Source organism: Vibrio sp. 10N.261.52.C2, assembly GCF_041471425.1.
In the GTDB taxonomy this organism is placed as follows: Bacteria; Pseudomonadota; Gammaproteobacteria; order Enterobacterales; family Vibrionaceae; genus Vibrio; species Vibrio crassostreae_C.
In genome coordinates this window covers 1-57,671 of sequence record NZ_JBFROH010000010.1, presented here as the reverse complement: position 1 = coordinate 57,671, position 57,671 = coordinate 1, and the positions used below count along the sequence as shown (strand labels likewise).

Below are 57,671 nucleotides of genomic sequence, written 5' to 3'. Positions count from 1 at the left end.
GTGTACTCAGAGAAAGTAGAGCAACCCATGTAATGGAAAATTGTTTCGCCATTGATAGAGAAGCGGCTTGTACCGTCTGGCATTAGGCCTTTACCTTGCGTTTCACGAACGGCTTGGCATAGGTTAGTTTTACCAGATTTACAGAACTTACATTCGCCACATTCTGCTGTGTAAAGTGGGATAACGTGGTCGCCAATCTCAACACTTGTAACGCCTTCGCCGATCATCTCAACGATACCGCCACCTTCGTGACCAAGAATTGAAGGGAAGATACCTTCTGGATCGTCACCTGATAATGTGAATGCGTCAGTGTGACAAACACCAGTAGCAACGATGCGAACTAGAACCTCACCAGCTTTAGGAAGTTGTACATCAACTTCTTCCATTTTTAGTGGCTCGCCAGCTGCCCATGCAACCATTGCTTTTGATTTGATATGCGTTTGACCAGGTTTAATTTCGATTGTCATTGGATGTTTCCTATATGTCAGTACAGCGGATAACTGTGCAATTAAATTCAACCCGTTAAGCGTAGTTGAGCTTAATTGTTTCCGCTCTCTCGTTTTGTTGGAGCTAGTATAGGTGTGAGTGCATGTTTTGATAATCCCCTTAAATAGAAAATGATTATTACGTATTTGTAATAATAGAGCATTTAGGTTCCTCGTGTTAACCGAAAGTCACACTTAAGAATTTTTAAGGTACGTCATAATAATTGCTTACTGAAAATCACATGAATTGGAAATAAAACTACAATATTCTGAGCGCCGTATTTAATGTTGTGGACTCATACATGCTTTTATCTCTTCCGCCTCCAGTGATGCTGTCACTTGCCATCGTGCTTGAAGTTGTCGCGACTTCTTTATTGCCTAAAACGCAGCAATTTACTTCCCTTCCTGCGACCGCCGCAGTACTCGTCGGTTATGGCTTTGCTTTTTATCTGTTGTCTCTCACGGTTCAAACCATGTCTTTGGGTGTGGCGTATGCGATTTGGTGTGGCGCAGGGATAGTGTTGGTCGCGGCGTTGTCTTGGTTGGTCTACGGGCAAAAGCTAGACATCTACGCGATCATTGGCATCGCTTTGATTCTGTCTGGTGTGGTGGTCATTAACCTGTTTTCAACGTCGGTGAGTCACTAAGAGTCTATTTCCTACTTCTGAAGGAACAAACTAATTGGAATCTAGAGCAGTTAGCCTTCAACTTAAGGTATTGAATATAATATAGTAATTCCAATAAATGCATTTTGTGCATGTATTTTATGAAAACAGCTCACTTTACTCATAGATTGGTCGGTTTAGTATAGCCAGCAGAAACCTATGATTATAAATAATCATAGATATTATCTGTTTATCAATAACTTAGGGGGTCATTATGACTATTCCGACAACCGATATGATGGAAGCTTGGACGGGATTTCAAGCTGGCGACTGGCAAACATCCGTTAATGCACGTGATTTTATTCAGCGAAACTACACCCCTTATGAAGGCGATGAATCTTTTCTTGCGGACGTGTCGGAGTCGACGACACAGCTATGGGAATCTGTGCTAGAAGGTATTAAAGAAGAAAGCCGCACTCATGCCCCTGTCGATTTTGATACTGATATCGTTTCCACTATTACCTCACACGATGCAGGTTACATTGCAAAAAACCTCGAAAAAATCGTGGGTCTACAAACCGATAAACCACTGAAACGCGGCATCATCGCTAATGGTGGTATTCGAATGGTGAAAACGTCGTGCGAAGTGTACGGTCGTGAATTAGAGCCACAGATCGAAAAGATCTTCACTGAGTACCGCAAAACGCATAACCAAGTAGCGTTCGATCTTTATACCGACGAAATTAAAGCATGTCGCCGCTCTGGTATTATTACTGGTCTGCCGGATGCTTATGGTCGTGGACGCATTATCGGCGACTACCGTCGTCTTGCTTTGTACGGTATCGACTTCCTAAAATCAGACAAAAATGAGCAATTCAAATCGACTCAGAAGATGCTTGAAACGGGTGGTGATTTAGATAAGACATTGCGTCTACGTGAAGAGCTTACTGATCAAATTCGTGCCCTTGATGAAATGCGAGAAATGGGTTTGAAGTACGGCATTGATATGTCTTCTCCTGCTCGTACTGCGCAAGAAGCAATCCAGTTTACCTATTTTGGCTACTTAGCTGCGGTTAAGTCTCAAAATGGTGCTGCGATGTCGCTAGGCCGCACATCAACCTTCCTAGATGTTTACATCGAACGTGACCTTAAACTTGGTCTGATTGATGAGAAACAAGCGCAAGAGTTGATTGACCATTTCATCATGAAGCTTCGTATGGTTCGTTTCTTACGCACTCCTGAATACGATTCATTGTTCTCTGGCGACCCAATTTGGGCAACAGAAGCAATGGCTGGTATGGGCGTTGATGGTCGTACTCTGGTTAGCAAAACGACTTTCCGCTACTTGCACACATTGCACACGATGGGCCCAGCACCAGAGCCGAACATGACGGTTCTATGGTCTGAACAACTGCCTATCGCGTTTAAACAATACGCGGCTAAAGTGTCTATCGAAACCTCATCACTTCAGTATGAGAACGATGATCTAATGCGTGCGGATTTTGATAATGACGATTACGCGATTGCGTGTTGTGTGAGCCCACAGGTGGTTGGCCAACATATGCAGTTCTTTGGTGCTCGTGCAAACCTTGCTAAAGCGTTGCTTTACACCATTAACGGTGGTGTTGATGAAAAATCTAACATGCAGGTTGGTCCTCAAGTTGCTCGTATCGAAGATGAAGTTCTCGATTTTGACCACTTAATGCCTCGCTTTGATGACATGATGGATTGGCTTGCAACGCAATACGTCACTGCGTTGAACGTGATCCATTACTCGCATGACCGTTACAGCTATGAAGCATCGTTAATGGCATTGATGGATCGCGATGTTCATCGCACAATGGCTTGTGGTATTGCAGGGCTGTCGGTTGTTGCTGACTCGTTAGCGGCTATCAAATACGCGAAGGTAACACCAGTACGTAACGAAGGTGGCATCGCTGTCGATTTTGAGATTGAAGGCGAATATCCGAAATTTGGCAACAACGATTCACGTGTCGATGATATTGCTTGTGATTTGGTTGAACGTTTTATGAAGAAAATTCAGAAAATGAACACCTACCGTGAAGCGGTTCCAACTCAATCTATCCTTACGATTACTTCAAACGTTGTATATGGTAAAAAAACTGGTAACACACCAGATGGTCGCCGCGCAGGTATGCCATTTGGCCCGGGCGCAAACCCAATGCACGGTCGTGACGAGAAAGGTGCGGTTGCTTCACTTTCTTCAGTTGCCAAACTGCCGTTTGAATTCGCTAAAGATGGTATTTCTTACACCTTCTCAATCGTACCAAATGCACTAGGTAAAGATGACTTAAGCCAAAAAGTGAACCTAGCAGCACTAATGGATGGTTACTTCCACCACGAGGAAAATGCAGGTTCGATTCGTGTTGAGGGTGGACAGCACCTTAACGTGAACGTGCTTAACCGTGACATGTTGTTGGATGCCGTCGAACATCCAGAAAAATACCCACAGTTAACCATCCGAGTCTCGGGTTACGCAGTACGATTCAACTCGCTAACACGTGAGCAGCAACAAGATGTAATTAGCCGTACGTTTACTGCTAAGATCTAACCGTAAACTTCAAGTTATACGGTCCTAAAAAGCGCGAGAATGACATCCGTTTCTCGCGCTTTTTTGTGCGTGGAGTATGGCGCTAATGATGTCGTTGGGCGTCGCGTTGTCTTGGCTAGTATATGGGCAAAACCGATATTTACGCGGTGATTGGAATTACTTTGATGCTTTTTTTGGGGGGATTCGCTTGTTTTTTATGTCAGAGATCACTAGGAGCTCTAACTTATCTTTGCCCCGTTATTTGGTAGACCTTTTACTCATTCACATCCTGTTCATGGGGTTTTGCCCTACTAGAAATTATCCATTCTTCTAATGCTGTTCGTCGTGAATTCCCGGTGTTGTATCACGGGGGTAAATTCGACCTATCTATCAGCATTCACACAACCCTGCTCTAGTTGCAAGCTTGCGCGCTAGAATCATGCCCTAGACCGGATAGAGCTACACTAGAGTTTATTAAGATTACGCCTACTTCGTTCCATAACCCATTGTTCATAAAGCAAAAGGTTTAGTAGAATTGCTTTATTAAGAGCTGGATGGAAACGTTCTGGATTTAAGCAGGCAAAGTATCTGTCTAATAGAGTTTACCCATAGGAGAAATGTCATGACTGTAGAGGCTGCGGAATCTTTTCGATATACCTCGGAAGTATTTAGCCTTTTTCAAACGTTACTTGGTGCTGGAATTGCCTTTGGTGCTGCATATGTCAGTGCCAAATACACTAAAGATAGAGAGTCTTTAGTAGCCCTTTCAGCTAGAGAAAGGGAAAGAATAGAGCGTATTTATTATTTGTTAGTATTGGTTAGGAAAGATTTACTTGAAGACTCTAAGCAGTGTTTGACTCATATCAACTGTCAAACGGGTCATCAAGTTAAGTCGGCTCCCGATTTTCCACCACTTCTTGAGATCGAAATGTTGGTTGGTTTGTACTTTCCTGCTCTAGATGAAAATTTGAATAAGCTTAATTCTAGTGTTATTGACTTCTCTACAAACAAAATTGATTTTTTCTTAAAGAATTACGAATCTGCACCAAAGTCCTTAAGGCAAGAGGATAGTAGTAAAATTGTGGGCTTGACTATGATGTTTAACGCTGCGTATAAGGAGTTTCAAACGAAACTAAAAGACTTATCAAAGGTATAACAAGCATTTGATATAAATGTAAATATCAATTTGACCTAGCTATCAGCTCTCGCTTTGGCAGTTTTAGTGGTAATCTTATGCTCTGATGCGTTACTTTAGTTAGACAGAATTTCCTACATTTTTCGTCAACTTGCCTCATTTCAATCATCAAGCATTGTTATAAAAAGTTAAATCTTAGTAACATCGCATTGACGAGAGCTAGATAGGAAGCTCTAGACTATCAATCGTATTATTCAGGGACATGATATGGAATTACCAAGAGTTAAAGCGAAAACAATCGAGTTATTAGAAGTTCAATTCGATCAAAAATTTTCAGAATCTAGCCTGTCCGCTCGACACTATAGCTTCACTAGTGCAGACTATGATTTTTCCTTTTCAACTTGGCTAGTAAACAATATAACCGAAAGCCAGTTAACTAATCGAATTACTCTTTGTCTCAGTAAGGCTAGTGAGGTTTTGAAGCCAAACACACACTTTCAGTTCGACGAGGATGGTCGACTCTATATCGTATAGATTGAATTATTGAAAGATATGCAATAGAATTACGATTGTATATACCTCGGTAAAGTATGAGGTATTTGTAGCGTTAAGGGTTAATATTATGACTATTACAAGCGTAAAATCATCGTTCTCTTTTGAAAATGACTCTAAGCTATTGTTAAATAGAGCTAAAAGCGATGATAAAGTTTCAATGAACTTAAAAGGTTCTAAGGCTGAACGCATGGCTCAGTTTATGAAACTGCACGCCCAAAAAGCTCAAGAGCTTCAATTAGCTAAAGCATAAGGAATATATGCCAGCAAAAGTATTTTATCACGTTGATTTTTATAACGGAGATTGGCGCTGCGATAAGTTTTCAGATTTTGGTAAGTTAACCACGGGTGAAGCCCTTAGATTGGCAGAGTTCGTTACAACAGTTGAAGACGGCGACGTTCTTCCTGGTAAAAATAAGGAATCTTGGCTGAGGGACGATGGTACTGAGATATCTGAACGTATCGGTTATCGCACGAATAAATTGTGGCACTATCACGCAGGTCCTTACTCTCAGGCCATAGATCCAATTAGATCAGACCTTATTCGAAATCGAAACGTTGATGGGCATCGTTCCGGTCCAGTTGTCCATTATAAGTGGCTGGACCCCAGTGTAAAATCCGAACTTTTGATTTTGGCATTTAGTCCTCAACATACCCCATTCCCTGTCCCACGTAACAACCCCAATCATCTAGATCAACGTGGCGGCATCCTTTTAAACAAAGCGAGTAAAATAGTAGAAGCTATTCCATCTACTGAAGATACGGATTAGTGCATACTCTGCTATACAAACGACAAGACAATTATTATAGATACTCAACACTTGGCATCCGTCTCAAGGTTGGGTTTCGTTGTTATTAGATGTTATAAATTGTCAAACTGAATTCTTGATACTTGCTATAGCTCTTGCAAGGCTCAACAAGTGAGTTGAAGTCTTTATTTCTAGTTCCGACTGAATCCCCAATAGTGCAATTCCTGCTAATATTTGTTGAGGCATAACTACTTGTCCGGTTGGCAGCTCCATCCTGTCATACAACATTTTGAATTGTCCCCACTCTTCACAAATACTGAGTTCCCGACCTTTTGCCATTCTCATGAGCCTTTTGCACTCAGGTGGGATTGGGTTTCCTTCATCCCAACCTGTGACTGTTCTCACAGTTTTAAAACACAGTTCAGCAACCTCTTCCTTCGTCATTTGGCACTCTAACTCTCGAAAAATGTAATTCTTACTCATTTCGCGACACTTCACAGATAAAACCCCTAAATACAAGAGGTTGCACCTTATTGATAAGATATGCACCATTGAGCATAAGCAGGCAAAGTGCGCACTGTACGAAGGCGTACAAATTTGCAAGTTTGCCTTATAAAAAGTTATTCATGAATTGCTAATGTTCGATTTTTCGAAAATGATTTTTGTCCAGAGCCTTCATAAGCTGAATTTTTACCCGTGGTACTTCCTAGTTCGAAAGTCCCTCTTTCCAACTTAGAACCGATCTCAATATGAGTTGTCGGGAGATTTTCATTTACCCTCCCGACATCAAACGGATACATAGCTGATCTTCCTAGCGACTTACAACGTAAGAGGTTAGCTAAAAGGGAGAAAACAATATGTCCACCGTCTATGTCAGCATCGGAAGCAACATTAACCGCGAACATCACATCACAGAATCTCTCAAAGCGTTGAATAGTCACTTTGCACCTCTGAACATTTCTAATTTCTACGATTGTGAGCCTGTTGGTTTTGAAGGGGACAACTTCCTAAACCTAGTCGCAGGGTTTGAATGTGACCTTTCTATCGCTGAACTGGCTAAGGTTCTGCATCAAATCGAATTAGAAAATGACCGCAAGCGAGAAACTAAAGAATATGCCTCGCGCACGATGGATATCGATATCCTTCTTTACGGTAACGAAGTAGGCATTATTGATGGAGTAGAGCTGCCTCGAGGTGAAATCACCGAGTACGCTTTTGTGCTTCGACCGTTAGTTGATGTTGCCGCGCAAGAACTTCATCCCACTCTAGATATCTCTTTTCAGCATCTCTGGAACAACTTCGATCAGCTGAGTCAGAAAACCGAACTTATACCGTTCGAGGTCAGCTTCACTTAGTCCCTGTAACTGCTTTAAACAGAACGCTTGAGCTTTATTGATCTTTTCTTCTAACAGGCACGTAACTCACTCTACCTTCTAAGGATCGGAAACTGTTATGAATCACAATGCGATTATCACCATCACAAATCTCAGATTAAGAACCTTCATCGGCTTCAACGAAGAAGAAAAAACCAAGCAGCAAGACATCGTCATAAATGCGGAGATCCATTATCCCGCGAACAACCTTTGCCTCTCTGATGATGTGGAGAACGCACTTAACTACAAAAATATCTGCAAAAACATTATTGAACATGTTGAATCTGGACGGTTTCTGCTTTTAGAAAAGTTAACCAGCGACGTACTCGGTATTTGTATCGACCATTCATGGGTTCGATACGCTCAGGTGAGAATTGACAAGCCTCATGCTCTACGTTTCGCCGATTCCGTCTCGCTCACCCTGAGCTATGAAGCAGAACTTGAAGATTAACTCATAAGGAGCGACTCAATGCTAACCACAGAAGCTGAAAAAGTAAGAGAAGCTTTGCTCGAAAAGGGGCTTGAAACCCCGATGACATCGAGCGAAATGAACCCCGACCAGAAGTACAACCGCATCAAAGGGCTTTTGACGGAAGTTGTCAGTACGCTCGGGCTGGATTTAACCGATGACAGTCTCGCTGAAACACCTCATCGCATTGCAAAGATGTACGTTCACGAGATATTTTCAGGGCTCGACTACAATAACTTCCCCAAAATTAGTGTTATCGACAACAAAATGTCAGTTGATGAAATGGTTAAGGTATCGGATATAGATTTAACTTCGACGTGCGAACATCACTTCATCACCATCGATGGTTTAGCACAAGTGGCTTATATCCCAGAATCCAAGATTCTTGGGCTATCTAAAATAAACCGTATTGTTCGATTCTTTGCTCAGCGTCCGCAGGTTCAAGAACGCCTTACACAGCAAATCCTGGTCGCGATACAGGCTCTGGTTGAAACAGAAAATGTGGCTGTGACGATTAAAGCAACTCACTACTGCGTTAAATCGAGAGGCGTTATGGACGCTAACTCTGAAACCACCACAACCGCGCTTGGTGGCAGTTTCAAAACTAACCCTCAAACTAGAGCTGAGTTTTTACGATGAGTGAAACGATTCTAATAACTGGAGTGGGGAAGCGTTTAGGATTCGCTCTGGCGCAGCAACTTATATCTGACGGATACAAAGTCGTTGGCACTTACCGAAGCGACTATCCCCAGCTGAAAATACTGCGCGACAGTGGAGCCGACTTACAACAGGTAGACTTTTATCAACAAAGCAGCCTAGAGGGCTTTCTTCATTACGTTGGTCAAGAATATAAGACACTTCGTGCCATCATACATAACGCTTCCGACTGGCAACCGGAGAACAAAAAAAATCCCAGTGAAAACGCATTACAAATCATGCACCAGATGATGACGATTCACGCCACCGTGCCTTATCTGGTTAATTTAATGCTCAAAGACCAACTAATGTCTAGCGATAAAACGTCGGACATCATCCACATCAGTGATTACGTTGCGGAAAAAGGCAGTAAAAAACACATCGCTTACGCGGCCAGTAAAGCCGCACTCAACAACTTGACGCTGTCGTTCTCAGCGATGCTGGCTCCCAAGGTGAAAGTCAATACTCTCTCTCCTGCCATGATAAAATTCAATGAACATGATGACGAGGCGTACAAAACCAAAGCTCTGAAAAAAGCACTGATTCCCTCAGAGGCAGGCTTTGAAGAAGTGATAGATGGCATTAAGTTTGTTTTGGCTAGTCACTATATGACAGGAAGGACTTTGCACCTTGATGGCGGCAGGCACTTGAAGTGAAGTTCATGCGTTGTGATCTTGAGGCAGGATAGTCAACTAATCTATTCGTCTTTCATATCGTCTAACTACATTTTTTTAAGTTGTCCCTCGACACTTTTTGGGTTTTAGACATTAGAACGTGTTTGCATGGGCGACTCACCAAACAACTGCTTGTAGCTTTGGCAAAAATATCCCAGATGAAAAAAACCAAAGTCAAAGGCGATTTCATTGATGCACCGTTGTTCGCTCGGATTTTGCAGAATGCGCCGTACCTGGTTGAGACGTACATTTTGTATAAATTGTTTTGGTGATATGTCACAACAGGACTCAAAGGTGTATTGCAGCGTACGGCGACTGACATAAACCGCATCGCACAGTTCAGACACGGTGACGGGTTTACGGTACTGCGAGTTATCTAGGTACTGCCTAATTCGACGCATTGTGTTCTCACGCTGTGAGGCATTGGTTTTTTGCATATTTTGATTAGACGATTGAGCGAACAATTCGACCAACATATCTTGAACAATGGATTGATGAGTTTGAAAAGACCAGCGAGATTGACTCGGGGAGAGTAGTAAGCTCAAGTAAGCTTTTATTTGTTGGGTGTAGTGTTGAGAGCAACCAAGAAAGTGGCTCTTGCTGTTTAATGATTCAATCTCTAGCTGTTGCTGAATCATTTCAACCAGTGAAGGGCTTATGACTAACCCATAAATAGAAAAGGTTTCTGGCGTAAGTAGCTCAAAATCCGCCCCAGCCTCACGGATCAAAATACTATCAGGATTACCTTGTGCGTAATTGATGTGTAAAGGTCTATCGTTAGCACTGATCCCTAACCAAATCCCTTCATTAATACGACATTGCTGCTTGAGTTTTCGGTTGCTGTCTTCTCGAAATAGGTGCACGTGAGAAAATTTTCGTTCACGGATCTGACCTAGAAAACTTCCTTGACTCAGTTGGTCATATTCTTGCTGCCAGTTAAAGAGGCTGGCTGCCTGCTGATTTGCATCAAATGTGTTGAATGTGCACAAATTAGGTGCATAACGCATCAATTCTTCATCCTTTCTCATCATTCCATGACCTACCCATGTGACCCATATTAGTACAGTGTGTCTTTAAGTTTATGTTTATTAATGCTTTTTTATGTTTGCCGATTCTTGATATTCATTCGGTTCAAAAATCGCTTAATTACTCATATATACAAAAGGTTATTGAGCAAGAACTGAACCAGTTTATGAAGAGGGAATTTATGACAGCAGCTTATCGCCGACAACAAGGGCACCTGGTTTTTAACTTTGAGTCGTTAGCAGATCTGATGGCAAAGGCTACGCCAGAGCGTTCAGGGGATGTTTTGGCTGGTGTATCTGCGACTTCTGCAGCAGAGCGTGTTGTAGCTCAGATGACACTGGCAGACTTGCCCCTAAAGACGTTTTTAAATGAAGCGGTGATCCCTTATGAAAGTGATGAAGTTACTCGTTTAATCATTGATAGCCATGATAGAGAGGCGTTTAAAGCGATTGATCACCTTACAGTGGGAGACTTTCGGAACTGGCTGCTAAGTGATGAAGCCGATAGTCTCACGCTTGCAAAGCTGCGTCCTGGTTTAACTCCAGAAATGGTGGCTGCAGTGAGTAAGATCATGCGTAATCAGGATTTGATCCAAGTCGCCAAAAAATGTCGGGTAGTGACTGCGTTTCGTAACACCATTGGCTTGCCTAGTCGTTTATCCACCCGTTTACAGCCCAATCATCCAACCGATTCTCTCAATGGCATTGCCGCCAGTATTTTTGATGGTTTGATGTATGGCAATGGTGATGCTGTGATCGGCATTAATCCCGCAACAGATAATGTACCACAGGCAATTAAGTTGATGAATCTGATGGAAGAGGTCATTCAACACTACCAGATCCCGACCCAATCTTGCGTATTAACCCATGTTACCAACACGATTGAAGCGATTGAGATGGGCGCTCCGGTGGATCTCGTCTTTCAATCTATTGGTGGCACTCAAGGTACGAACGACACCTTTGGTATTAACCTTTCGATCCTTAAAGAAGCAAACGAAGCGGCGCTTTCGCTGAACCGAGGCACCGTTGGAAGTAACGTCATGTACTTTGAGACAGGGCAAGGAACATCTCTCTCTGCCAATGCTTTTCATGGTGTGGACCAACAAACTTGTGAGACACGGGCTTATGCCGTAGCGCGTCATTTTAATCCATTGTTGGTTAATACCGTGGTCGGCTTTATCGGCCCTGAATATCTCTTTGATGGAAAACAGATTATTCGAGCAGGGCTTGAGGACCATTTTTGTGGCAAATTGCTTGGCCTGCCGATGGGGTGTGATATCTGCTATACCAACCATGCCTATGCCGATCAAAATGATATGGATAACTTACTGACATTGCTCGGTGTCGCTGAGTGCTCGTTCATTATGGGGATTCCGGGTTCCGATGACATCATGCTCAATTATCAAACAACCTCGTTTCATGATGCACTTTATGCACGCAAGGTGTTGGGTTTAAAACCTGCGCCGGAGTTTGAGGAGTGGCTAACTCAGATGCAGATTTTTGATGATGTAAAAGATGTGCGCCTAAATGAACGACTCTCCGGCTCATTTGCTGGCGCTCTAGCACAACTTAATGGAGGCCCCGCACATGGGTAAGGTGGTCTCTATGGCAAAACATTCTGCTTCTAAGTTGGTAACTCAAAACCCTTGGCACGAGCTTAAAGGTTTTACATCGGCACGTATTGCACTGGGTCGAAGTGGAAATAGCGTTCCAACTAAAGAGTTGCTTTCATTTCAACTCGACCATGCACAGGCGATGGATGCCGTTCATTGTGCTTTAGATGTGGATTCATTGGTTGAGCTCATCGCTCAATCAAACTCGGTCATTCAACACACTTCTCAGGCACCAATTAAGGCGCACAGCAAAGCGACAGACAGATTCATGTATTTGCAAAGGCCGGATCTTGGTCGTGAGCTTGATGACGTCTGTTGGAATCAGTTGCAAGCCGTTCTTCATTCAGAGTCTCCCCCGTTTGATCTCGCGATAGTAGTGGCTGATGGCTTGTCTTCAATTGCCATTCAAAATCATGCAAATCCAGTCATTGAGCATCTGCTTTCTTTATTAGGGGAAGACGAAGTGCCGTGGCATGTTGCTCCTATTACTGTTGTGAGGCAGGGCCGAGTGGCAATAGGAGATGATGTTTGTGAGTGCTTACAAGCCAAGATGGTGGTGGTTTTGATTGGTGAGCGCCCGGGACTGACCTCTCCAGATAGCATGGGTATGTACCTGACTTGGCAGGCGAGAAGAGGAACAAAAGACTCTGATAGGAACTGCATTTCTAATATTCGCCCACAGGGGTTGGCTTATGAAGATGCGTGTAAGCGAGCGGTATACCTATTGAAGGAAGCTCGTCGGCTAGAGCTTTCTGGGGTCAACCTTAAAGACCGTTCGAGTATCGAGGAAGAAGGTGGTGAGCAGTTAGAAGACAAGCACACAGGCAATTTTTTAATTGGATAAAAGACAAAAATAGAGGGATTTACAATGTCAGAACATCAGGAATATTTGGCGCAAAGACAACTTAAAAGGGGCACTGCTGGGTGGATTTTGCTAGCAGGGTTAGGCGTTTCATACGTGATCTCTGGTGACTTTGCAGGCTGGAACTTTGGTATCGGTCAAGCTGGTTGGGGAGGCTTTCTTATTGCTGCAATTGCTATGGCGGTGATGTACTTTACCCTTGTCCTTTCTTTGGCGGAGATGTCTGCGGCTATTCCCGCTGCAGGAGGTGGCTATAGTTTTGCTCGACAAGCCATGGGACCAACGGGGGGATTTTTTACCGGCTTATCCGTCTTAATTGAGTATGCCCTTGCACCTGCCGCGATTGTCATTTTTATTGGCTCAGCGGTGAATGAACTAATGGGTATCGATGGTCCTCTTGTTTACGCGATCTTTTATGCCATATTTATCGGTATTCATATGGCAGGTGTAGGAGAAGCTCTGAAAGTCATGATGGTCATCAGTGGGTTAGCCGTACTAGCAATTCTTATGACAGCAGGCGTATTGGTTAGTGAGTTTGATGCTAATAATCTGTTTGATATCGCTCCGGCAACCGCACAAGCCACAGAACTACTTCCTTTTGGTTGGTATGGTGTATGGGCGGCACTACCGTTTGCAATGTGGCTTTTTCTAGCGGTAGAAGGGGTTCCACTGGCTGCTGAAGAGGCGAAAAACCCGGCCAAGGATGTACCCAAAGGTATTATCGGCGCAATGTTATTCTTACTGGTCACCGCTACCTTAGTCGTTCTGCTGCTTGCGGGCGCTGTGGGTTCTGAAGCGATTGCGAATAGTGCCGTTCCTCTAGTCGATGCCTTGAAGTTGACCGGTAATCCAACCGTTGCAACGGCTGTTAATATACTAGGACTTGCAGGACTTATTGCTTCATTCTTCTCGATTATCTACGGTTATAGCCGCTTAGTGTTTGCATTGTCTCGTGCGGGTTACTTGCCTCAAAGCTTGTCGCTTACAAACAAAAACAAAGTGCCTGCTCGTGCTTTAGTGGTGCCGGGTGTGTTTGGTTTTGCTGTGTCATTGACCGGAGAAGGCGACCTGATCTTGGCGATGGCGGTAGTGGGGGCGACAGTGTCTTATGCATTAATGTCGCTTAGTCATATATTGTTGCGTATAAAGCAACCAGAGCTTCACCGTCCATACAAAACACCGGGTGGCATGCTGACTTCCGGCACTTCACTAGTGCTGTCGCTTATTGCAATGACGGGTGTTTATGCTTTTGACCCATCTGCATTCTTTATGACTATGGGACTCTTTGTGATTGGTGGTGCTTATTATGGCCTATATAGCCGTAATAAATTGGTCGCATCGACCGCTGAGGAAGAGTTTGAGATGCTGTCGGTTGCAGAGAAAGAGCTTGAGGCTACTAATTAGATTCAATTTCTAATGGTATTTAAGGCTCTAGCTTTGCTGGAGCCTTTATTACACTACTTGTAGTAACTTGCGTGTAAACCCCAATCGCCATCACCTCTAACGATAAATATTAGTTTAGAAATAGTGCTGTTTTAGGATCATTTTCTTGGAACGTTTTTGTCCAGACACTTGTCATGATTTTTTATAACGAGTTAGATTCATAGCGACGAGCCCCGAAGTTCATTGATAGTGAAGTTTTCATCGCGCTAATCATGTCGATTGCCTTTCTCTAAAGATAAGTTGAAATGATGCAAAGGAAGAATTCGGCATAGATTATGAATGGGATTAATTCAGTAGACGGAATATATGATTCACTAGTAATTAGGATGAATTACTGTTCGCATGTGTATATGTAGCCTACTCCAGACTAATTTCCCTCACACCCCAACACTGCGACAAACGCATCCAAATACTTTTCTATAGTTAAATCCGCAGAAACGGGCGGTAGTTCTACAGTAATGCACGGTAGGTTTCTTTCCTGACACCATGTGCCGAATGAGCCTGGGGTTTCGTAATCCACGTCTTCAACGAGCGGTAGGTTGAATTGTTTGCTTAGCCAAGTGGCAAGCTCCGATTGGGTTGGGTCATCGACCATGGCGAGAGGTTCGTGGAAAGAGATGACGAATTTTGGCTTACGCTGTTCAATGAGTGTGATGAGGGACTGCACTTCAGGTTCGAGCTGGTTGGCTTGGCCGGTTTTCACTTTTACATCTCTGACTGGTGTGTGAGAACTCCAGCGATACACAGTGCCGTTTTCTGTCCAGTTTTGAGTTGGGAAGGCGCGGTTTAGATCGACTTGGTTGGCGTTGGCGCGAGTGCCTAATTGATTGCCATCTGGGTTCATCGACAGGATCACATCGTGTCTCAAGTTGGCGGCTGGCAAGCTTCTCAGCGCACAAGATAATCCTGCAATAGAAGCGGTTTCATCACCGTGTGTGCCTGCTAAGATCAGCCCGCGAGACTCGCTTTCTATTTGCGCGGGGAAATAGAGCAAAGGCGCACCCAACACTGATTTTCCATATGACAGCGGCTTTATTGAAAATGCAGCTCTTTCCGTTCTTGGAATTAAACTCACCTTTATCTCCTGATTGATCAAGTACTATCAAGTATTAACGATTACACAAACTTACTTAAATAAACTAAAGCGTTAAAACTCGTCAACAGTCGCATTGTTAATTTTATTACTTGCTTCAAAGATAGGCTAGGAGAGCAAAAACATATGGATTTTAAGAAACATTCAACGGCTTTACTCATTTCATCTCTATTGACCCCTTTTATCTCAGTAACTGCCGTTGCTGACACATTGCCTGCGGGAACTTCTCTGGCGAAAGAACAACATTTAGTTCGTGCTAACGATGCAGAAGCGGCGACGCTTGACCCTGCGAAAGCAGAAGGCCTGCCAGAAATGCACATTCTACGTGACCTATTTGAAGGTTTAGTGATTCAAGATCGCGATGGCAATATCACCCCAGGTGTTGCACAGTCTTGGGAAACCGAAGACAACCAGACGTTTGTATTCCACCTACGTAAAGACGCGCAGTGGTCGAATGGCGATCCGGTGACGGCCGATGATTTCGTGTATGCGATAAGACGCGCGGTAGACCCTAAAACGGCATCGCCAAATGTGTGGTACCTAAAGCTTACTCAAATCAACAATATCGCTGACGTAGCCGAAGGCAAAAAGCCAGTTGAAGAGTTAGGTATCTCTGCAGTCGATAAACACACGGTGAAATTCGAACTCGATAGTAAAGTGCCTTACTTTGTGGCGATGACAGGCCACACATCCATGATGCCAGTGCACAAAGCAACCCTAGAAAGTAGTGACAAGCCGTGGAGCGATCCTAAGCAATTTGTTGGTAATGGTGCATTCGTACTAGATGAGTGGGTGGTGAACGAGCGCATTGAGCTTAAGAAGAACCCGACGTACTGGGACAGTTCAGATACCCACTTAACCGAAGTAACTTATATTCCGTTTGAGAATCAGAATGCCTCGATTAACCGTTATGCGGTGGGCGAGGTCGATATTACTTCGGACGTGCCTACACACATGGCGCAGCAGCTTAAAAGCAAATATCAAGATGCGTTTACCACAGTGCCTCTGTTGTGTACTTACTACTACGCATTCAATACTACGCGACCACCTTTTGATGATGCGCGAGTACGTAAAGCTGTCTCTTATTCTATGATGCGTGACGTTATCACCAATGGTGTGACTCAGGTGGGCAACTTACCGGCTTATACCTTTGCTCATGAGTACACGGCTGGTTTTGATGCGACACAACCTGAATACAGTACTTGGACTCAAAAGGAACGTGATCAAAAAGCAAAAGAGCTGCTGAAAGAAGCGGGCTACGATGCGTCTAACCCGTTGGATTTCAAACTGCTTTACAACACCAGCGAATCGAACAAGTCGATTGCAGTGGCGATTGCATCAATGCTGAAAGGCAACTTAGGCGCACAAGTTGAACTAGAAAACCAAGAGTGGAAGTCTTACTTGGTATCGCGTCGCCAAGGTGATTTTGATGTGATGCGCGCCTCTTGGTGTGGTGACTATAACGAAGCATCAACCTTCTTGAGCCTATTGCGTTCTGGCTCTTCAGGTAACTTTGCTCGCTACAACAATGAAAAGTACGACGCAGCAATGGATAGCGCACTAGCCGCAACCAGCGAACAAGATCGCCAAGGTTTCTATGATCAAGCAGAACAGTTGTTGGCAGAAGATATGCCGATCGCACCAATTTACTACTACATGCAGGCTCGTCTAGTACGACCAAGTGTCGGTGGTTTTGCGAAAAACAATGTGGAAGGGCGTATCTACTCTAAGGATCTCTACATCAAAGAGTAATTGCGTTTGATTCACACGGCGATATACCGCTAAAACATGAAATAGAAGAAAAGGGACGGTGATCATAAATATCTGATCAACGTCCCTTCGTCATTAATCTGTAACTGGAACCGCAAAAAACTGAAACCTGATTGAAGTATTTTTCACTTTTATTTCAATCAGGTGAAGCCATGTTACCCCCTCTACGTGCTCTTGTTGCGTTCGAAGCTATTGCTCGTCTTGGTTCCATTGGCGCGGCTGCCCGAGAGCTTTGTGTCACGCAAGCGGCGGTTAGCCAACAGCTCAAAAGTTTAGAAACCTTCCGCGCCTGCCACCCTTCTATAAAAAATACTCTTTTATCAGGCTTGATATTCAGCTGGTGGACTGGCCATCAACTAACCTTTGTCAGAATGTCGATATCGAGCCGACCAACGGCAAGGTCGAAAGCGAAGACATTCATTGCGAGCGATTGTTTCAAGAACATAGGCAACTGGTGTGCAGCCCTTTCAGAGAAATTACGTTCAGCAATTCAGAAGATCAAACTTGAGCAACAACCAACTCCAACAATTAAGTCTAGTTTTGGTATTAGCTTGCTATCAGAAAATGAAAAGTGGAAAGACCGTGCGATCGCGCGCTTTATCAAACAAAGCTAAAAGGACGAAATACAATTGTGATTGAAGAGTCATACCCGGCATCAACAAAAGCGATCGGCAGTTCTTAGTTTGACTAAGAGCCAACATCCACACAAATTGTTTTTGGCATGTTTAGCCCTAAAAGGTTTTCGTCGCGCAAAGTGATGACGAAAATCGGTAAATAAAAGTCAAAAATAAAAACGCGAGCGGTAGATTGCGATCTATGTTGGTGCTACGTTATGAGCAATTTATAACATATAAGTCATGACACATTAGACTGAGAGATAGCAGCTAACGATGAACAAGACAAAAAGATATCCGGCCAGCATAGTATTCAGCTACCTAATACTGTCATCTTTATGGGTTTTATTTTCTGATCTCGCGGTTGAATCATTATCAAATGACTTGCGTGAACACGCCTTAGCACAGACAGTCAAAGGTCTGATCTTTATCATTCTAACGTCTGCTTTGTTATGGGTAATGGTTCGGAAAAATAATAGCGATTTAGAGAGCGCCAACGATCTTGATAGTGTCACCGGGCTTCATAGCCCATCAGTTTTTTATCGATATTTAAATAAAAGACTGAAAAATTCTCAAGCCAGTGACCATTATGTCCTCTTCTTATTAGACATTGATAACTTCAAATCTGTCGCTGACCAGATCGGATTCGAAAATACAAATTCATTTTTAAAAGACATTGCACGATCTATTGAACTTCCTATTGAGCATCAACCACTTTCGTCACGGGTACATTCCGATGGTTTCGCATGTTTAGTCAAACTCGATGATAAGGAAGATATTGAATCCTACATTGCTCTCGTACATCGTAGATTTAACCAGTGTGCTTATCGTTATGATATCCACGCCACTTGTTGTATTGGCGCTGCTCTATTCCCCTCGGATGGGAATAATGCCAAGCAACTCATGGCATCTGCTACCCACGCCTTAACTGAAGCAAAGAAAAGCAAGGACACGATTGAATTTCATGACCCAAAACTCACTGAGCTTGAACGTCAACGTCAAGAAATGGTGCAAGAATTACGTAAAGCGATTGATGACAAAGCGATTGATATTGTGTTTCAGCCTAAATTCAACATTGAAAGTAGACTCGTCGCAGGTGTGGAGGTGTTGTCTCGTTGGACGCATGAGCGCTATGGTGTCGTTTCACCGGATATCTTTGTCGCGCTAGCAGAAGAGAATTATTTTTGTCGTGATTTGACTACGTTAGTTCTAGAGAAGACTGCGTCACAACTTAGGGCTAATGGCTTGCTAGGGAATGCGCTTAATAGTGTCTCGGTCAATATTTCAGCGGTAGAGCTAAATAGCGTTGATGACATGAACCATCTGGACGAATATCTACGAAAGGATCCCGAGTTTGCTCGCTTACTTTGTCTGGAAATCACTGAAACCGCTATTTTGAAAGATATAGATCAGTGTGCAATCGCTGTTCAGAAGTTAAAAAAACAAGGGGTGTCCTTTTCGATAGATGATTTTGGTGTTGGCTACACGTCTTTTGGTATATTTAGCAAATTGGATGTAGATGAAATCAAAGTCGATCGCAGTTACATCAATGGGTTAGAAGATGATTATCGTTCTAGAGCCATAACGTCTGGTATCATTGATATAGCGCGAGGGTTTGGCATTAGTGTTGTGGCTGAAGGGGTTGAAAATGCTCAACAACTGTCAATTTTGAAAACGTTAAATTGCGAACAAGCCCAAGGTTATTATCTGGGCTACCCGATGCCATATAAACAGTTGAAAGAAAGTCTCACCTCTGAGATAGAACCATGTTCAACAACATAACTTAATACTTTTTCATCTAGGCGACAGAGATACAGATGACTTGTATCGAGAAGGATGCTGTTGGCCTAACTATAAGAAATCCCCATTCGCTGACAAAACGAATGGGGATTTTAGTTACTAGGGGGTAGTAATTTTATCTTTTAACTTGTTTCAGGTTTTAAATAGCCACCATAGTCGCGGCTTTCTTCATTGCTTCCTTGGTTGAACACTCAATCACGTTCGCGTTAGCAAAGCGGTGAGCGTCTTTCACTTGAATATCGTGAGCCAAGATAACCAGTCTTGCGTTCGCTACATCTAGGTCAGTGATGCGGTTCTGAATACCGTTTTGACCTTGAGTTTCTACCTTAATCTTAAGGCCTGCGGCTAAGCCTGCTTTCTCTAGTGCTTTTGCCGCCATGAAGGTGTGTGCAACACCAGAAGGGCAACAAGTTACTGCTACGATGTCGTACTCGCCTTCACCTGCTACAGGCGCTGCTTGAGCTTGTACTGGCGCTTCAACCATGTCATCTTCTGTTTCTACTGCGACTGGTTTCCAGAAGCCAACGATAACGGCTGTGGTTAGCGAGCCAAGTGCAATACCGACCACGTACATTGGAATGTTGCTTGATACTGGCGCAGTGATTAGGCCGCCCCACGGTGCGTGCAGCAGAACGTCTGTCATGAAGCCAAACACACAACCAACGATACCACCGGCTACGATTGAAGGAAGAACGCGCATTGGGTCATTCGCTGCGAATGGGATAGCACCTTCAGAGATACCGATAGAACCCATGATTGCTGCTGCTTTACCTGCTTCTTGCTCTTGTTTAGAGAACTTGTTTTTGAATAGGAAAGTCGCCAGAGCCATACCTAGAGGTGGAGTACAAATCGCGATGCCTACACCGCCCATTAGCCAAGGTTGCGTGTCTACTTGAGTTTGAGCAAATAGGGTCGCGACTTTGTTGATAGGGCCGCCCATATCAAACGCTGTCATACCGCCAAGGATTGTGCCCAAAACCATCTTAGATGCACCAGCCATTGAAGCTAGGAACTCGTTCATTGAAGACATGAACAGTTTGATTGGCTCGCCGATGCCCCACAGAACGATACCTGCAGAGATTAACGTGCCTAGAAGCGGGTAGATGAAGTACGCACCTAGTGCCGTCATGTTTGCAGAAAGTGGTATCTTCTTAAGTTGGAACACCACGCCACCGGCGATAAAGCCTGCCACGATACAACCAAGGAAGCCGCCGCCCATGTCAGCCATGATGCCAGAAGAGATCATCGCAGGTGCCAGTGCTGGTTTGTCTGCAATTGAGTAACCAATAAAGCCGCCAAGAATGATTGGGAAAAGAACAAGGCCCTTGATACCGATGTTAGAGATATCTGCTAGTAAGCCGTCTGCTGGAACCGCACCTTTGCCTGATGCCATGACCGCTAAAGCCAGCAGAACACCACCGGCTACGATAAAAGGCAGCATGTGTGAGGTTCCGAAAAGCAGGTGACCTTTCATGGTACTAAGGATTTTTTTATAGTCGCTACTACTATTCTTATTATTAGAATTGCTACTGGTATTCGTAGCTTGATTTGCTAGGGTGCTCATAATTTTCTACGCCTTATGAATTAATTAAAATATTAAGGATCTGTTGTTCGTCTTTTGCGTTATGGATATCTTGAATAAATTCATCGCTGAATTTTCCAAATAGTTCTTGTAGTACATAAATATGATGGTCAGCACCGTTATCCGGAGAGGCAATCATAAAAAATACGGTTGGATTGATGCCGTCTTCATCGCCATACTCGATACCTTGACGCTTAACACCGACAGCAATCGCCGGCTCAGTTACAGCCTTGCTTTTTGAGTGTGGGTAAGCGATGCCGTCCATTGAGGTGATGCTTTGAGATTCACGAATTTCAATGTCTGCCAAGAAGGCTTCTTTACTGCTGATTCGGTTGTTCTCAAATAACATGCTTGCCAATTCTTCAAACAGTTCTTTTTTATTATTCGCTTTAAGGTTGTTATTAATTAAGTTGACGTTAGTTAGCTGTGTGATCATTTATTAACTCATTCACTCTTGAAGTTCTTGAATTAAAATTAATGGATTAACCCGATTCGCGAAATAGCAAATAAAAGCCCTTCACTGTACATTTGTATCCAGCAAAATTAAGTGTGATTTGCATCATTCATCCAGTGTGAGATGGGTCATATTTGATGGCGTTTTTCGGTGTTGAAATAACTTTTTGTAGGAACAAAAATGCCCCGCAAAAGCAGGGCATGAACAGTGTGTACTGAGTTCTGAGGGAGTTAGCTGTAAGCGCGCGCTACGCGTCCAGCGCAATCCAGTTTGTAACTCTCAGCATAAGCCGGAACGAATACCGAATGGCCTTTCTCTATCACGCAGGTTTCACCACATTGATGAGTGAGCACCATAGACTCGTCGAGCGGCAATAGGATCTCGGCACCTTCGGTAGTGATCTTCCTCTGATGTGAGTTTTGCACGATAGAGAACTTAAAATCTTCGACTGGAATTTGATATTCCATCACATCACCTTGCTCAATCGGGCTGAGCAGTAATCTATCCGCAGGCTTTTCATTGAATTGAGTACAAGAGACTAATTCATTGATATCCATGTACTTAGGCGTCAACCCTGCGCGGAGTACATTGTCTGAATTCGCCATCACTTCTAAGCCCGTACCTTTAATGTAAGCGTGAGGTGTCTCGGCATCCAGATACATGGCTTGTCCGGGCTTTAAGGTGAGCACGTTCAATAGCAGCGGAGCGAACAAGCCGACATCACCTGGGTATTGAGCTTCAAGCTCTGAAATCAATTGGAACACAGGTGTATCTGAAAGCTTAGCCTTCATCAGCAGCATGGTTAACGCCATGCCTTTTTGCTCGCCTTCCAGAGACAGCAAGCTTGCGAAGAAGCTGGCTAATCCATTGGGCGTTTGGTCGCCCGCGAGATCGTTAACCATCGAATGCAACTCTGGAATATCAAGGTAATGGAAGTGCTCAAGGATCTCGTTGATCGATCTGAAGCCATTCATCGCGGTGTAGTCGGTTAATGCATACACCAGCTCTGGCTTGTGATTGGGATCCTTGTAGTTGCGATTGCCCGCTGTCATCGGAATGCATTGTTGCTCTTCAAACGCATAGCCAGATTCGGCTTGTTGCTTGTTCGGGTGAACTTGAACCGAGAGCGCTTTCTCAGCCGCTAATACCTTGAAAAGGTAAGGCAGTTCGCCAAAGCGACTTGCGACTTTCTCGCTTAAAAACAGGTTTAGGTTCTTCGAAATCAGGTTCGACAATGTGGTTTGCTGGCCGTTGTCGTTCACCATTGAGCAACCATTCGGGTGAGCACCCATCCAGATCTCCGCTTGCGGCTCACCAGATTGGTTATCAATACCAAACAGTTGGCTAAACGAAGAAGGGCTACCCCATGCGTAGTTTTGAATCACGTTAGTCATAGGGTAGAAAAAACGTTGGACGAACGAATCGTTCGCTAAAGAAAAATCAGACATCGAAATCACCATGAAGGGAAACATGGCTTGAGCTCTACTCGGCTTAATGAAATGCGAGACTAGAGTGGGCTCAAGCCATTGGAGTTGAAATGGCTTAAGCCGCTGCTGTTGCTAGCTTGGCTTTGCGTAGATTTTTAAGTGCGATACAAGTAACCGCAGTTACGCCTGCACCAGACGCCATGCACAACAGTGCTAGCAGTGGGTAGTTCATTGCGCCAAGTAGAGCGACCACTGGACCACCGTGAGCAACACTGTTGGTGATACCAAACGAGAACGCCATTACCGCAGCAGTCATTGAGCCAAGCACGTTGGCTGGGATAACTGACATTGGATCTTGAGCCGCGAATGGAATGGCACCTTCAGAGATACCCACCAAGCCCATCGCGCCTGCTGCTTTACCTGCTTCAATCTCAGAAGATTCGAATAGGTCGAACTTACGGCCAAGTCTGGTTGCGATAGCCATACCAAGGGGAGCGACAGGGATTGCACACGCCATTGCACCCATGAATTGAGTTTGACCGCTAGCAATCATGCCGACCGAGAATAGGAACGCTACTTTGTTGAATGGGCCGCCCATATCGAAACCGGCCATGCCACCAAGGACGATGCCAAGCAGAACCACGTTGCCTGTGCTCATGCTGGTTAGTAGTGCAGTAAGCGCATCCATTAGTCCAGCGATAGGTGCACCGATAACAAAGATGAACAGACCCGCGATGAATAGAGAGCCAGTGATCGGAGCGATCATGATAGGCACAAGTGGTTGAACGAATTTGTGGTAGTTAAACGAAGTAATCCATTTAACGAAGTAACCCACTAATAAACCCGCGATGATTGCGCCAATGAAGCCAGTGCCTGCGTCAGCGCCATAGAAAGAGCCGTTGTTGGCAATCCAACCGCCAATTAAGCCAGGGGTTAGGGCTGGGCGGTCAGCAATCGCGTAAGCAATATAACCAGCCAAGATTGGGATCATCAATGTGAAGGCAACCACGCCCACTTCTAGGATTTGGTTCCACATGCTGCCAGCAGGAATCGCCATGCCAGATTCACTTGGCTCGCCGCCAATCGCCAGTGCTAGGGCTATCAATAGGCCACCAGTCACGACGAATGGGATCATGTGAGATACGCCATTCATCAAGTAACGGTAAAGGTCTGAACGTGCTTGTGAGGCTTTTTCTACAACAGATTGGTTGGTCGGCGTTTGTTCAGCTTGGTAACTAGGTGCGTTGAGCGCTTGCTTAATCAAGCCTTGTGCGTCTTTGATTGGTGCTTTTACGTTGGTGCTGATGACGCGTTTTCCGGCAAAGCGAGCCATGTCGACCTGTTTATCACAAGCGACGACAATCGCGTCGGCGCGTTCGATCTCTTCTTGAGTCGGGCTGTTTTTAACACCAATAGAACCGTTAGTTTCGACCTTGATGTCGTAGCCAAGAGCCGCCGCTCCTTTCTCTAGCGCTTCAGCTGCCAAATAAGTGTGCGCAACGCCAGCTGGGCAGCCTGTCACACCAATGATGAAGCCTTGTTTCTCAACGTTGGTTTCGGTTGCTGAAGGCTCAGGTTTGCTAAGCAGTAGTTCTAATGCTTCTTGTTCAGATTGAGCATTCATGAAGCTTTCGATAAAGCCTTCTTCAATCAGTTTTGAAGAAAGCTCTGCCAGTACTTCGATGTGGTGATCATCGCCGCCATCAGGAGAGGCAATCATGAAGAACAGTTTTGATGGCTGACCGTCATCGGCGCCGTATTCGATACCCTGCTTGTGGACGCCGATAACAACCGCGGGTTTGATCACCGCAGCGCTTTTTGCGTGTGGCAGTGCGATGCCCTCTTCAAACCCAGTATTACCTTGTTCTTCACGAGCCTTAATGTCGGCAAGAAACTGTGCTTTGTCTGAAATACGGCCTTGTGCGTACAGCACGTCTATCAGCTCTTTAAATACGTCTTCTTTTGAATTAGCGCTAAGCGAAAGCTTAATCAAATCTTGATTGATCAATTTTGTGATCATAATGAACCCCTACTCTTTTTTATTTTGTTAGGGGTATTCTGAAATTGATTACTTGCCTTCTGTAGTGAAGAAAAAACGCATTTACTGGATGATTGTTGCCTTATAAATGGAGTGTGATTTTGATCGGTTAGTGGCGTGTTTTCCGGCCTCTATTGACATAGGTTGAGTCTACTTGAGGCTTTTATTTGCAAGGGGTTCGGCGTGTAGAGTTATCGGGGGAACAATGTGCCATATCAGACTTTCGACTGGAGATTTATTCCCACTACTGGATTTTTGTAACTTAGATCTCAAATTGTGATTTTGCTCAATAGCGCTATGTTTCACTAAGGAGTATATCTATTGCCGTAGCGTTATTGCTGCTTTTAAGAGTTCGAAACAATGATATTTCATGACCTAATCTCGTCGGTATTAAATGAGCGAGAACCATTTCATAACATCTGGTTTGCGGGAGATTTTCACACGCCTTCAGCATTCAGTTATCAGGTGAACTTTCCACGTTTAGAGCTGGTGCTCGACGGTGAGTATATTAATGAAATGGAGAGTCATGATCGCAAGATCACCAATGTTGTTGCGAAAGCAGGGGATGCGATTTTCATCCCGCCTAACTGCTGGAACAAGCCGAACTGGGATACTGATTGTTCGGTACTGAGTATGTTGTTTGGACGTCGTCAGCTTGGTTTAAGCTTGGTGAGCAAGCGCAAAGGGGAAGAGAGCTTCTACGATATTCAAAAACACAGTATTCAGACTCGCTCGGGTTTTGCGATTGATAACATTTTGGAGGCGCTCAGCTCGTTAGCGAGAGAGAGTAACAAGCAGCCGATGGATGAACTGCTGCTGCAAGCGCTGCTGCAATACAGTAAAACGATGTTGGATGCGCCCGTCGAGAAATCTCACAGTCGCGTGCAAGATGTGTATCAAGGGATCTGTATCTACATTCAAGAGAACTTCCACCGTCAAATCACCCGAGACAGCATCGCCTCACGCTTTAGTATTTCATCCAACCATTTGTCGCGAATGTTTCGTCAACAAGGCCACATGACGCTGGCTGAATACATTACACGTGTGCGAATCGACCGCGCCAAGTTCATGCTCAAGAAATACAATTTCAAGCTCAATGAAGTGTCGGTACGTTGTGGCTTTAAGGATGTGAATTACTTCTGCCGAGTATTCAAAAACCGCACCGGAAGAACCCCGACTGAATATCGTGGTTCAATCTAATATCCCTTCAAATTGCCATTTTTGACCAGAGCTTATACGACCGAAATTTGTATGACTAGATCACCACAGTGAGCTCTGTGTTGTGGTGATCAATTTGCTTTGTGTTTTCCTCTGCTGTTTATTTATATACCTTATTTCCAAACCTATCTTTAGGCTCGTTTTCTATTTATTCCGTTTCACTAAATAAACCCAATTAATAACATTAAGGGTTTGCTTTGCGAGTTGCTTATTATTTTTCGTTACCTATTTATTGAATTAAACGTGTGAGAGTTGATGCATTAACGCGATGCATTTAATGAATGACAAGTAAATTGAAATCCATTTATCGAGACGACAAAAGTTAATTGTTTCTGACTGGGGTATTGATTGGGGTTTTTGTAAGGTATTGATTTTAAATGCTTACTTTATGGTGCTCTATTCTTTATTTACTGACGTTCCATTCATGTCTCTAAATCAAATATTCAGGTTTATACGCCTCATCACAACCTTGACTTATAATACTACAAATTAAAAATTCTATAGATAATATGCTCTTTAGATATTCATCATAAAGAAGACTTATACATGGAACTCAATACTCTGATCGTAGGAATTTATTTCCTTTTCCTTATAGCAATAGGTTGGATGTTTAGAACGTTCACCAGTACAACCAGTGATTATTTCCGCGGGGGCGGTAACATGCTTTGGTGGATGGTTGGCGCGACTGCGTTTATGACACAGTTCAGTGCTTGGACCTTCACTGGTGCAGCGGGTAAAGCGTATGCCGATGGTATGGCTGTCGCGGTTATCTTCTTAGCGAACGCATTTGGTTACCTGATGAACTACCTGTACTTCGCTCCGAAATTCCGTCAACTACGTGTGGTAACGCCAATTGACGCGATTCGTATGCGTTTTGGTAGCTTCAACGAACAAGTATTTACTTGGTCTGGCATGCCGAACAGTATTGTTTCTGCAGGTATCTGGCTGAACGGTTTGGCGATCATCGCATCGGGCATCTTTGGCTTCGACATGACGACAACCATCGTTCTGACTGGTCTTGTTGTACTTGTTATGTCGGTGACAGGCGGCTCTTGGGCGGTTATCGCGTCTGACTTCATGCAGATGGTTATTATCATGGCGGTAACCGTAACGTGTGCTGCAGTGGCTATCGTACAAGGTGGTGGCGTTACTGAAATCATCAACGATTTCCCTGTAGCAGAAGGCGCATCATTCGTTTCTGGTAACAATCTGAACTACGTAAGCATCTTCGGAATTTGGGCATTCTTCATCTTCTTCAAACAGTTCAGTATCACCAACAACATGTTGAACTCTTACCGTTACCTAGCGGCAAAAGACTCAAAGAACGCGAAGAAAGCGGCACTGTTGGCATGTATTCTGATGACCATCGGTCCAATCATTTGGTTCATGCCACCTTGGTTCGTTGCAGGACAAGGCGTTGACCTTGCAGCACATTACCCAGACGCAGGCTCTAAAGCAGGCGACTTCGCTTACCTTTACTTCGTAGAGCAATACATGCCAGCGGGTATGGTGGGGCTTCTAATCGCAGCGATGTTTGCGGCAACTATGTCTTCTATGGACTCAGGCTTAAACCGTAACTCTGGTATCTTTGTAATCAACTTCTATCAACCGATTCTTCGTCCAAACGCGACAGAGAAAGAGCTGATGATTGTGTCTAAGTTGATGTCTACCTTCTTCGGTCTAGCTATCATCCTTATCGCGCTGTTTATCAATTCGCTAAAAGGCTTGAGCTTGTTCGACACCATGATGTACGTGGGTGCACTTATTGGCTTCCCAATGACCATTCCAGCATTCTGTGGCTTCTTCCTTAAGAAGACTCCGGACTGGGCAGGTTGGGGTACGCTAGTGGTCGGTGCGATTGTGTCTTACATCGTTGGTTTCGTGATTACCGCTGAAATGCTACAAAACTTGTTCAACCTAGAGCCTCTAACAGGCCGCGAATGGTCTGACTTGAAAGTTGCAGTAGGTCTGATTGCGCACCTAGTGTTTACTGGCGGCTTCTTTGTTCTTTCGACATTGTTTTACAAACCACTAGAAGCGTCTCGTCAGAAAGATGTTGATACCTTCTTCAACAACCTTGCGACACCATTGGTTTCTGAATCAACAGCACAGAAGAAACTGGACAACAAACAACGTCACATGCTGGGCTCACTGATCGCAGTGTCTGGTGTGGCAGTGATGGCGATGTTTGCTCTACCGAACCCATTCTGGGGAAGAATGATGTTCGTACTGTGTGGCGGTATCGTATTCGTAGTTGGTTTGCTGTTGGTGAAAGCTGTAGACGACTCGGTTGAGGATGCGAAACAAGCGAAAAAAACAGCTTAAGTTAGCTAACCAGTTAAACAAGTAATTAAACATAAAACGGCTGAGCTCTAATGCTCAGCCGTTTTTTATTGTATGAGAAAATGAGCTTATAACGATTGGATAGGTGTCACAACAGGGGATTAATGGATGCTTTGAGTTTGACCAGAAGAGATGAATTAGATAAGGCGTGACGAGATGTACATCAGCAGAGCTTGCAGGTCGACGCTGCTTCGGGTCTTTTGCAGACGCTCATTGACCTGATCGTGAAGCAGGTTTCTGGTTAGGTTAGTGGCGGCCACAATGTGCTCTCGTTGCGGCTTGGTTGGAAGCACTAAAGCGATAGCAACGTGTACTTCGCCGATACGTGATGCCCAATCAATCGGGTCGTCACTGATGATGACCGCAATCGAGAGATCTTGAGTCGATTCAAACATCACATGTGGCAGCGCGATCCCCGGTGAAACGCAGGTAGAGGAGCGTTCTTCTCGTTTAATAAACGCCAGAATCAGTTCATCCGGATCTTGTGGATACACCAGATGAGCGAGCCCTTTTAGGCATTCAAATTTAGTCAGTTGGGTTTGAGCTTTAGCATGATGCCAATTGATCTCACAAGGTGGACATATCTGCGGCATGCGCTGGATTAGATCTTTGGAGAACTCATGATTCACTTGCGAACCAACCATAGCGTAATGCTCGGCAATCACGTCTTTAAGAACGAAACAGGCCAGCTCCGCATCAATCCCAACCGCGGTTATCTGGCACAAATCACCACGAAGTAAACCTACTTGCAGCATCGCAACGGATTTGGAGAGATCAGCGGTTCGATTTTGAGTGATGTTGATAATGCGGATGTTGCTTTTGAACTTCTTCGCTAAGCGAGTCAGCGGCTGTGCGACATGTGAGTTCGCGGCAGGATCGTTAACGAAGAAGGTGATCTGGTATTCGTTCATCAAAAGCTTAAGTTCGACAATGCTTAATAAAAACTTTATCGACACTCAACAACACCTCTTCCATTGGAACAAATACGGTTTTAGCTGGGTCAAATCGGCTTAGTTGTCCGATGTCGATATCAGAGACGATCAACACCTTGTCTGCGAGGGTAATATCTTGGGCTGTCAGTAAGTTTTCAATACCCATAGCGCCTTGCGTCTCAACCTTGATTGAAACGTTGAACTTAGGGGCTGTTTTATTTAGAGCATCAGCTGCCATATAGGTGTGCGCAATGCCTGTAGGGCACGCAGTTACCGCTACAATTCTCATTATTATTCTCGGCTTAATCTCGTCCCTGTTACGTTACAAAAGCTACCTTTCAGAAGCTACCTTGGAAAAGCTATCTTGCATGGAAAATCCAGTATAGAAAGCTCGCATGGCGGAGGGACGATATTGTTATGGGTTCTGTGGATTTTATGGATTGGCGTTTTTTATTCCAAGGTGAAAGTCACACTCTGAGTTCTTGGTTACAATAATCCAGTTAATGCACCTTTCGTCCTATATATTGAGTGCCTTCACACCGTTAATCTTTTCATCTTATTAACCTTATCACTTTGGTTAACAGACACTAATTACTTCAGTCTGAAATCAGGCGAGGCAGAGCAGCATATGGATATCACCAACATTATCGAGCCCGAGATCATCTGCTTAGATTTACAAGCAGACTCAAAACAGGCGGTATTTGAAGAGCTTGTTGAACTGCTCGACCGTGCCGGTAAGCTCTCCAATAAACGTGAATTCCTTGACGACATCTGGAAGCGTGAAGCCATCGGTAATACTGGCTTTGATGATGGTATTGCGATTCCACACGCGAAAAGTACTGCCGTAGCTAAACCTGCTGTCGCTGTAGGTATCAGCAGGTCTGGTATCGATTATGGTGCAGACGGCGGCGAACTGTCGGACGTGTTCTTCATGCTCGCTTCACCAGACAACCACGACGACCACCATATCGAGGTACTAGCTCAGATTTCGACCAGACTTATCGAAGATGGCTTTGTTACAAAATTAAAGGCGGTGGAGTCGGTCGAGGAAGCTCAAGAGCTGTTTCTCGAAGCCAATTTTGAACCTTTCGATAGTTACGCCTCTAGCCATCATGAAGTTTATGTCGAACCACTAAGCCCTTGGGCACAATCTCTTAATCGCCTTAAAGAACACTTGTTATACGGCACCTCACACATGATTCCATTCGTGGTCGCGGGTGGTGTGCTTTTGTCTTTGTCGGTAATGATGTCGGGTCATGGCGCAGTGCCTGAGAGCGGAGTTCTGGCTGACATCGCACAAATGGGTATCGCGGGTTTGACTTTGTTTACTGCGGTGCTCGGTGGTTACATCGCGTATTCAATGGCTGACAAACCGGGTTTAGCGCCCGGAATGATCGGTTCTTGGGTCGCGGTCAATCAATACAACACCGGATTTCTCGGTGCGATTGTGGTCGGCTTCTTCGCGGGCTTTGTGGTTAATCTACTCAAGAAGATCAAGCTCCCAGACAGCATGATCTCGCTGAGCTCTATCTTCATCTATCCACTCGTCGGTACCTTTGTTACCTGTGGGGCTGTGATGTGGGTGATTGGTTCTCCTATTGCCCAAGTGATGCTAGAGATGAACCAAATGCTGACTGGTATGGCAGGTTCAGGAAAAGTGGTGCTCGGTAGTATTTTGGGTGCGATGACGGCCTTTGATATGGGCGGCCCGATCAATAAGGTCGCAACGCTGTTTGCCCAAACTCAGGTGAATACTCAGCCATGGTTGATGGGCGGCGTCGGGATTGCGATTTGTACACCACCACTAGGCATGGCACTGGCGACTTTCTTATCGCCAAAGAAATTCAAAAGAGACGAACGTGAAGCAGGTAAAGCGGCGGGCATCATGGGCATGATTGGCATCAGTGAAGGCGCGATTCCTTTTGCTGCCGCCGATCCTGCGCGCGTTCTGCCTGCGGTTGTGGCTGGTGGCATTGTCGGTAACGTGGTTGGTTTTATGTTCCATGTAGTGAACCATGCACCATGGGGCGGCTGGATTGTTCTGCCAGTGGTAGATGGCAAGATTGGTTATATCGTCGGCACACTAGCAGGTGCTCTAACGACAGCCCTGATCGTGATTCTTCTGAAGAAGAACGTGGTCGAAGGTGAAGTGAATTCTAATCAGTTGACCGGTGGTTCGGTGACGGAAGAAGGGAAAGCGGATGTACTTGCAATCACTTCCTGTCCATCGGGTGTTGCCCACACTTTCCTGGCTGCTAAGTCTCTGGAAAAAGCGGCGTATCATCTTGGGGTTCGGATTAAAGTCGAAACACAAGGTGCCAACGGAATAGGTAATCGCATTACCCAGAAAGACATTGAAAGGGCGAGGTTGGTGATCTTTGCTCACGATGTGGCGATTAAAGAAGTTGAACGCTTTGCGAACGTGAAAACCTTGGATGTCAGTACTAAGGAAGCAATGCTTAATGCTCAGGCGTTGATCATGAGAAAGGTGTAACTCTTTAAACCGCAAAGTTTATCATCTATAAAGTTAACTAGATCAAAACTAAAAAGACTCCGCTCAGGCCGGTTAAGGTGAAAGTGGAGTCTTTTTGTATCGCTTTCTAATGTATAAGTTCAGCCCTTAAAAAGGGTGGTACTTAAATACGTCTTCAACCATAGAATTAAGTAAATCGATATCGTCACAGGTTTTGGCGTAAGTACGCAGGCCTGCGATCTGAACCTGAACATGTCGAGCAAGTTGCGTCGGCTCGCGCTCTTTACTGATCTCACCCAGTTCTTGCGCTTCTGTAATCAACTTGGCGAACTCACCTTCCATTATCTTGAGTGACTTCTTCGCTTCTGCTAACAATTCTGCGTGTTCATCAGTCAGTTCTGCGACCGTTTTAGCCAACATACACATGCCGTTTGGTGCGCTCTGTTTCGATTCGACAACCGCACGTTTTACGAAGTTTTCCAACGCTTTGATAGGCGATTCGGTTTCACTGCGGAAGCGGTTCAGATTCAGGATGCCAAGTTCGGTATAGCGAGCAAGCGTCTCTTTAAACAGACCTTCTTTGCTGCCGAACGTCGCGTAGATGCTGCCCGGACGCATATCAATCACGTCTTGCAGGTTGCGCATAGAAGTCGCATGAAAGCCCTTTTCCCAATACAGGTTCGTTGCTTTATCTACTACGTCTTGTCTATCGAACTTAGCGGTCTTAGCCATAACATCTACTTCATTAATCTGAACATATGTTCAATATTTTATGCTGAACGCCCGTTCTAGTAAAGGTGTGTTTAGCTGCTTTGCGCAGGCTTAGAACATCAAAGAGTTAATAAAACATCCAGATCATCAGGAAATAATCTTAATCATCAATAACTTCTACGGTCTTGTGCTGAGCGCCGTAGTAGGTGCCTTCATCGATGGTGTACATCAATGTTGCTTCGCACTCTGGACAATCGAATTCCTCATTGGGTTCAATAGCCGCTTCTTCTACCCATTCCCAACCGATATGTTCTTCGCAAGCGGGACAATCCATACAATATCTCTCAGTTGTTGTCGCATATTTATTGCGAATCTCTACTTTGATAATTCGGCATTATACATATTTAGTTAACGAGGAATAGACAGTTAATCAGCGCAGAATAGGGAGTTGATTAGTTGTGAATCAATCGCTGGTGAGCGTTGAATCTATAGTTAGTTCTGAATATATCGTTTTCTCTGAGCACATAATTGGTGCAGGTCTACCCCTTTTGGGTAGTTAAAGTGTGTCAGATTTCAGTCGCTTACGTCAATAAAATGTTGTCGCATGTGTTTTGGGTATCGTTAGGTCGCTTAGCTAACAGTTTTATCGGTAAATCAATGAATTTTGTAAGGTTAAATGTTACCTTCATCGCATCGCGATCTGTGTGGCACGGTAATTGATGCACATTGATCAAGTTGAATAATTATACAGTCACAATTGAGGCGCATCTTATTAAGGGTGTGCGAGTTAGATGACTGAAAAGATTTGTTAGCTGCTAGGGAAATGATAATGAAATTAACCGATATGTCTTTTAAGCAAAAAATCATCGCTTTGCTTATTTTACCGATCTTGGGATTTCTATGGCTTAGCGTTTCTGCGATTTCAAAAGGCGTAGAAACCACCAGTGAATTGTCTTCATTAAACCAACTTACCCGTTTGTCGGTTGTGTACAGTGAACTTGTGCATGAGTTACAAAAAGAGCGTGGAATGACGGCTGGGTTTATCGGCTCACAGGGCACTAAGTTTGTCAGTGAACTACGTGCACAAAGAGCCAGTGCAGATAATAGACGTAATCTGAAAACTGAATACTGGCAATCTGCTGAAATCGATTTACCGCAGATCACTCGGCTGAACACTGAAATAAGCCAAAGCCTAAATCAAATTACTTCTATTCGAAATCGAGTGGATTCTCAATCGATTCCTCTGTCTGAAGCTTTGGGTTACTACACCAAACTGAATGCAAAGCTGCTGAGCGTATCGGCGTTAATTACTGAGCTTAGCTCTGATGCTGCCATCACCACTGAAACCATCGCTTACTACAACTTTTTACAAGGTAAAGAGCGAGCGGGTATCGAGCGTGCTGTCCTAAATAATACCTTCTCTAAAAATGAATTTGGCCCAGGCATGTTGGTTAAATTCATCTCTTTGGTGACTGAGCAAAATACCTATTTCTCAAACTTTGAGGTATTGAGTAACCCAGCTAACGTTCGTTTCTTTGAACAGCAATTGAATGATCGTTCGGTGGCAGAAGTAGAAAAGCTTCGTGGTTTGGCTGAATCTAAGATGAGCGGTTTTGATGTTGATCCTGTGTACTGGTTCTCGCAATCTACCGCTCGTATTGTTCAGCTAAAGAAAACAGAAAACCGCCTAGCAGAGTCGCTTATCGCACTGACAGAGAAAAAAATGTCAGAGGCGCAGTCTGCGATGATGATGAGTATTGGTCTGTTTGCTTTGATAACCTTGTTCGCGACCTTCGTGAGCTATAAGGCGATCAGCGACCTGACGATGAGAGTAAAAGATCTTACAGTGATGTTGTCTAAGGTTCGTAATGACAACGACTTAACAGTTCGCGCTAAGTTCGTTGGCAACAGCGAGCTTGGACAGATCTCTTCGGCACTCAACGAAACGCTAGAGAAGTTTTCAAACGTTATCGACAACCTGTCTCAGTCGAGTCTGACCTTAGCTTCAGCCGCTGAAGAAACCTCACAAACCTGTCACTACAATTCGAACACGCTAGTGCAACAACAAGACCAAATTGGCTTGGTTGCGACGGCGACAGAAGAGTTATCAGCAACGGTAAATGAGGTGGCGGCTAAAACTCAGCAGACAGCAAGTTCCGCTAAACTGGTCGATGAGCAGTCTCAAGAAGGTTTGAGTACGGTTCAAAACTCTTACCACTCTATCGAAAAACTGGCATCTGAAATTAATGATCTAGCGGAAAAGATCACGCACTTACACGAGAGCAGTAATAACATCAACAGTGTGATTGATGTGATTAAGTCCGTCGCTGAACAGACTAACTTGTTAGCATTGAACGCGGCAATTGAAGCGGCAAGAGCGGGTGAGCAAGGTCGTGGATTTGCGGTAGTGGCTGATGAAGTTCGCACGTTAGCACAGCGTACTCAGCAGTCGACAGCTGAAATTGAAGGTTTCATCAGCTCGTTACAGTCTGATGTGCAAACCGCGTTTAATGTGATTGATAACAGTCAGAAGATGTCGTCTAAAGCGGTTGAGGATTCAAAAGAGGTGGAACACACCTTACAAGGTATCTCAGCATCGGTGAGCGAGATCTTTAGCATGACTGAGCAGATCGCAACCGCTACCGAAGAGCAAGCGGTAGTGACTCAAGATATTGCTCAAAACGTCATGGCAGTAGAGCAGAAGTCGACAGAATCTACGACAGGTGCAACGCAAATAGCTGCAACAGCCAAAGAACAAGCTCAGTTAGCAGCTTCATTGAAAGATATTGCGAGTACGTTTAAGAGCTAACTAGCAAGCACTCCAATAAGAAGTAAAATGCCCGTTAGTCTCTACTTTTAATAGCAGGACTAACGGGCTATTTGTATCTGCTGTCTTCTAAATGGCAACAGATAGTCCATTCAATGGGGATCTACCCCATAAACCAAGACACGAAAATCAACGCACCAAAACCAAATGTCGCCATTAATGCCGTGTCGCCACCGGCTGCTGTGTAGCTGCCTTCGGTTTGTAGGTGAGGGAAGTCAGGTCTGCGAACCTTAACTACCATTGCGAGTGGGCCCCAGATAGCTAGGAACACCAGCACCATACCTGCATAGTCCAGCATGCTTACAAACTGGCTAGCGAACAGCTCAGCTAATACCAAAGGTAAGATGAAGGTTAGCGCATAAGCCAACGCTTTGTTGTTGGTCACCGCATCTTTGTTTTGGTCGTAAAGCGCCATCGACACGCCGAGGAAAGAAGTCACCAAGGCCAGAGCAGAGAACAGAGCGATCACCACTTTCAACCAAGCAGATTGGCCGCTGAACGCAGAGATCAACTCAGAGATATTGTGGAACTGGCTGATCGCGTCTGTGCCGAGGTTGCCGATAATCGCGAATAACCAAGTCAGGTAGCAAATTAATGGAATCACTGAGCCAAGCAGAATCATATTGCGGATCTGCTTTTGAGTCGCTTCACGGTTGTAGATCACCAGTGATGGGATCACCACCATAGAGGCAAAGCTGGTAAAGATAACCGCGCTGTATTGCACCACATCATTGGCTGTGTATTGGCTGGTTTGAGTAAGGTAATCAAGGCGAATGTTGCTAAACAACGACGCGATAACGATAAACAGCATCACGACCATCAAGATGAATAGCCCGCGATTCAGTTTGTCGATATAAGACTTGCCCGAGACGACGATAGCACCCATCAATAGGCTGAAAATGGTATACGCAACGGATGCTGATACATCGACACCAACGTCGAGCAGTAGCTTATGAATGATGTCACCGACACCCAAGATATAAGCGATCAACATGCATACTAGCAACAGGTAAAAGAGTGCATTGATAAAGTGTTTACCTTTGCTGCCCAGAGTGAGGTAAGCAACACTGCTCATGCCACTGTTGTCTTTAGTTTTAGTGCATGCTTCTGCCAGGAGGAGTGCAGAGTATGTGGTGCCGATAAAGATAAGTAGCATCAGCACTGAGCTGATCATGAAGCCAAATTGGGCCAACACCATGGGAATAGCAAGCATGCCAGCCCCTAATGCAGTTCCTGACAGAATCAAAGAACTGCCGAATAATTTCATATTCAAGAAAAACAACCTCAAGCGATCCAATTAAATTTTGTTTGGATTGTAAATAATTGTTTCCAAGACTAACAAAATACTCAGTAAAGTTAGGGGTTAATTTCTAATAAATTTTGAATTTTTCTAAAAAATTTAAGCAGGAATTTCTGGTGTATATGTGTGGTTGATTTAAGTATTCACTCGGTGAGTTTATTTATCGTTTAGTTAACGTTCGTCCATTATTGAATGATTTAGAAATTGGCAAAATTCAGTTAAAAAGAAGTATGTTTATGAGCTAATTGAAGACGATTCTAGTGAGTCGGATGCGGATAGCACGATTGTGGGTGCGATTATCTTTACGCCGCTTTCATTTGATGATGAAACCAAGGCATATTTGCTTTCGCCAGTCGCGGTGAGCACTCAGGTGCAAAAGCGTGGTATTGGTCAGCGCCTGATTAACTTCGGTTTGCAGTTTCTAAAAGAGCAGGGTATTGAGCTTGCAGTGACGTACGGTGATCCTGACTACTATTCAAAAGTGGGCTTTGGGCAAATTACCGTTGAGCAGGTCCCAGCGCCCTTTGAATTGAGTTTCCCTCACGGTTGGTTGGCTCAATTGTTAACTGGTGGTGAAATCAAAGTAACAAGTGGCAAGTCGAGCTGTGTTAAAGGCTTGGCCCACGCAGAATATTGGTAGCCGCTTGCAAAAAAATTGAGAAAAAGAGAAAGCCCATCAGGTGTTTGCCTGTTGGGCTTTCTTGTTATGAACGAAGACATTCTTCTGGCTTCAATGTATAAATTGAACAACTGTTCAAAATAACACTTGAACGATCGTTCTTGTTTGATCTATATTGTTTTTACACCAACGGAGAACATTCATTAATTGCTCCGTGATTGAATAACTTTAGAACCGAAAATTGATAGGGATAGAGCAATGAGCAACTTCAAAATTCACTCAGTAGAATCCGCGCCAGAGCAAAGCCAACCTATTCTTGAGGGCGCTAAAAAGCAGATGGGCAGAGTGCCGGGCTTGTTTGGTGTGTTGGCTGAATCTCCAAACACACTTAAGGCTTACACCCAGCTTCATCAGGCATTTAGTGACTCATCTTTCGATGCTGAAGAGCTAACGGTTGTTTGGCAAACCATCAACGTTGAACACGAATGTCACTACTGCGTTCCAGCGCACACAGGTATCGCACATTCAATGAAGGTTGATCCTGCAATCACCGAAGCACTGCGTAATCGCACGGCTCTACCCACTGAAAAATTGCAAGCACTGCATGATTTTACGCTGAGCATGGTGCGTAACCGCGGCAATGTGCCTGAAAGTGAAATGGCAGCATTTTTCGAAGCGGGCTACGGTCAACAACAAGTGTTAGAAGTGATTCTTGGCCTGTCTCAGAAAGTGATCAGTAATTACGTAAACCACGTTGCTAAAACGCCAGTCGACAAAGTATTTGAACAGTTCGCTTGGCAAGGTTAATTACCGTTAACCAAATCAAAACCTGATAATGATGAAAGCCCCGCTCAGTTGAGTAGGGCTTTGTTGTTTGGGCTATGTGGGCCTAATCTGGTTAAGGTGTATGTTTAGCGATTATCTTCGCTAATGTCACAACCCCTTCTTTCCACTCTTTGCTCTCTTCAATGTTGGCGACAGTGAAGCGCAAGCAGTGTTTATATTGGTCATTGGTGCCAAATACTGTACCGGGTAAAATCCCTAATTTGTGCTTTAAACAATCTTGGTAGACGGCATAACTATCGACCGATTCAGGCAGTGTTATCCAGTTTAAAAAAGAGCCTTCCGGTTTTGATAGGTGGTATTGCCCGACAAGGTGTGGGTGGCTATCTAGTGCTTGTATTAACAGGCTTTGGAATTGCTTTTGGTTGGTTTGGTAGAGCCGTTTCATTTTGGATAAGTGGCTGCGATATTTACCGGTAGTGAGGAATTGCCCTACCGCGGATTGCATCAGGTTTGAGCTGCCCATGTTGTCGCATAAAAGGTACTTTTCGACTAAAGGTTGGTAGCGCCCCGACAATAACCAACCGATTCGCAAGCGTGAGTCTAAGGTTTTAGACAGTGAGTTGACGTAGATGACTCTATCTTGGTCATCAAGCTCTTTGAGGCTAGCGATTGGTGTATCGAACGCCAAGTTACCGAACACATCGTCTTCGATAATTGGTAAAGATCCGGTGATCTCCAGTAATGCTTTTCGATTCGCCAATGGCATCCGTGAACCGGTTGGATTAGTAAAGTTTGGCGTTAGCAGTAAGGTTTTCACTTCCCATTTGTCCAACGCACTCTGTAGGGATGGTATATCAATACCGTGGCTAACGCTGCTTGGGATTTCAAGGGCTTGCAATCCAAGTGATTCAAGTAAAAGTAGATTACCGAAATAACAGGGCGACTCGACCGCCACGATGTCGCCGGGCTTGGTGAGCGCACGCAAAGCTAGACTGATCGCCTGTTGAGCACCATGAGTAATTGCAATCTCTTTCGATCCCGCAGGCACACCAAGATCATGAGTGATCTTTAACAATTGCTTTACTAATTGCTCGTCGCCGGGGGGTAATTGGTAATAACCGGGAAGCTGAGTTTGTAATCGACTGTGACGGCCAATCTCGGCATACAAGCTACGAATCGCAGGATTGTTGATGTTCGGGTGCGCGGAGCCTGCCAACAGTTTCAGGCGACCTTTTGGACGAGAGAGTACCGATTTGGTGACAGACAACAGATCGACTTTTTGAGGTTGGCTTGATGCATCCCAGCTGGTGGTGTTCGGTGCTTTCACGCGATAGCCAGATTTAGGTACTGAATAAACCCAGCCTGTGGCTTCCAGTTCTTGATAGGCGCGAATTACGGTATTTTTGCTTACGCCAAGCTGTTCGCTTAACTGGCGGATCGAGGGAAGGCGATCGTCTGGATGAAAGAGCCCCTTATCGATCTGAGCCTTAATATGTTGTTCGGTAGCAAGGTATTTATTGCCGCTGAGTTCTGCTTCCACGTTTTTCTCCCTCGTTGCTCACTCTCAATCTGTAACCATTCAAAGTGTTATATCTGTATCTTTATTAGTTATCTGTACCCAACTAAGGTAACAGCATTGATGAAGAGTTGACCAGAGGTTTGTAATGCTGATTAAAATGATTCCGTTTGTGTTTGTAATATTGTGGTCGTCAGGTTTTGTCGGCGCACGTCTTGGTGTGGAATACGCGGAACCCGCAACATTACTTTCATTGAGGATGGTAGCCAACGTGGCGCTGTTCTTGGTTTTGATTGCAATCCTTAAGCGTCGTATTCCTCGTGGTCGAGCATTCTTCCACGCAAGTGTGGTTGGCATCTTGATTCATGGTTTCTACCTTGGTGGCACCTATCTGGCGATTGATATAGGTATGCCTGCCGGGTTGAGTTCTCTACTTGTTGGCTTACAACCGATTCTTACCGCATTGATTATGATCAGCTGTACTTCTCAGCGTTTTAATTTTGCACAGTGGTTGGGGTTAGCGCTTGGTTTTGCGGGTATTAGTTTGGTGTTGATGGGCAATATTGAATGGCAGTCAGACGACCAAAAAGGCTTGGCAACGTTATTGTGTTTGGTTTCTTTGGTGGGTATTACCTGCGGCACTTTGTATCAGAAGCGCTTCTGTCAGGGGACAGATATGGTCGGCGGTGCGATGGTGCAATATTTGGCTTCTGCCGCGTTGTTTCTGCCGTTCGCAATGCGTTACGAAACTATGCAAGTAAACTGGACGATAGAATTCACGTTGACTCTAATTTGGCTGGTGGTCGTTCTGTCTTGTGTTGCCATCCTATTGTTGCTTTACATGGTAGAGCACGGTGCATCTTCAAGTGTGGCTTCGGTCTTTTACTTGGTGCCACCGACGACAGCAATCCAAGCGTGGCTTATTTTCGGTGAATCATTCGATATCTATGGTGCAATGGGCTTTGCGTTGTCGGCAGCTGCAGTTTATTTGGTGGTGAGGAAGCCAGAATGGATTAAGGCTCGCAGTCGAACAGTGTTAGAGCGGTAGTTTGTATACCAAAACTCATCCTACTAAAAATCGATGACTAGAAACAAAAAAGAGCCTGAATATTCAGGCTCTTTCTGTATCAAATATTGGCTAGCGACTTTTGATTAGCGCTTCATCAAGCAAGCGTATGCCGTTGTAAACGGTGCTTCTTGGTATTGCTTAAGGCCAGTTTCTTTGAACTTCATCATTAGAGGGTTACGCTTAAGGCTCTCTTTGATGTCTGCTGGTGATACAACGGTTACGTCTAGGCCGTCGATCAGTTGAATCGCTGCTTCTAGTTTGAACCCAAAGCCACCGCCAGCAAATTTGCCTTTAGTTTGGCGCTGACGAATTACAACTTTGTCTACTTGGTAATCTTCCATTAACTTTGCAAAAGAGAATTGAAAGTCTTTCATATTCTGTGTGTCGTTTGCGTCGCTAATTGAAACTTTAGAAACTCGGCAATCAGGAATGTTAAATACACCATCTGATAGAGAAAGAAGACAGATGACTGCATCGTTACCTTTGATTTCAACACCACAAATTTTCATGTTCTTACCTACTTATTTTAGAGCCCTACATTATGGTGTTATTTCTAACACTTCTCCAGTATTTGCGCGTATCAGCAGCAAATAAGTCTAAATCAGAGTGTATTTTAGTCGCCGAAAGTGAACCTTTGATTAAAAACCATCACACGAATTTACGGTATCGTTTGCTATGAGATGAAGCTCACAAAAGCTTAGCGGGATTTCATATGTGTGCTGTATATTGCGCGCGCATCCCTATTTGAAGTGTGGTTATTAATCCCAATGAATATCAATAATCTTTCGATTAAGAGTAAAATCGCGATCCCGCTGTTGGTGATTGTGATTGTTTTTTCTACCGTTACTGTGCTCAACGTTATCAGATCAAATGCTCAAGCTGCGATTAATAACGAGCTCAATAATGTGGTTCAGCCAGTGCTAGACAACCTAGAAGATGGCTACCGAGATATCTACCAAATTATCGCTTCGGCACAAGGTCTGTTGCTTGCTAAAGACCAAGCGGCGGTCGAGTACCAAAAGTTTGAATTTAAAGACAACGCTTACAAAGCGGTTCCTCGTTTTCAAAGTGTCGAAACCTTGTATCAAGCGGGTGTGTTGGATCCATCTTCACGTGGCGAGTTATCAAAGCTCGTTAACGCGATGAGCAAGTGGGTGGCACTGCACGAGCCAATGTTCGCTGATCCAGCAAACGCAGACCAATACAATATTGATTACTCGTCAGCGCTCGATGCTGAGTTTGCGATCATTCGTACTCAACTACGCGATATTCGAACTCTGATCGAACTGAAGCAGAAAGAGCTTCGTCAACAAGCCGATGACTCTATTGAATCAAGTAAGTTGATCATAGAAGTGGGTATGGCGGTTGCTGTTTTCGCTGCACTTTTCGCGATGTGGTTATCGAATCGCTTTATTGTTCAGCCAATCCAGAACGTAGAAAAAGCGATGAATGAGATCGCATCAGGCGACGGTAACTTATCTCAACGTATGAAGGTCGAAGGTAATGATGAGATTGCTCGTTTGAGTTCCGCTTTCAACCAGTTTGTTGGCAAGATCCATGTTACTGTCGAACAAGTGATCTTCACATCGAATGCGGTACGCGCTGAGATGGAAAACATTAAATCGTTAACGCAAAGTGTTGCTGAATTTTCATCGAACCAACAGCGTGAAAGTGAAGTAGTCGCGGCGGCGGTTCATGAGATGCAAGCAACCAGTGAAGTGGTGAGTGGTAATGCATTAGACGCAGCAACCGCAAGTAACGTTGCAAACCATGAAGTGGAATCGGCTGATACTACGCTTGGCTTAACTGTTACTTCGATTGAACGCCTTGCGCAAGATATCGAGAACGCGGGTGGTGTGGTTCAAGAACTGGACACAGACGTGAAGAACATCGCCTCAATCCTTGGCGTGATCAAAGGTATTGCAGAACAAACCAACCTACTTGCTTTGAATGCGGCAATTGAAGCGGCACGAGCGGGTGAACAAGGTCGTGGCTTTGCGGTTGTGGCTGATGAAGTTCGTGCGCTTGCGAGCAAAACTCAAGACAGTACAGGCGAAATCCAATCAATGATTGAACGCTTAGAAGTTGGCGCGAAACACGCGGTTGGCGTGATGACTGAAAGCAAAGTGAGTGGCGAGAAAACCATAGTTCAGGCAGGAACGGCGGCGTCTTCATTGAGTGAGATTCGCAACTCAATCGGCAAGATGAATGACATGAACACACAAATCGCTACGGCGGCTTCGCAACAGTCTCAAGTGTCTGAAGAAGTGAATAAGAATGTTCAACGCATTGCTGAAAGCACCATGCAAATGGTCGAAATGGCGAGCAGCGCAGAAAATGCATGTATGGCATTGGCCGAACAGTGTGAAGCGCTTGATAGCCTTGTGTCTCAGTTTGAAGTGTAATTTTCAAAATTAGACAGACGAATATGAGCTGATAATAGTTGCTCATTTTGAATTCCATTAATTAGCGTTGAACGACAAGAAAGCCCGCATTCTATGAGTGCGGGCTTTCTTTTTGACTAGGTGATCAGTCTTTTGACTAGGTGATCCGTTTTTAGACCAAATCAATCATTCAGTGTTAGCTGCTACGTCCGTCTTTGTATGTGTAACGGTAGTCAACTTTTACGTTCGCTTGGTAATGGATGTCGCCGTTCATGTTAGTGATTTTTTTCACTTCCATATTCGCATCATCAATCTTGAACGAATCGTATTTGGTTGTCTGTTGGAACTGTGGCAGTTCTCTTGAAAGCTCAAAAGGTGTTTTTTCGCTTAACTCATCCATAAGGTTGGTGCCTGCATCGTATGCTTCGGCTTCACTAGCATATGTGTCAGATTTTAACGTTGTTTCTTGAATTGTTGTTTTAGTTGCTGCAAACGCTGTGGTGCTGAGTACAAGAGTTGATGCAAGTATGATTAATTTCTTCATAGGGATACCTTACCTTGTTGTACTGGTGATTTAGAGATTCTCACCCTAGCAATAGGGGATGAGATTAATGTTAGGACAAAAATATGGTTCTGTAAGGGAATGACTTTAGGTGCCGAAGATTTATGCCCAGCGCAAATCAAGCAAGGTGACACTGATATCTAACTTCAATACACTGTATGGGTAACCAAAGTTCAGCATAAGGTAAAGGCATGGCCAATTGGGAAGGGGTAAGTGAGTTTGTTGCAGTGGCAGAGCGTGAAAGCTTTACTGGTGCGGCGCAGAAACTCGCTACGTCGGTGGCTCAAATCAGTCGGAGGGTGGCAAACCTCGAAGAACGACTCGCAGTGAAACTGCTCAATCGAACGACTCGAAAGGTGTCTCTAACAGAGGCTGGGCAACTCTATTACCAACAATGTAAGTTGTTGGTCGAAGGTTTAGAAATTGCTGAGCTTGCGGTCACGCAGATGCAATCCACACCCAAAGGCTTACTGAAAGTCACCGCGCCTGTGACTTATGGTGAGCGCCAACTCGCCCCAATACTGCATCAATTCTTAAAGCTTCACCCGCAAGTAGAGCTTGAGCTGATGCTGACCAATCAAAAGCTCGATCTTATCGATTCGGGTGTTGATGTGGCGATTCGTCTTGGCCGATTAGAAGACTCAAGCCTTGTGGCAAAGAAGCTCTCTCAACGCCAACTCTATGTATGTGCTAGCCCTGAATATATTGAACGTTATGGCGAGCCGCATACATTGTCTGAATTAAATAATCACCAATGTTTAGTCGGTGGATTTGAACATTGGCGTTTCAAAGAAAATAGACGCCCTCGCTCAGTTCGTGTTAACGGACGCATTAAGTGCAACAGTGGTTTAGCCTTGTTAGACGCAGCTAAGCAGAGCATTGGCTTGGTGCAGTTGCCTGAATACTATGTGAGTGAAGACCTTGATTCTGGTGAGTTGGTTGAGGTGCTGTCCGATTATCGAGATGACAAAGAAGGGATCTGGGCGCTTTATCCTCAGAACCGCAACTTATCTTCAAAGGTTCGCCTGCTGGTGGACTTCCTTTCTGAGCAATTGGATTAGTGTATGGCTTAAAACCTCCACCGATAAAAACGGGCTTCAGAATAGAGATTCTGAAGCCCGGCGTGTTTTAGGATTAATTATCGTTTGATTACGGCTTACTAGACCGAAAATGTATTAGACGGTGAAGCGATCCACCAAGTGATACAGCTCATTTGCACGACTGTTGAGGTTTTGGCTACCTGTACGGTTTTGATTCGCGAGTTCTGCCGATTGTGAGCTTTGGTCAGAAATCACCACGATGCGTTGAGATATTTCTTGTCCTACAATATTTTGCTGTTCAGTGGCTGTCGCAATAAGCGAGTTCATGTCCATGATGGTATCAATCGACGCTTGGATCTTCGCCAGTGCTTTGGCTGCGGCATTCGCTTCTTCCACGGTTTGCGCACTTCGGTTTTGACTTGAATCCATCGCTTTCACAGCAGCATCTGAGGCAGCTTTAAGTTGCTCAATCATCTTGTGAATGTCGCCAGTGCTTTCTTGAGTACGGCTTGCCAGTTTACGAACCTCATCGGCAACCACAGCAAACCCACGACCTTGTTCGCCTGCACGTGCAGCTTCAATCGCGGCATTCAACGCGAGTAGGTTAGTTTGCTCGGCAATGTCTTGGATGACCGCCAATGAAGAGGAGATGTTTTGTACATCGCCTTCTAAACGAGACACCACGGTGTTCGCTTCTGATACTTCGCTCGCTAGGCCTGCCACCGAATCTGCAGCTGCGTTTACGATCTGTTGCGCTTCTTTTGCATTGCCCTCTGCAAGCTTGGCGGAATCCGCCGCTTGGCTAGCGTTGCTCGAGATCTCTTGCGCCGTTGTGGTCATCTCAGTCATCGCTGTTGCAACTTGTTCTGTCTCTTCACGTTGCCCTGTAGCAATCTCGTCGACCTGCGCAGCACGAGAAGACATGTTAGATGTCTCGGCTACGACTTGCTGACCGACATCGCTTACGCTGCGAATGATGGTTTGCAGGCTTGCCACAAAGGCATTGAAGTTCTCGCTGAGTTTTGTGAACTCGGGCGCTTTGAAGGTTTCCATTCGAGCGGTTAAGTCAGCTTCGCCACTCGCGAATGCGCTGATTGAACGATCAAACTGCTCGAGTGGTTGCATGATGGTACGGTTGACGGCAACGGCAAACACAGCAACTACTAGGGCAATCAAACCACAGAATATAGCGATGGCCGTCAATGAGCTTTGTAACGCAGCATTTGAGCTCTCTTTCATCTCTGCGATGACCGCATCGATGTCGTCAGTATAGAAGCCTGTACCTAGCATCAAGTCCCACTGGGGAACGAATATCGAGTAGCTCAGTTTCGGTAGGGCTTCGGATTGACCAAGTTTTGGAAAGTAGTAGGTGGTGAATTCACCAAGCTTTGAGTTCTTGATCAAGTCACGAATCAGGTAGTTGCCTTTTTTGTCTTGCAGGTCGTAGTAGTTGTTACCAATACCATCGTTGTTTTGTCCAACAACCACTCGAACGCCTTTAGAGTCGTAGCCAAAGATGTAGCCAGATTCGCCATATTCGAGTGTTCTTAATGTTGGTAAGGCTTCTTCTAATGTTGCACCTCTATCCAAAAATGGGCTGATCGAAGAGTAGGCCATTTGTAGATACGCTTTGAGTTCCTTTTCTTTCATCGCCATCATATTGCTACGCGTCGATTCAACTTGCTGTGCGGTTAGCTCGGTGCTCTTCATATACGTCACGCTCATCATGCCAATTGCCATTAGTAGCAACGGAATGAAAGAGAGAATATAAAGGCGGTTTTTGATGGTTAGGGTCATGTCACGCTTCCTGTGTGATTATCTCATGCAATTTTCAACACATTATTAATGTGGTTTTAAAATGTAAATGGACTTGTTGTTGAATTGTTATCCAGAAATGTTTTTGTTTTATAAACATGATGGCGGTTAGGTTTTTGACGTTAGAAGCCTTGCAACTAGGGGCTTAATGATAAAAAGAGCGGTTTGTTACGATGCTTTTGAATTTGGCGCTGCTTTGGTAGAATGCGACGCTTTGTAGCACCCTGCTATGTCTATTCGTTAAGTGAGAAAGATTCATGAACAAAAGCCATGTGACTATTGGTTTAACTAACCCAAAGAGCCCGACAAACGTTGGTGCTGTTATGCGTGCGGCTGGTTGTTACCAAGTCGACGAAGTTAAATACACAGGGCAACGCTACGAAAAAGCCGCAAAATTCCACACCGATACTAAGAGTGCTGCGCGTACTATCCCGTTGACTGGTGTTGAGTCGTTTTTAGACAATCTTGATCCAGAAACTAAGATCGTTTGCGTAGAACTCGCAGAAGGTGCAACACCACTACCGCGTTTTAAACACCCAGAAAATGCCATTTATATCTTTGGCCCTGAAGACGGCTCTATTTCTCAAGATGTCGCCGACAGAGCCGATCATGTTGTGTACGTACCAACAGTTGGCTGCATGAACTTGGCAGCGACAGTGAATGTGCTGCTTTACGATCGTCTTGCTAAATCTGATGAAATGGATGAGAGCAACGAACTGATTAAGAAAAGCCGTGATAACCGTAACCATCTGCTAATCAAAGAAAAGTAATTCTCTGCTTCTAGTGTTATCTATCCCGTACGCAATCGGATATTATCTTGAGTTCATCATCAGATAATTGAAGGGTTAGATAACACCATGGAAGACAAGCAATTACTTGCCGCGCTACAGCAACACTCTGTCCTCGATCTCTATCAGTTATTCCAAGAAGTTGGTCAAAACCGCTCTTTGTATGCATTACTAGAGAGGTTATCTTCCCTTAAAGAACATCATCAACTGAGTACTCGTCTTAGCCCTTTTAAGCCTCATATCGAAGGATTGCTAGCTCAATTTGATAGCGCCACGCCAGATAGCGAGATCCTCAAGGCAGTCGCTCTTCAGTCTGAGATTCAGCAACGAGGCCACAGTATGAGTCGTTACATCATGACATCAGATAACCATCGCCATTTTTCCCCAAGTGCAGACCTAGTCATGTTTGGTGATTCGATCACCGAATGGGCCCCGTGGGCGGATATCTTTCGCGATGTTTCGATGGTCAACCGTGGCTTAGCGGGTGACACCACAACTGGCATGTTGCGCCGTATTGATACCACGTTGAATGTGAAGCCAAAGCTGGTGTGTTTTATGGCAGGGATAAACGATTTAGCTCAGGGTTATGATGTCGACCATATCTACCAGAACTACATTGATATGCTTAAGGTGTGGCAAGAAAATGAGATTCGCATATTGGTGCAATCAACGCTTTATGTTGGCTCTAAACTGCAAGGTTTAAATCCGTCGGTTGAACTGCTCAATAGCAAGCTAAGCGAGTACTGTACACAGCAAGGCATTGCGTTCTTAGATGTGAATTCAGTATTGTCGCCTAATAAGCTGTTGTCGAACAAGTACTCGTGTGATGATCTGCATTTGAATGCGAAGGCTTATCAAACTTGGGCTGAGATACTTCAACCTACGATAGCTGAGCTACTAAAATAGACTCACGCAAAACGCTAGCTAGACCGATAAACAGCTTAGCTAATACAAGAAAAGCCAAACCCTAGATTTGTTTCGCGAACCATAAGGACATCAATGTGAACCTAAGACAATTGGAAGTCTTTTACGCCATTATGCAGACCGGAACCGTATCTGGAGCCGCGCGCAGCTTGCATGTGTCGCAACCAAACGTGACCCGTATTTTGGCGCACACGGAGCAACAACTTGGGTTTGGCTTATTCGAACGAGTTAAAGGGCGGTTGGTGCCAACGGTTGAGGCAAAAACCTTACTGCCAGAAGCGGAAAAGGTGTATCAGCAATTGGGGCAATTTCGATCTCTGACCAACAAAGTGAAGCAAGGCCATCAGCATTTACGCATTGGTGCGCCGCCGATACTGGCGACTAAATTACTAACTCAGGTAATCGCCCAAATGTCTCGCGAGCAAAATGGCAGTAAGCAAGAGCTCTCTTTTGAGTTGCTGACTGCAAACCGTGATGAGCTGTGTGCTGGGTTATTAAAGCATGAGCTTGATATTGCTATCGCGTTTGGCGATGAAGCACCGCCTGCGATATTAAGTGAAACGCTATTAACCGAATCACTAAAGGTTTTGGTTCCTTCCAATACGGTTGATCATTTCCCCGCGGAATTAACGTTAGATGATCTGATCAATTATCCGCTGCCAATCATCGGGCTCGATAGCCGCGATCCATTAGGCCTCCTGTTACATCAACGCCTTATTGCACGTGAGCAGCATTATCACCACCCGATATCTGTACGTGGGTATAGCGCCGCTGCGGAACTGGTCAAGCACCAAGCGGGGTTTGCGATTGTTGATCCGTGGACGGCAGAGCAATATCAAAATGACGATGCGGTCTGTGTGTTGCCGCTTCAACCAGACATCCAATTTTCGGTATCGATGCTTTGCGCAGAGCACACCCCTCAGTCGATTTCCGTTAAGCAATTTATCGCTTCATTGAAAATCCATACTCACCCTATAACTTAAGGTTATAGGCTCGCCATAAATAGGCATTCGGCAGCTTCGAAGTTCTTAATTAAAGTAAACCCATACAAGGGCTTATTAATTAGGAATACTCATGTCGATCGCTCAACCTTACCTTCTTTTTCTTGGGGATGTTACTGACCCACTCGCTGCAAAAACAGCTCGCGGTATTCATCAATGGCGACCAGAAATCTGCCTAGGTCAACTGCGTTTAACGGGTGATACCGTTTCACTGGGCTTAACGGATATGACCCTGCAAGAGGCGCAAGCGCAGGGCGCGAAGACGCTAGTGATTGGTACCGCAAATCCGGGTGGTGTTATTCCTGATTCTTGGCAGTCAACCATTATGGCCGCTGCAGAAATGGGATATGAGATTGCATCTGGCATGCACCAACGATTGAGTGAATTTTCACCGCTTTCTGACATGCAGCAACAAGGATTGACTAAGCTTCATGATGTACGCCATTTTGATGGTTCTCTAAAGGTTGGTAACGGTAAGCCTCGTCAGGGTAAGCGCCTGCTTACTGTCGGAACAGATTGCTCAGTAGGCAAAATGTTCTCGGCATTAGCGATTGAAAAATCGCTTAAACAAGCGGGAACATCTGCTCAGTTTAAAGCGACAGGGCAGACCGGTATTTTGATTGAAGGCAGCGGAATTTCGATTGATGCGGTGGTTGCGGATTTTATTTCCGGCGCGGTTGAAGCGATTAGCCCCGATTTTACCGACCACGAGTGGCACATCATTGAAGGGCAGGGTTCTTTGTTCAACCCTTCGTTTGCAGGCGTGAGTTTGGGGTTATTACATGGCGCACAAGCCGATGCTTTGGTGTTGTGCCATGAAGTCGGGCGACCACATATTCGTAACCTTCCTCATGCTCAATTGCCAAGCATAGAACAGACGATTGAAGCCAACTTACAAGCGGCACGACTGACGAATCCAGATGTGAAATTGGTTGGCATCTGCTTGAACACGTCGGCAATTAGCATTGAAGACGCTGAGACATTATGCCAAGAATGGACCACACTCTATCAAGTGCCCGTGACGGACCCTGTGCGTTTTGGTGTACAACACATTACTGATCATTTGCGACATTCACTTTAACGACTACATCATTTCTACGTTTCCATTTGTTAAAGCGAACATCAACCGAGTGAAATTATGAAGATTACAGCAGAACCCATTACTATCGCGATGCAAACGGCTTTTCGCATCTCTCGTGGCAGCCGAACTGAGTGTCACGTTGTTCGTGTTTATATTGAACATGATGGCAAACAAGCTCAGGGAGAGTGCACCCCTTACCCACGATACGGCGAGTCATCGGAGTCTGTGTTAGCGCAAATCCAACAAGCGTCTAGTGCTCTTGAAGGTATGTTTGAGCGAGGCGTTACCGATCCGGCAGAGCTAAGAGATCATCTTCAGTCTTTATTGACCGGAGGGGCAGCGCGAAATGCGGTCGATTGTGCGCTTTGGGAGCTTGAAGCCAAACAACATGACCAGGTCTTCCCAAATAGCCTGTTTGAGTTACCGAATCAAATCGTGACAGCAATGACCGTCTCGATTGGCACTCCAGAAGCGATGGCGACTCAGGCTCGAGACTATGTCGCAAATGGAGCGAAACTCTTAAAAGTGAAGCTTGATGGAGAGCAAGTGGTAGAGCGTGTTCGCGCGGTACGAGAAGCTGCGGCAGATATTCAGATTGTACTGGATGCCAATGAAGCGTGGACGGGGCTGAATCTCGAAGAGTTGTTTAATCAACTGGTAGAATTTGACATTGCGATGATCGAGCAGCCGTTACCCCAACAGCACGATGCCTCATTGGCGCACATCAAGCACCCGATACCACTGTGTGCTGATGAAAGCTGTCATACCACTTCGCAACTTTCATCTTTGTTAGGCAAATATGAAATGGTCAACATCAAGCTCGATAAAACAGGTGGTTTGACCGAAGCATTGGTACTTGCTGAAGAAGCTCAAAGGCTAGGATTTACGCTGATGTCGGGTTGTATGCTCGGTACATCGCTGGCGATGCGTGCAGCTCTGCCTATCGCCGTTCAATCTGAAATCGTCGACCTCGATGGCCCAGTCTTACTTGGTCAAGATGTAGCACCATCACTGACTTATCGAGATGGGATGATTATTCTCTAAGTTCGTTGAGCCCGTTTAATCGATGGACATGACATGAATGAAATCGTATGAGTGAAAACTTGTGCGATTTTTGCTTCAAAGTCTGAGCGATTATCTAAATTACTTCACTTTTAAGCCTCAGCAGCGCATCCACAAATTCTGCAAACCCATAGCCACCAGGCTGCGACATGACCCTGCTTGGATGGTGCTCTAGCTTATCCCAATAATGTTGAATGTTTGCCACGCCAACGGTAAGTGGAAGTGATTCGAACATCTGCTGATCATTCATTGAATCGCCGACATAGCAGGCTTGATTGTGGATTTGCTCAAGCGATAAGCCTTTATTAGCCAGGAAACGGTGCACGGCGTTTTTCTTTGAGTGTTCGCCGTACCAAGCGTTGATATGAATCGAACTTGCCGTCGCGTGTGCGCCTAAAGCGTGTATTCTTTCGAGTACCGCTTGAACAGTTTCAGGATCAACAGGCTTACGGTTTTGGCCGATATCAATCGCGACCTCACACAAGCGGTAAGATTGATCCAAAGTTAGCGAGAGGTCGGGGTAACTCAACAAGATCGCTTCAACTTCTTGTTTTAGCTTTGTTTGGTTCTGACGCGCTTGTTCTAGCGGTGTTTCAGATGAGAGTTGTAATGCACCATCTTGCTTCTCTAGTAAGAAGGCGCCGTTCTCTCCTAGCACGGCATCGACAGGCCAAAGCTGCGCAATATGGTCACACCAACCAGCACAGGCTCCCGTTACAGCGACCACTTTGATTCCATTGTCTCTCAGCTTTTGTAACGCAATCAGGGTTTCTGGAGGGAGTGAACCTTGCCAAGTGAGCGTGTCATCGACGTCGGTTAATACCCATTCGATGTGCTTCCAGTTGTTGTCTAGTTGGTGTTCCATTAAAACTCACTTATTCCATGGATTGTTTACACAGAGCGTATTAATTCAGCCCAATGTAGAATTAGAAGCTAACGTGATTAGAAAATACAGTGTTTAGCAAAATCGCCCGCTTCATTAGCCGTCCAGTCACCTTTAGGCTTTTCTTTCATATCCGCACACCAAGCTTCACTGCCAACCTCGGTACAAGCCATTAATTGAGTAGCAAGGAAAAGTATCAACGCGATTTTCTTCATAATAAACATTCCGTTGTGGTCTAAATTTCTGCTTATAACTGTATCAAATCTCACAAGTGATTGTTATAGCTGCTAAGAACTTAAGGGCGTTAATAATGATGTGGGGTTGAGCTGAATTCGAGGGACGGTAAAGAAGCGAAGGTTTGCTTGGCTTTAAGATCGAAAAAGCCAGCAACGTATGCTGGCTTTGAAATTCTTAATAAGTTTCTATTCGTTATTTCGCTTTAACTACTTATCGATTTATACCAATTTCATCTCTTGGATGATGTCCGAAGCAATCTCTGGCTTCGTGCTTGTTGGTTTCTCGTGTAGGTCGGCTTTCAATTGTCCCTTACGGTTACTTAGGCCAGCTTCAAGTTTCTTGAGTGCTGCAGCGATAGCTGGGTACATAACATCGTCTGTCGATTTTGCTGTTACTCGTACACCTTCGTAGTTGGTGAATACTTCAACCTGATGTTGACCGTGTTCTTTAGTAATGATGATGTCGCAACTGATCAGTGATGGGAAATGGTTAGATATCTTCTCGAATTTACCTTCGATGTCTTTGCGTGACTCGTCGTTAATTGATACATGATGTGTTTGAACATTTATTTTCATAAATCATACCTTTCCAATGACTGTGTCATTTAAACGTAGCAAACATCGGATAGATTAACCAACTGAGAATTAGCACATGTGTGATTGACTTCAGTGTTATCAAATATTCTCTTGTTACTCCCTTGAAAGTCCGATGAACTGATCGCATATTATGTTTCGTGTTTTAAAGACATGTTCAAAAAAACTCCATCCTTGATAATTTGCGCTAACCTACAGCGAATTCCCAGTGAATCTCTCTTTATCGGTTTTATAATTCCGAACTTGTCACTCCATTGATTTTCTTTCCAGCTCACTCACTTTTTCTTCTTTGATTAAAAACTCAGCTTAAGTTACTAATTTATAGACACTCAACTGCCCACTCCATATTGAAGTGAAACTCTCCTGCTGTGAGTTGAGACTCGGGTATGGTAATGCGTGCTCGAATATCGACTTCTTTATTGGATGCCAGTTGATCGACAGGAAATTCGACGCCCTGACGCCAATAATTAATGTCACCTTCATAGCGAACCGGCATTTCGACTTTGAATCGCACAAGTTCTGAAATGCGAGACTCATCAATTGAGCCTAGATCAATATGTTGCAGTTTGAGCAACAATCGAGAATCTTTGCGATTGGACTCAAGCTTAAGCGTTATCGCTCGGCCATCGTATTCTCGGCCACTGAATTTAAGCCGTTTAAGCGTATTAAAACCATCAAAGCCATTAAGATTGATGCAGAAATGCTGGAGCTGTTAGGCAGTGAAGATGGCAACACGGCGATGATCAAAGTGAGCTGGGATGAGAAGGGAATGAAGGTCTATAAGGATGGCTACTTAGCGGATTATGAGTACGGGATTGCCCCTCATGAGATGCAAGAAAACTACGAATTAGCACCTAAGTAACTCGATTCGATTGCAGAAAAGCGCCTTACTTATTAGTGGGCGCTTTTCTTTTGCTCACCAAAGCATGACGAAACTCACACTTTTCTGACAATTAATGACTCGTTGTGCTAGTATGCGCCGCTTGTCTTTGTAATTGATAAAAAACGCATTACCAAAACAGACTTTTCTGTTTACCTGCTTGTAATGACCTCATTCAGTTTGGCCTGACTTGGCTGAACATCTGCATTTTGCTCGGACGCAAAGAGAGTAGTTCTCACTACTTCACTATGTACATTTGAGAGCACCATCTATCAAAGGCCTTTTTGAAACAACCTAAATTAGCGCGAACTTAGTTCAGCGTGAAGGGTTTCGTTTTTCCAAAAATCCCTCCGGCGGCTAAGTGAACCTTAGTTGCTGACAAATAAGGAGTCTATATGACGACTACGGTATCTACATCCGTACCTACATCTCAAGCTGCTAACGCAGCGCCCACAGAGAAAGAAGTAAACCACCCGTTTCTCTCTTTGGTTATCATGGTGATCGTTGCTGCAATTGCAACTTACTTCATCCCTGCTGGTGAATTCGAGCGAGTGGTCATGAATGGCCGCACGGTTATCGACCCAGACAGCTACACACAATTGACCAGCAACCCAACAACATTAGCCTCTTTTTTCGAATCATTTTTTAAAGGCTTCAAATCCGCTTCTGGCGTGATGGGCGTTGTGGTATTTGTGGGTGGTGCTTTTGGCATTATCAAACACATGGGCTTGTTAGACGCATCCGTTGTTGCACTAACCACTAAGCTAAAGAAGCAAGGCTTGTACGTAATTGCGCCTGTGATCATGACGGCGATTTTCTTCAACGTTACCTTCACCGGTATGCGTGAACTTGATGTCATTTTCATCTCTTTGATGATCCCGATCTGTATCAAGCTTGGCTATGACGCGATTACGGCACTTGGCGTTGTTTTACTGGCAAGTTGTGCCGGTTTCGCGGCCGCTTTGGCTAACCCATTCTTTACGGGTATTGCACACACTATCGCTGAACTGCCTATGTATTCAGGCATGTGGTACCGCTTTATTGTTGGTATGTTCATGTTGTTAACGGGTGCATGGTATGTGCTTAACTACGCGCGCAAAGTTAAGCAAGATCCGACCAAAGGCTTGTTACACGGCACGGGTTACCACTATGAATCAAATGTTGAAGCGAAAACACTGACCACACGTGAAAAGCTTGCGGGCATCGCGTTCTTGGGCGTATTCGCATACATGATCTTCGGCACGTTGACGATGGGGTTCGGCTTCACCGAGATTGCGGGTGCATTCGTGGCGATGGCTATTATTCCGGGTTTGGTGGCGGGTTTATCTCCGAACAAGATTTGTGAGTACTGGACCAAAGGTGTTAGCGACGTATTGATCGCGGTACTGATCATCTTTTTTGCTCGTTCAGTGCTAACCATTATGGAAGACGCGAAGATTGTTGATTCTATTATCTTCTATCTTGCACAGATCATTTCTGGTAGCTCTAAACTTGTGGCAGCAGCAGGGATCTACTTCTCGCAGGCTACGATCAACCTGTTCATTCCATCGGGCAGTGGCCAAGCGGTGATCACCATGCCAATCATTATTCCGTTGGCAGATATTGGTGAAGTGACTCGTCAAGTGGCGGCACTGGCTTCTCAATTGGGTGATGGTATTTCTAACTATATTTACCCAACCAATGGTGGCTTGTTGGCGGTATTGGCTATAGCAAAAGTACCTTACACCAAGTGGGTTCGTTTCTTCTTACCACTGTTCTTGTTCTGGTCGGTAGGCGCTTTGGTTTCTGTTGTGATTGCTCAAATGATTGAGTTAGGGCCTTTCTAAGGTTTCTGTTTAATCGAATACATGGACAGTTAAGGCTTAACTGAAGCTGTGTGAATAAATAAGAAGGCAGCGAATTCGCTGCCTTTTTTCGTTTCAAGCAAAGCTATTCCAACGTTAAAGGTTACTCTTCAAATTGGTAAGAAGAGGGCACCACAATCACGCCTTGTTTTGATATGTGGAAGCGTTTCGCATCGGCAAGGCCATCAAGACCGATCTGGGTTCCGTCAGGCACCTTAACGTTCTTGTCGATGATGCAGTTTTGTATGTGGCAATTTTTTCCAATCTCAACATCTTCAAACAGAATACTATCAATCACAATCGCGGCATTGCTGACTTTCACTTTCGGGAAGAAGATTGAGTTTTGCGCCGAGCCGCCTTCAATTACAACGCCATTCGCTATCATCGAGTTGATGAATATTCCTTGATTACCTTCAACTGAAGCAATGGTTCGTGCGGGTGGCAGCTGCGGTTCGTAAGTACGAATCGCCCAATCAGGTTGATATAAATCGATAGGCGAAGCTGGCTTTAACAGGTCCATATTCGATTGGTAATAAGAGTCGATAGTACCAACATCTCTCCAGTACGCATCTTGGGTCACTCGGCCTTCTTCATCCCCAAACTTGTATGCGTAAACACTGTTGTTGCCGACCAACTTAGGAATAATGTCTTTACCAAAATCGTGGCTTGAGTTCGGATCTTCGGCGTCCGCCAGTAGCGCTTGTGTTAGCACTTCTTTATCAAAGACGTAAATGCCCATTGAAGCCATGCTTCGAGTCGGCCTGCCAGGTACACAGGCAGGGTAACGCGGCTTCTCGGTAAAGTTATTGATCTCTAGAGACTCGTCTATCTCCATCACACCAAACTCTTTGGCTTCGTCAATCGAAACCTCCATGCACGCCACGGTTAGGTCGGCCTCGTTCTTTTTGTGTTGTTTGAGCATTGGCGCGTAGTCCATACGATATATATGGTCGCCTGACAACACCACCACATGCTTCGCTTCACTGCGAGAGAGCAAATACAAGTTTTGATAAATGGCGTCGGCCGTACCGCTGTACCAGCTATCACCTGTTCGCATTTGTGGGGGGACATTGGTGATGTATTCGCCAAGCTCGGGGTTAAGCACCGACCAACCATCTCGTAAATGTTTTTGTAAAGAGTGAGATTTGTATTGAGTCAGCACTAAAATTTGGCGTAGCCCAGAGTGTAAGCAGTTCGCGAGTGTGAAATCGATGATTCGATATTTGCCACCAAAGGGTACCGCAGGTTTTGCACGGTTATCGGTGAGAGGGGAAAGCCGAGAGCCAACACCGCCGGCCAGAACGATTGTTAGAGTGTCTTGCATGATCAGAACCTCAATGTATTTATGATTATGAACATAGACTTGCAAGCACTAAGCCAAATGTAACTCATTGAATATTATACGAGGCGAGATTGATTCTTGTTGTTCTGCACCAAAATGGTGCGCGTGAGATATTGGCTTGCTCTATTTTGATCCAAAAAAGATCCGAATAGAGTGAATTGATTGGATTAACAAAATGACGCACGGAAAAGCTGCATTACAAAACTGTCAATAAAATGAAGGAATAAAGTGATCGGGTCGATATAAATTTACATAAATAATCACAACTTTTCACAAATTGATTTCCATCAATAAAGTAGGGTTATTCTATGATACCTTGCACGCAAAATAAGAAATGATTACTCATTCACCAATAAAGATTAAGCCCCCCAAAGGAAATTATAATGAAAAAGCCAGTATGTGGTATTGCGGTTTGAAGTGACCCCGTAAAG

General features: G+C 44.7%; 50 protein-coding genes and 4 pseudogenes (1 of these 54 running past the window's edge). 32 read left to right on the top strand and 22 right to left on the bottom strand.

Annotated elements, in window-relative coordinates; all coding sequences use genetic code 11:
- Window positions 1-467, bottom strand: partial view of an S-(hydroxymethyl)glutathione dehydrogenase/class III alcohol dehydrogenase gene (locus AB4307_RS03230; RefSeq protein ID WP_372131100.1) — the beginning only. It extends 682 nt beyond the left edge of the window; 467 of the gene's 1,149 nt are visible here — the first part of the coding sequence; it begins with the start codon at window positions 465-467; the stop codon falls past the left edge of the window.
- 320 nt (window positions 468-787) lie between these two features.
- On the opposite strand from AB4307_RS03230, the gene AB4307_RS03225 reads away from it, so the two are divergent.
- From AB4307_RS03225 to AB4307_RS03205, 5 genes are all read left to right on the top strand, one after another.
- Complete coding sequence (locus AB4307_RS03225; RefSeq protein ID WP_017061635.1) at window positions 788-1,132, top strand: DMT family transporter; 345 nt, start codon at window positions 788-790, stop codon at window positions 1,130-1,132.
- A 232-nt stretch (window positions 1,133-1,364) separates the two neighbouring features.
- Window positions 1,365-3,662 (top strand): formate C-acetyltransferase, encoded by a 2,298-nt coding sequence (gene pflB, locus AB4307_RS03220; RefSeq protein ID WP_372131098.1) that lies wholly within the window; start codon window positions 1,365-1,367, stop codon window positions 3,660-3,662.
- Between the two features lie 601 nt (window positions 3,663-4,263).
- A complete protein-coding gene (locus tag AB4307_RS03215; RefSeq protein ID WP_372131096.1) occupies window positions 4,264-4,797 on the top strand; it encodes a hypothetical protein in 534 nt (177 codons plus the stop codon).
- A gap of 601 nt (window positions 4,798-5,398) precedes the next feature.
- The gene (locus AB4307_RS03210) at window positions 5,399-5,581 is read left to right on the top strand and encodes a hypothetical protein (protein ID WP_371693141.1); all 183 of its coding nucleotides are present in this window, start codon (window positions 5,399-5,401) and stop codon (window positions 5,579-5,581) included.
- A 7-nt stretch (window positions 5,582-5,588) separates the two neighbouring features.
- On the top strand, window positions 5,589-6,098 hold the full coding sequence (locus AB4307_RS03205; protein WP_371693143.1) for a hypothetical protein: 510 nt from the start codon (window positions 5,589-5,591) through the stop codon (window positions 6,096-6,098).
- 102 nt (window positions 6,099-6,200) lie between these two features.
- Here AB4307_RS03205 and AB4307_RS03200 read toward each other — a convergent pair whose 3' ends face one another.
- Entirely contained in the window at window positions 6,201-6,575 is a 375-nt protein-coding gene (locus AB4307_RS03200; protein ID WP_372131153.1) for a regulator, read from the bottom strand.
- A 359-nt stretch (window positions 6,576-6,934) separates the two neighbouring features.
- Here AB4307_RS03200 and folK point away from each other — a divergent pair, with 359 nt between their 5' ends.
- From folK to folM, 4 genes are all read left to right on the top strand, one after another.
- On the top strand, window positions 6,935-7,432 hold the full coding sequence (gene folK / locus AB4307_RS03195) for a 2-amino-4-hydroxy-6-hydroxymethyldihydropteridine diphosphokinase (RefSeq protein WP_102320872.1): 498 nt from the start codon (window positions 6,935-6,937) through the stop codon (window positions 7,430-7,432).
- A gap of 97 nt (window positions 7,433-7,529) precedes the next feature.
- The gene (gene folX / locus AB4307_RS03190; RefSeq protein ID WP_372131094.1) at window positions 7,530-7,901 is read left to right on the top strand and encodes a dihydroneopterin triphosphate 2'-epimerase; all 372 of its coding nucleotides are present in this window, start codon (window positions 7,530-7,532) and stop codon (window positions 7,899-7,901) included.
- 18 nt (window positions 7,902-7,919) lie between these two features.
- The gene (gene folE / locus AB4307_RS03185) at window positions 7,920-8,558 is read left to right on the top strand and encodes a GTP cyclohydrolase I FolE (RefSeq protein ID WP_048611743.1); all 639 of its coding nucleotides are present in this window, start codon (window positions 7,920-7,922) and stop codon (window positions 8,556-8,558) included.
- Window positions 8,555-9,271 carry a dihydromonapterin reductase gene (gene folM, locus AB4307_RS03180; protein ID WP_372131092.1) on the top strand — a complete coding sequence of 239 codons (717 nt, stop codon included), beginning with the start codon at window positions 8,555-8,557 and terminating at the stop codon, window positions 9,269-9,271. The genes folE and folM overlap by 4 nt, the downstream gene beginning before the upstream one ends.
- A gap of 104 nt (window positions 9,272-9,375) precedes the next feature.
- On the opposite strand, the gene AB4307_RS03175 is transcribed toward folM, so the two are convergent.
- Window positions 9,376-10,296 carry a helix-turn-helix domain-containing protein gene (locus AB4307_RS03175; RefSeq protein WP_017067657.1) on the bottom strand — a complete coding sequence of 307 codons (921 nt, stop codon included), beginning with the start codon at window positions 10,294-10,296 and terminating at the stop codon, window positions 9,376-9,378.
- A 200-nt stretch (window positions 10,297-10,496) separates the two neighbouring features.
- Between AB4307_RS03175 and AB4307_RS03170 the strand changes: the two genes are divergently transcribed.
- Genes AB4307_RS03170 through eat form a run of 3 tightly spaced genes read left to right on the top strand, consistent with a single transcriptional unit; the run spans window position 10,497 to window position 14,193 of the window.
- Complete coding sequence (locus tag AB4307_RS03170; RefSeq protein ID WP_017061645.1) at window positions 10,497-11,909, top strand: ethanolamine ammonia-lyase subunit EutB; 1,413 nt, start codon at window positions 10,497-10,499, stop codon at window positions 11,907-11,909.
- A complete protein-coding gene (gene eutC, locus AB4307_RS03165; RefSeq protein WP_136974151.1) occupies window positions 11,902-12,771 on the top strand; it encodes an ethanolamine ammonia-lyase subunit EutC in 870 nt (289 codons plus the stop codon). The genes AB4307_RS03170 and eutC overlap by 8 nt, the downstream gene beginning before the upstream one ends.
- 24 nt (window positions 12,772-12,795) lie before the next feature.
- Complete coding sequence (gene eat / locus AB4307_RS03160; protein ID WP_017061647.1) at window positions 12,796-14,193, top strand: ethanolamine permease; 1,398 nt, start codon at window positions 12,796-12,798, stop codon at window positions 14,191-14,193.
- Window positions 14,194-14,599: 406 nt separating this feature from the next.
- On the opposite strand, the gene mpaA is transcribed toward eat, so the two are convergent.
- Window positions 14,600-15,307, bottom strand: coding sequence for a murein tripeptide amidase MpaA (gene mpaA / locus AB4307_RS03155; protein ID WP_372131090.1), 708 nt, complete (start codon window positions 15,305-15,307; stop codon window positions 14,600-14,602).
- A gap of 144 nt (window positions 15,308-15,451) precedes the next feature.
- On the opposite strand from mpaA, the gene AB4307_RS03150 reads away from it, so the two are divergent.
- From AB4307_RS03150 to AB4307_RS03135, 4 genes and pseudogenes are all read left to right on the top strand, one after another.
- Window positions 15,452-17,077, top strand: a complete 1,626-nt coding sequence (locus AB4307_RS03150) for an ABC transporter substrate-binding protein (RefSeq protein WP_372073844.1) — start codon at window positions 15,452-15,454, stop codon at window positions 17,075-17,077.
- 170 nt (window positions 17,078-17,247) lie between these two features.
- Window positions 17,248-17,561 (top strand): annotated as a pseudogene (locus tag AB4307_RS03145) (LysR family transcriptional regulator); the annotation flags it as partial.
- Window positions 17,554-17,777, top strand: a pseudogene (locus AB4307_RS03140) (nucleotidyl cyclase domain-containing protein); the annotation flags it as partial. The pseudogenes AB4307_RS03145 and AB4307_RS03140, both read left to right, overlap by 8 nt.
- A 208-nt stretch (window positions 17,778-17,985) precedes the next feature.
- Window positions 17,986-19,491, top strand: coding sequence for a putative bifunctional diguanylate cyclase/phosphodiesterase (locus AB4307_RS03135; protein WP_372131088.1), 1,506 nt, complete (start codon window positions 17,986-17,988; stop codon window positions 19,489-19,491).
- A 157-nt stretch (window positions 19,492-19,648) separates the two neighbouring features.
- Here the strand turns inward: AB4307_RS03135 and AB4307_RS03130 are convergent, their stop codons facing one another.
- The 4 genes from AB4307_RS03130 to AB4307_RS03115 all read right to left on the bottom strand — a co-directional run bounded on the left by AB4307_RS03130 (window position 19,649) and on the right by AB4307_RS03115 (window position 24,992).
- Window positions 19,649-21,073, bottom strand: coding sequence for a PTS fructose transporter subunit IIBC (locus AB4307_RS03130; protein WP_372131086.1), 1,425 nt, complete (start codon window positions 21,071-21,073; stop codon window positions 19,649-19,651).
- A gap of 13 nt (window positions 21,074-21,086) precedes the next feature.
- Entirely contained in the window at window positions 21,087-21,527 is a 441-nt protein-coding gene (locus AB4307_RS03125) for a PTS sugar transporter subunit IIA (protein ID WP_017069783.1), read from the bottom strand.
- 248 nt (window positions 21,528-21,775) lie between these two features.
- Window positions 21,776-22,993 (bottom strand): mannose-6-phosphate isomerase, class I, encoded by a 1,218-nt coding sequence (manA, locus tag AB4307_RS03120; RefSeq protein WP_372131084.1) that lies wholly within the window; start codon window positions 22,991-22,993, stop codon window positions 21,776-21,778.
- A gap of 94 nt (window positions 22,994-23,087) precedes the next feature.
- Complete coding sequence (locus tag AB4307_RS03115) at window positions 23,088-24,992, bottom strand: PTS fructose transporter subunit IIABC (protein ID WP_372131082.1); 1,905 nt, start codon at window positions 24,990-24,992, stop codon at window positions 23,088-23,090.
- A 378-nt stretch (window positions 24,993-25,370) separates the two neighbouring features.
- Between AB4307_RS03115 and AB4307_RS03110 the strand changes: the two genes are divergently transcribed.
- Both AB4307_RS03110 and AB4307_RS03105 read left to right on the top strand, forming a co-directional pair.
- A complete protein-coding gene (locus AB4307_RS03110) occupies window positions 25,371-26,210 on the top strand; it encodes a helix-turn-helix transcriptional regulator (RefSeq protein ID WP_372131080.1) in 840 nt (279 codons plus the stop codon).
- Window positions 26,211-26,774: 564 nt separating this feature from the next.
- Window positions 26,775-28,553, top strand: a complete 1,779-nt coding sequence (locus AB4307_RS03105; RefSeq protein WP_029236500.1) for a sodium:solute symporter family transporter — start codon at window positions 26,775-26,777, stop codon at window positions 28,551-28,553.
- Window positions 28,554-28,708: 155 nt separating this feature from the next.
- On the opposite strand, the gene AB4307_RS03100 is transcribed toward AB4307_RS03105, so the two are convergent.
- Window positions 28,709-29,482: a PTS sugar transporter subunit IIA gene (locus AB4307_RS03100; protein ID WP_372131151.1), complete on the bottom strand. Its 774-nt coding sequence runs from the start codon at window positions 29,480-29,482 to the stop codon at window positions 28,709-28,711.
- Between the two features lie 7 nt (window positions 29,483-29,489).
- Window positions 29,490-29,792 (bottom strand): PTS fructose transporter subunit IIB, encoded by a 303-nt coding sequence (locus tag AB4307_RS03095; protein ID WP_136979973.1) that lies wholly within the window; start codon window positions 29,790-29,792, stop codon window positions 29,490-29,492.
- Window positions 29,793-30,131: 339 nt separating this feature from the next.
- Here AB4307_RS03095 and AB4307_RS03090 point away from each other — a divergent pair, with 339 nt between their 5' ends.
- A complete protein-coding gene (locus AB4307_RS03090) occupies window positions 30,132-31,997 on the top strand; it encodes a fructose-specific PTS transporter subunit EIIC (protein ID WP_372131078.1) in 1,866 nt (621 codons plus the stop codon).
- Between the two features lie 126 nt (window positions 31,998-32,123).
- Here AB4307_RS03090 and AB4307_RS03085 read toward each other — a convergent pair whose 3' ends face one another.
- A complete protein-coding gene (locus AB4307_RS03085) occupies window positions 32,124-32,708 on the bottom strand; it encodes a TetR/AcrR family transcriptional regulator (RefSeq protein WP_102320886.1) in 585 nt (194 codons plus the stop codon).
- Window positions 32,709-32,847: 139 nt separating this feature from the next.
- Window positions 32,848-33,021 carry a hypothetical protein gene (locus AB4307_RS03080; RefSeq protein WP_017061661.1) on the bottom strand — a complete coding sequence of 58 codons (174 nt, stop codon included), beginning with the start codon at window positions 33,019-33,021 and terminating at the stop codon, window positions 32,848-32,850.
- Window positions 33,022-33,516: 495 nt separating this feature from the next.
- Between AB4307_RS03080 and AB4307_RS03075 the strand changes: the two genes are divergently transcribed.
- Window positions 33,517-35,496 carry a methyl-accepting chemotaxis protein gene (locus AB4307_RS03075; protein ID WP_372131076.1) on the top strand — a complete coding sequence of 660 codons (1,980 nt, stop codon included), beginning with the start codon at window positions 33,517-33,519 and terminating at the stop codon, window positions 35,494-35,496.
- Window positions 35,497-35,617: 121 nt separating this feature from the next.
- Here the strand turns inward: AB4307_RS03075 and AB4307_RS03070 are convergent, their stop codons facing one another.
- On the bottom strand, window positions 35,618-36,781 hold the full coding sequence (locus AB4307_RS03070; protein ID WP_017061663.1) for an amino acid permease: 1,164 nt from the start codon (window positions 36,779-36,781) through the stop codon (window positions 35,618-35,620).
- A gap of 274 nt (window positions 36,782-37,055) precedes the next feature.
- On the opposite strand from AB4307_RS03070, the pseudogene AB4307_RS03065 reads away from it, so the two are divergent.
- Together AB4307_RS03065 and AB4307_RS03060 are read left to right on the top strand one after the other, a co-directional pair.
- A pseudogene (locus tag AB4307_RS03065) lies at window positions 37,056-37,454 on the top strand (GNAT family N-acetyltransferase); the annotation flags it as partial.
- Between the two features lie 237 nt (window positions 37,455-37,691).
- Window positions 37,692-38,240: a carboxymuconolactone decarboxylase family protein gene (locus tag AB4307_RS03060; RefSeq protein WP_017061666.1), complete on the top strand. Its 549-nt coding sequence runs from the start codon at window positions 37,692-37,694 to the stop codon at window positions 38,238-38,240.
- Window positions 38,241-38,331: 91 nt separating this feature from the next.
- On the opposite strand, the gene AB4307_RS03055 is transcribed toward AB4307_RS03060, so the two are convergent.
- A complete protein-coding gene (locus AB4307_RS03055; protein ID WP_372131074.1) occupies window positions 38,332-39,759 on the bottom strand; it encodes an aminotransferase-like domain-containing protein in 1,428 nt (475 codons plus the stop codon).
- A 124-nt stretch (window positions 39,760-39,883) separates the two neighbouring features.
- Here AB4307_RS03055 and AB4307_RS03050 point away from each other — a divergent pair, with 124 nt between their 5' ends.
- A complete protein-coding gene (locus tag AB4307_RS03050) occupies window positions 39,884-40,783 on the top strand; it encodes a DMT family transporter (protein ID WP_371725250.1) in 900 nt (299 codons plus the stop codon).
- A gap of 104 nt (window positions 40,784-40,887) precedes the next feature.
- On the opposite strand, the gene AB4307_RS03045 is transcribed toward AB4307_RS03050, so the two are convergent.
- Window positions 40,888-41,313 (bottom strand): DUF3010 family protein, encoded by a 426-nt coding sequence (locus tag AB4307_RS03045; RefSeq protein ID WP_017069797.1) that lies wholly within the window; start codon window positions 41,311-41,313, stop codon window positions 40,888-40,890.
- Between the two features lie 258 nt (window positions 41,314-41,571).
- Here AB4307_RS03045 and AB4307_RS03040 point away from each other — a divergent pair, with 258 nt between their 5' ends.
- Window positions 41,572-43,209 carry a methyl-accepting chemotaxis protein gene (locus tag AB4307_RS03040; protein WP_372131072.1) on the top strand — a complete coding sequence of 546 codons (1,638 nt, stop codon included), beginning with the start codon at window positions 41,572-41,574 and terminating at the stop codon, window positions 43,207-43,209.
- A 175-nt stretch (window positions 43,210-43,384) separates the two neighbouring features.
- Here AB4307_RS03040 and AB4307_RS03035 read toward each other — a convergent pair whose 3' ends face one another.
- Complete coding sequence (locus AB4307_RS03035) at window positions 43,385-43,732, bottom strand: DUF3316 domain-containing protein (RefSeq protein ID WP_048611671.1); 348 nt, start codon at window positions 43,730-43,732, stop codon at window positions 43,385-43,387.
- Between the two features lie 209 nt (window positions 43,733-43,941).
- On the opposite strand from AB4307_RS03035, the gene AB4307_RS03030 reads away from it, so the two are divergent.
- On the top strand, window positions 43,942-44,811 hold the full coding sequence (locus tag AB4307_RS03030) for a LysR family transcriptional regulator (protein WP_372131070.1): 870 nt from the start codon (window positions 43,942-43,944) through the stop codon (window positions 44,809-44,811).
- A gap of 114 nt (window positions 44,812-44,925) precedes the next feature.
- Here the strand turns inward: AB4307_RS03030 and AB4307_RS03025 are convergent, their stop codons facing one another.
- On the bottom strand, window positions 44,926-46,587 hold the full coding sequence (locus AB4307_RS03025) for a methyl-accepting chemotaxis protein (protein ID WP_102429235.1): 1,662 nt from the start codon (window positions 46,585-46,587) through the stop codon (window positions 44,926-44,928).
- A 275-nt stretch (window positions 46,588-46,862) separates the two neighbouring features.
- Between AB4307_RS03025 and AB4307_RS03020 the strand changes: the two genes are divergently transcribed.
- The 5 genes from AB4307_RS03020 (at window position 46,863) to dgcA (ending at window position 51,443) form a co-directional block, all read left to right on the top strand.
- Window positions 46,863-47,375 carry an RNA methyltransferase gene (locus tag AB4307_RS03020; protein WP_017061674.1) on the top strand — a complete coding sequence of 171 codons (513 nt, stop codon included), beginning with the start codon at window positions 46,863-46,865 and terminating at the stop codon, window positions 47,373-47,375.
- A gap of 87 nt (window positions 47,376-47,462) precedes the next feature.
- Window positions 47,463-48,299 (top strand): SGNH/GDSL hydrolase family protein, encoded by an 837-nt coding sequence (locus AB4307_RS03015; RefSeq protein ID WP_017061675.1) that lies wholly within the window; start codon window positions 47,463-47,465, stop codon window positions 48,297-48,299.
- Between the two features lie 95 nt (window positions 48,300-48,394).
- Window positions 48,395-49,300 carry a LysR family transcriptional regulator gene (locus tag AB4307_RS03010; protein WP_372131068.1) on the top strand — a complete coding sequence of 302 codons (906 nt, stop codon included), beginning with the start codon at window positions 48,395-48,397 and terminating at the stop codon, window positions 49,298-49,300.
- A gap of 91 nt (window positions 49,301-49,391) precedes the next feature.
- Entirely contained in the window at window positions 49,392-50,399 is a 1,008-nt protein-coding gene (gene dgcN / locus AB4307_RS03005; protein WP_372131066.1) for an N-acetyltransferase DgcN, read from the top strand.
- Between the two features lie 57 nt (window positions 50,400-50,456).
- Window positions 50,457-51,443 carry an N-acetyl-D-Glu racemase DgcA gene (gene dgcA / locus AB4307_RS03000; RefSeq protein ID WP_372131064.1) on the top strand — a complete coding sequence of 329 codons (987 nt, stop codon included), beginning with the start codon at window positions 50,457-50,459 and terminating at the stop codon, window positions 51,441-51,443.
- Window positions 51,444-51,537: 94 nt separating this feature from the next.
- Here dgcA and AB4307_RS02995 read toward each other — a convergent pair whose 3' ends face one another.
- The 4 genes from AB4307_RS02995 to AB4307_RS02980 all read right to left on the bottom strand — a co-directional run bounded on the left by AB4307_RS02995 (window position 51,538) and on the right by AB4307_RS02980 (window position 53,751).
- Window positions 51,538-52,326: an HAD-IIB family hydrolase gene (locus AB4307_RS02995; RefSeq protein WP_372131062.1), complete on the bottom strand. Its 789-nt coding sequence runs from the start codon at window positions 52,324-52,326 to the stop codon at window positions 51,538-51,540.
- A 77-nt stretch (window positions 52,327-52,403) separates the two neighbouring features.
- On the bottom strand, window positions 52,404-52,559 hold the full coding sequence (locus AB4307_RS02990) for a DUF3012 domain-containing protein (protein ID WP_017061679.1): 156 nt from the start codon (window positions 52,557-52,559) through the stop codon (window positions 52,404-52,406).
- Window positions 52,560-52,799: 240 nt separating this feature from the next.
- Window positions 52,800-53,156 (bottom strand): ribosome hibernation-promoting factor, HPF/YfiA family, encoded by a 357-nt coding sequence (gene hpf, locus AB4307_RS02985; protein ID WP_017061680.1) that lies wholly within the window; start codon window positions 53,154-53,156, stop codon window positions 52,800-52,802.
- 337 nt (window positions 53,157-53,493) lie between these two features.
- On the bottom strand, window positions 53,494-53,751 hold the full coding sequence (locus AB4307_RS02980) for a hypothetical protein (RefSeq protein ID WP_240800840.1): 258 nt from the start codon (window positions 53,749-53,751) through the stop codon (window positions 53,494-53,496).
- Window positions 53,752-53,808: 57 nt separating this feature from the next.
- Between AB4307_RS02980 and AB4307_RS02975 the strand changes: the two are divergent.
- Window positions 53,809-54,036: pseudogene (locus AB4307_RS02975) on the top strand (hypothetical protein); the annotation flags it as partial.
- A 413-nt stretch (window positions 54,037-54,449) separates the two neighbouring features.
- Window positions 54,450-55,880, top strand: a complete 1,431-nt coding sequence (locus AB4307_RS02970) for a YfcC family protein (protein WP_372131060.1) — start codon at window positions 54,450-54,452, stop codon at window positions 55,878-55,880.
- Window positions 55,881-56,001: 121 nt separating this feature from the next.
- On the opposite strand, the gene glgC is transcribed toward AB4307_RS02970, so the two are convergent.
- Entirely contained in the window at window positions 56,002-57,222 is a 1,221-nt protein-coding gene (gene glgC, locus AB4307_RS02965) for a glucose-1-phosphate adenylyltransferase (RefSeq protein WP_017064925.1), read from the bottom strand.
- Window positions 57,223-57,671: the final 449 nt, after the last annotated feature.

Bases quoted from the DNA above. Each gene is read 5' to 3' on its own strand.
- AB4307_RS03225 (WP_017061635.1), top strand. From the start codon at position 788: ATGCTTTTATCTCTTCCGCCTCCAGTGATGCTGTCACTTGCCATCGTG.
- pflB (WP_372131098.1), top strand. From the start codon at position 1,365: ATGACTATTCCGACAACCGATATGATGGAAGCTTGGACGGGATTTCAA.
- AB4307_RS03215 (WP_372131096.1), top strand. From the start codon at position 4,264: ATGACTGTAGAGGCTGCGGAATCTTTTCGATATACCTCGGAAGTATTT.
- AB4307_RS03210 (WP_371693141.1), top strand. From the start codon at position 5,399: ATGACTATTACAAGCGTAAAATCATCGTTCTCTTTTGAAAATGACTCT.
- AB4307_RS03205 (WP_371693143.1), top strand. From the start codon at position 5,589: ATGCCAGCAAAAGTATTTTATCACGTTGATTTTTATAACGGAGATTGG.
- folK (WP_102320872.1), top strand. From the start codon at position 6,935: ATGTCCACCGTCTATGTCAGCATCGGAAGCAACATTAACCGCGAACAT.
- folX (WP_372131094.1), top strand. From the start codon at position 7,530: ATGAATCACAATGCGATTATCACCATCACAAATCTCAGATTAAGAACC.
- folE (WP_048611743.1), top strand. From the start codon at position 7,920: ATGCTAACCACAGAAGCTGAAAAAGTAAGAGAAGCTTTGCTCGAAAAG.
- folM (WP_372131092.1), top strand. From the start codon at position 8,555: ATGAGTGAAACGATTCTAATAACTGGAGTGGGGAAGCGTTTAGGATTC.
- AB4307_RS03175 (WP_017067657.1), bottom strand. From the start codon at position 10,296: ATGCGTTATGCACCTAATTTGTGCACATTCAACACATTTGATGCAAAT.
- AB4307_RS03170 (WP_017061645.1), top strand. From the start codon at position 10,497: ATGACAGCAGCTTATCGCCGACAACAAGGGCACCTGGTTTTTAACTTT.
- eutC (WP_136974151.1), top strand. From the start codon at position 11,902: ATGGGTAAGGTGGTCTCTATGGCAAAACATTCTGCTTCTAAGTTGGTA.
- eat (WP_017061647.1), top strand. From the start codon at position 12,796: ATGTCAGAACATCAGGAATATTTGGCGCAAAGACAACTTAAAAGGGGC.
- AB4307_RS03150 (WP_372073844.1), top strand. From the start codon at position 15,452: ATGGATTTTAAGAAACATTCAACGGCTTTACTCATTTCATCTCTATTG.
- AB4307_RS03135 (WP_372131088.1), top strand. From the start codon at position 17,986: ATGAACAAGACAAAAAGATATCCGGCCAGCATAGTATTCAGCTACCTA.
- AB4307_RS03130 (WP_372131086.1), bottom strand. From the start codon at position 21,073: ATGAGCACCCTAGCAAATCAAGCTACGAATACCAGTAGCAATTCTAAT.
- AB4307_RS03125 (WP_017069783.1), bottom strand. From the start codon at position 21,527: ATGATCACACAGCTAACTAACGTCAACTTAATTAATAACAACCTTAAA.
- manA (WP_372131084.1), bottom strand. From the start codon at position 22,993: ATGTCTGATTTTTCTTTAGCGAACGATTCGTTCGTCCAACGTTTTTTC.
- AB4307_RS03115 (WP_372131082.1), bottom strand. From the start codon at position 24,992: ATGATCACAAAATTGATCAATCAAGATTTGATTAAGCTTTCGCTTAGC.
- AB4307_RS03110 (WP_372131080.1), top strand. From the start codon at position 25,371: ATGATATTTCATGACCTAATCTCGTCGGTATTAAATGAGCGAGAACCA.
- AB4307_RS03105 (WP_029236500.1), top strand. From the start codon at position 26,775: ATGGAACTCAATACTCTGATCGTAGGAATTTATTTCCTTTTCCTTATA.
- AB4307_RS03100 (WP_372131151.1), bottom strand. From the start codon at position 29,482: ATGAACGAATACCAGATCACCTTCTTCGTTAACGATCCTGCCGCGAAC.
- AB4307_RS03095 (WP_136979973.1), bottom strand. From the start codon at position 29,792: ATGAGAATTGTAGCGGTAACTGCGTGCCCTACAGGCATTGCGCACACC.
- AB4307_RS03090 (WP_372131078.1), top strand. From the start codon at position 30,132: ATGGATATCACCAACATTATCGAGCCCGAGATCATCTGCTTAGATTTA.
- AB4307_RS03085 (WP_102320886.1), bottom strand. From the start codon at position 32,708: ATGGCTAAGACCGCTAAGTTCGATAGACAAGACGTAGTAGATAAAGCA.
- AB4307_RS03080 (WP_017061661.1), bottom strand. From the start codon at position 33,021: ATGGATTGTCCCGCTTGCGAAGAACATATCGGTTGGGAATGGGTAGAA.
- AB4307_RS03075 (WP_372131076.1), top strand. From the start codon at position 33,517: ATGAAATTAACCGATATGTCTTTTAAGCAAAAAATCATCGCTTTGCTT.
- AB4307_RS03070 (WP_017061663.1), bottom strand. From the start codon at position 36,781: ATGAAATTATTCGGCAGTTCTTTGATTCTGTCAGGAACTGCATTAGGG.
- AB4307_RS03060 (WP_017061666.1), top strand. From the start codon at position 37,692: ATGAGCAACTTCAAAATTCACTCAGTAGAATCCGCGCCAGAGCAAAGC.
- AB4307_RS03050 (WP_371725250.1), top strand. From the start codon at position 39,884: ATGCTGATTAAAATGATTCCGTTTGTGTTTGTAATATTGTGGTCGTCA.
- AB4307_RS03045 (WP_017069797.1), bottom strand. From the start codon at position 41,313: ATGAAAATTTGTGGTGTTGAAATCAAAGGTAACGATGCAGTCATCTGT.
- AB4307_RS03040 (WP_372131072.1), top strand. From the start codon at position 41,572: ATGAATATCAATAATCTTTCGATTAAGAGTAAAATCGCGATCCCGCTG.
- AB4307_RS03035 (WP_048611671.1), bottom strand. From the start codon at position 43,732: ATGAAGAAATTAATCATACTTGCATCAACTCTTGTACTCAGCACCACA.
- AB4307_RS03030 (WP_372131070.1), top strand. From the start codon at position 43,942: ATGGCCAATTGGGAAGGGGTAAGTGAGTTTGTTGCAGTGGCAGAGCGT.
- AB4307_RS03025 (WP_102429235.1), bottom strand. From the start codon at position 46,587: ATGACCCTAACCATCAAAAACCGCCTTTATATTCTCTCTTTCATTCCG.
- AB4307_RS03020 (WP_017061674.1), top strand. From the start codon at position 46,863: ATGAACAAAAGCCATGTGACTATTGGTTTAACTAACCCAAAGAGCCCG.
- AB4307_RS03015 (WP_017061675.1), top strand. From the start codon at position 47,463: ATGGAAGACAAGCAATTACTTGCCGCGCTACAGCAACACTCTGTCCTC.
- dgcN (WP_372131066.1), top strand. From the start codon at position 49,392: ATGTCGATCGCTCAACCTTACCTTCTTTTTCTTGGGGATGTTACTGAC.
- dgcA (WP_372131064.1), top strand. From the start codon at position 50,457: ATGAAGATTACAGCAGAACCCATTACTATCGCGATGCAAACGGCTTTT.
- AB4307_RS02995 (WP_372131062.1), bottom strand. From the start codon at position 52,326: ATGGAACACCAACTAGACAACAACTGGAAGCACATCGAATGGGTATTA.
- AB4307_RS02990 (WP_017061679.1), bottom strand. From the start codon at position 52,559: ATGAAGAAAATCGCGTTGATACTTTTCCTTGCTACTCAATTAATGGCT.
- hpf (WP_017061680.1), bottom strand. From the start codon at position 53,156: ATGAAAATAAATGTTCAAACACATCATGTATCAATTAACGACGAGTCA.
- AB4307_RS02970 (WP_372131060.1), top strand. From the start codon at position 54,450: ATGACGACTACGGTATCTACATCCGTACCTACATCTCAAGCTGCTAAC.
- glgC (WP_017064925.1), bottom strand. From the start codon at position 57,222: ATGCAAGACACTCTAACAATCGTTCTGGCCGGCGGTGTTGGCTCTCGG.